48 protein-coding genes, 1 tRNA gene and 1 pseudogene (1 of these 50 cut by a window edge) are annotated in these 56,620 nt (G+C 71.9%); 25 read left to right on the forward strand and 25 right to left on the reverse strand.

The annotated features are described in order from the left end of the window. Positions 1-259 precede the first annotated feature (259 nt). Both ACZ4WH_RS06065 and ACZ4WH_RS06070 read right to left on the reverse strand, forming a co-directional pair. Positions 260-2,119, reverse strand: coding sequence for an FUSC family protein (locus ACZ4WH_RS06065; RefSeq protein WP_468177059.1), 1,860 nt, complete (start codon positions 2,117-2,119; stop codon positions 260-262). Positions 2,120-2,248: 129 nt separating this feature from the next. Beyond that, entirely contained in the window at positions 2,249-3,016 is a 768-nt protein-coding gene (locus tag ACZ4WH_RS06070; RefSeq protein ID WP_468177061.1) for a nucleotidyltransferase domain-containing protein, read from the reverse strand. Positions 3,017-3,278: 262 nt separating this feature from the next. On the opposite strand from ACZ4WH_RS06070, the gene ACZ4WH_RS06075 reads away from it, so the two are divergent. From ACZ4WH_RS06075 to ACZ4WH_RS06085, 3 genes and pseudogenes are all read left to right on the forward strand, one after another. Then, complete coding sequence (locus tag ACZ4WH_RS06075; RefSeq protein WP_468177063.1) at positions 3,279-3,698, forward strand: RidA family protein; 420 nt, start codon at positions 3,279-3,281, stop codon at positions 3,696-3,698. Continuing rightward, complete coding sequence (locus tag ACZ4WH_RS06080; protein WP_468177065.1) at positions 3,695-4,150, forward strand: GNAT family N-acetyltransferase; 456 nt, start codon at positions 3,695-3,697, stop codon at positions 4,148-4,150. The genes ACZ4WH_RS06075 and ACZ4WH_RS06080 overlap by 4 nt, the downstream gene beginning before the upstream one ends. A gap of 216 nt (positions 4,151-4,366) precedes the next feature. Continuing rightward, positions 4,367-4,579, forward strand: a pseudogene (locus ACZ4WH_RS06085) (FCD domain-containing protein); the annotation flags it as partial. 22 nt (positions 4,580-4,601) lie between these two features. Here ACZ4WH_RS06085 and ACZ4WH_RS06090 read toward each other — a convergent pair. Beyond that, positions 4,602-5,297: a uracil-DNA glycosylase gene (locus ACZ4WH_RS06090; RefSeq protein ID WP_468177067.1), complete on the reverse strand. Its 696-nt coding sequence runs from the start codon at positions 5,295-5,297 to the stop codon at positions 4,602-4,604. Positions 5,298-5,523: 226 nt separating this feature from the next. Here ACZ4WH_RS06090 and ACZ4WH_RS06095 point away from each other — a divergent pair, with 226 nt between their 5' ends. Continuing rightward, positions 5,524-6,285 (forward strand): RNA-binding S4 domain-containing protein, encoded by a 762-nt coding sequence (locus ACZ4WH_RS06095; protein WP_468177069.1) that lies wholly within the window; start codon positions 5,524-5,526, stop codon positions 6,283-6,285. 240 nt (positions 6,286-6,525) lie between these two features. Here ACZ4WH_RS06095 and ACZ4WH_RS06100 read toward each other — a convergent pair whose 3' ends face one another. The 3 genes from ACZ4WH_RS06100 to ACZ4WH_RS06110 all read right to left on the reverse strand — a co-directional run bounded on the left by ACZ4WH_RS06100 (position 6,526) and on the right by ACZ4WH_RS06110 (position 8,794). Then, positions 6,526-6,981, reverse strand: a complete 456-nt coding sequence (locus tag ACZ4WH_RS06100) for a DoxX family protein (RefSeq protein WP_468177071.1) — start codon at positions 6,979-6,981, stop codon at positions 6,526-6,528. Between the two features lie 146 nt (positions 6,982-7,127). Next, entirely contained in the window at positions 7,128-7,820 is a 693-nt protein-coding gene (locus ACZ4WH_RS06105) for a class I SAM-dependent methyltransferase (RefSeq protein WP_468177073.1), read from the reverse strand. Between the two features lie 62 nt (positions 7,821-7,882). Next, the gene (locus ACZ4WH_RS06110) at positions 7,883-8,794 is read right to left on the reverse strand and encodes an acyltransferase domain-containing protein (protein ID WP_468177419.1); all 912 of its coding nucleotides are present in this window, start codon (positions 8,792-8,794) and stop codon (positions 7,883-7,885) included. Positions 8,795-8,922: 128 nt separating this feature from the next. On the opposite strand from ACZ4WH_RS06110, the gene ACZ4WH_RS06115 reads away from it, so the two are divergent. Beyond that, positions 8,923-9,219, forward strand: a complete 297-nt coding sequence (locus ACZ4WH_RS06115) for a DUF6343 family protein (protein ID WP_468177075.1) — start codon at positions 8,923-8,925, stop codon at positions 9,217-9,219. Positions 9,220-9,376: 157 nt separating this feature from the next. Here the strand turns inward: ACZ4WH_RS06115 and ACZ4WH_RS06120 are convergent, their stop codons facing one another. The 3 genes from ACZ4WH_RS06120 to ACZ4WH_RS06130 form a co-directional block, all read right to left on the reverse strand. Next, positions 9,377-9,757 carry a tetratricopeptide repeat protein gene (locus ACZ4WH_RS06120; protein ID WP_468177077.1) on the reverse strand — a complete coding sequence of 127 codons (381 nt, stop codon included), beginning with the start codon at positions 9,755-9,757 and terminating at the stop codon, positions 9,377-9,379. A gap of 77 nt (positions 9,758-9,834) precedes the next feature. Next, a complete protein-coding gene (coaE, locus tag ACZ4WH_RS06125) occupies positions 9,835-10,509 on the reverse strand; it encodes a dephospho-CoA kinase (RefSeq protein WP_468177079.1) in 675 nt (224 codons plus the stop codon). Positions 10,510-10,554: 45 nt separating this feature from the next. Beyond that, positions 10,555-11,493 (reverse strand): PAC2 family protein, encoded by a 939-nt coding sequence (locus tag ACZ4WH_RS06130; protein WP_468177081.1) that lies wholly within the window; start codon positions 11,491-11,493, stop codon positions 10,555-10,557. 203 nt (positions 11,494-11,696) lie between these two features. On the opposite strand from ACZ4WH_RS06130, the gene ACZ4WH_RS06135 reads away from it, so the two are divergent. Beyond that, positions 11,697-12,659, forward strand: coding sequence for a right-handed parallel beta-helix repeat-containing protein (locus tag ACZ4WH_RS06135; protein ID WP_468177083.1), 963 nt, complete (start codon positions 11,697-11,699; stop codon positions 12,657-12,659). Positions 12,660-12,800: 141 nt separating this feature from the next. On the opposite strand, the gene rpsA is transcribed toward ACZ4WH_RS06135, so the two are convergent. Further along, positions 12,801-14,291, reverse strand: a complete 1,491-nt coding sequence (gene rpsA / locus ACZ4WH_RS06140; protein WP_014672073.1) for a 30S ribosomal protein S1 — start codon at positions 14,289-14,291, stop codon at positions 12,801-12,803. Positions 14,292-14,679: 388 nt separating this feature from the next. On the opposite strand from rpsA, the gene ACZ4WH_RS06145 reads away from it, so the two are divergent. Together ACZ4WH_RS06145 and ACZ4WH_RS06150 are read left to right on the forward strand one after the other, a co-directional pair. Further along, the gene (locus ACZ4WH_RS06145; protein WP_468177086.1) at positions 14,680-15,531 is read left to right on the forward strand and encodes a class I SAM-dependent methyltransferase; all 852 of its coding nucleotides are present in this window, start codon (positions 14,680-14,682) and stop codon (positions 15,529-15,531) included. Between the two features lie 90 nt (positions 15,532-15,621). Next, on the forward strand, positions 15,622-18,498 hold the full coding sequence (locus ACZ4WH_RS06150) for an ATP-dependent RNA helicase (RefSeq protein ID WP_468177088.1): 2,877 nt from the start codon (positions 15,622-15,624) through the stop codon (positions 18,496-18,498). Here ACZ4WH_RS06150 and pgfA read toward each other — a convergent pair. From pgfA to ACZ4WH_RS06165, 3 genes are all read right to left on the reverse strand, one after another. Continuing rightward, positions 18,488-19,480: a cell envelope lipid trafficking protein PgfA gene (gene pgfA / locus ACZ4WH_RS06155; RefSeq protein ID WP_468177090.1), complete on the reverse strand. Its 993-nt coding sequence runs from the start codon at positions 19,478-19,480 to the stop codon at positions 18,488-18,490. The two genes, ACZ4WH_RS06150 and pgfA, sit on opposite strands and share 11 nt — an antisense overlap. 27 nt (positions 19,481-19,507) lie before the next feature. After that, on the reverse strand, positions 19,508-19,642 hold the full coding sequence (locus tag ACZ4WH_RS06160) for an SPW_0924 family protein (protein WP_365698755.1): 135 nt from the start codon (positions 19,640-19,642) through the stop codon (positions 19,508-19,510). Positions 19,643-19,807: 165 nt separating this feature from the next. After that, on the reverse strand, positions 19,808-21,562 hold the full coding sequence (locus ACZ4WH_RS06165; RefSeq protein ID WP_468177093.1) for a lytic transglycosylase domain-containing protein: 1,755 nt from the start codon (positions 21,560-21,562) through the stop codon (positions 19,808-19,810). A gap of 317 nt (positions 21,563-21,879) precedes the next feature. On the opposite strand from ACZ4WH_RS06165, the gene ACZ4WH_RS06170 reads away from it, so the two are divergent. Further along, positions 21,880-22,749, forward strand: coding sequence for a DUF4184 family protein (locus ACZ4WH_RS06170; RefSeq protein ID WP_468177094.1), 870 nt, complete (start codon positions 21,880-21,882; stop codon positions 22,747-22,749). Here ACZ4WH_RS06170 and ACZ4WH_RS06175 read toward each other — a convergent pair. Together ACZ4WH_RS06175 and polA are read right to left on the reverse strand one after the other, a co-directional pair. After that, positions 22,658-23,068, reverse strand: coding sequence for a hypothetical protein (locus tag ACZ4WH_RS06175; RefSeq protein WP_468177096.1), 411 nt, complete (start codon positions 23,066-23,068; stop codon positions 22,658-22,660). The genes ACZ4WH_RS06170 and ACZ4WH_RS06175 overlap by 92 nt on opposite strands. A gap of 492 nt (positions 23,069-23,560) precedes the next feature. After that, a complete protein-coding gene (gene polA, locus ACZ4WH_RS06180; protein ID WP_468177098.1) occupies positions 23,561-26,287 on the reverse strand; it encodes a DNA polymerase I in 2,727 nt (908 codons plus the stop codon). 232 nt (positions 26,288-26,519) lie between these two features. On the opposite strand from polA, the gene ACZ4WH_RS06185 reads away from it, so the two are divergent. The 9 genes from ACZ4WH_RS06185 to ACZ4WH_RS06225 all read left to right on the forward strand — a co-directional run bounded on the left by ACZ4WH_RS06185 (position 26,520) and on the right by ACZ4WH_RS06225 (position 36,655). Continuing rightward, positions 26,520-28,832, forward strand: coding sequence for an FdhF/YdeP family oxidoreductase (locus ACZ4WH_RS06185; RefSeq protein WP_468177100.1), 2,313 nt, complete (start codon positions 26,520-26,522; stop codon positions 28,830-28,832). A gap of 48 nt (positions 28,833-28,880) precedes the next feature. Continuing rightward, positions 28,881-29,372 (forward strand): hotdog fold thioesterase, encoded by a 492-nt coding sequence (locus tag ACZ4WH_RS06190; RefSeq protein WP_468177102.1) that lies wholly within the window; start codon positions 28,881-28,883, stop codon positions 29,370-29,372. A 173-nt stretch (positions 29,373-29,545) separates the two neighbouring features. After that, entirely contained in the window at positions 29,546-29,962 is a 417-nt protein-coding gene (locus ACZ4WH_RS06195; RefSeq protein ID WP_468177104.1) for a hypothetical protein, read from the forward strand. Beyond that, positions 29,959-30,594, forward strand: coding sequence for a Tat pathway signal sequence domain protein (locus ACZ4WH_RS06200; RefSeq protein ID WP_468177106.1), 636 nt, complete (start codon positions 29,959-29,961; stop codon positions 30,592-30,594). Before ACZ4WH_RS06195 ends, ACZ4WH_RS06200 begins: the two co-directional genes overlap by 4 nt. 290 nt (positions 30,595-30,884) lie before the next feature. Further along, on the forward strand, positions 30,885-32,120 hold the full coding sequence (locus ACZ4WH_RS06205) for a branched-chain amino acid ABC transporter substrate-binding protein (protein WP_468177108.1): 1,236 nt from the start codon (positions 30,885-30,887) through the stop codon (positions 32,118-32,120). Between the two features lie 110 nt (positions 32,121-32,230). Then, complete coding sequence (locus tag ACZ4WH_RS06210; RefSeq protein WP_468177110.1) at positions 32,231-33,160, forward strand: branched-chain amino acid ABC transporter permease; 930 nt, start codon at positions 32,231-32,233, stop codon at positions 33,158-33,160. Positions 33,161-33,165: 5 nt separating this feature from the next. Beyond that, positions 33,166-34,992: a branched-chain amino acid ABC transporter permease gene (locus ACZ4WH_RS06215; protein ID WP_468177112.1), complete on the forward strand. Its 1,827-nt coding sequence runs from the start codon at positions 33,166-33,168 to the stop codon at positions 34,990-34,992. A 5-nt stretch (positions 34,993-34,997) separates the two neighbouring features. Continuing rightward, positions 34,998-35,942, forward strand: coding sequence for an ABC transporter ATP-binding protein (locus ACZ4WH_RS06220; protein ID WP_468177114.1), 945 nt, complete (start codon positions 34,998-35,000; stop codon positions 35,940-35,942). Further along, on the forward strand, positions 35,939-36,655 hold the full coding sequence (locus ACZ4WH_RS06225) for an ABC transporter ATP-binding protein (protein ID WP_468177116.1): 717 nt from the start codon (positions 35,939-35,941) through the stop codon (positions 36,653-36,655). Before ACZ4WH_RS06220 ends, ACZ4WH_RS06225 begins: the two co-directional genes overlap by 4 nt. A gap of 67 nt (positions 36,656-36,722) precedes the next feature. On the opposite strand, the gene ACZ4WH_RS06230 is transcribed toward ACZ4WH_RS06225, so the two are convergent. Then, positions 36,723-37,382 (reverse strand): ANTAR domain-containing response regulator, encoded by a 660-nt coding sequence (locus ACZ4WH_RS06230; protein ID WP_468177118.1) that lies wholly within the window; start codon positions 37,380-37,382, stop codon positions 36,723-36,725. A 105-nt stretch (positions 37,383-37,487) separates the two neighbouring features. Here ACZ4WH_RS06230 and ACZ4WH_RS06235 point away from each other — a divergent pair. Continuing rightward, positions 37,488-37,560, forward strand: a tRNA-Leu gene (locus ACZ4WH_RS06235). 104 nt (positions 37,561-37,664) lie between these two features. Continuing rightward, entirely contained in the window at positions 37,665-38,432 is a 768-nt protein-coding gene (locus ACZ4WH_RS06240) for a transcriptional regulator (RefSeq protein WP_468177120.1), read from the forward strand. Positions 38,433-38,445: 13 nt separating this feature from the next. Here ACZ4WH_RS06240 and pyk read toward each other — a convergent pair whose 3' ends face one another. Next, complete coding sequence (pyk, locus tag ACZ4WH_RS06245; protein WP_468177122.1) at positions 38,446-39,882, reverse strand: pyruvate kinase; 1,437 nt, start codon at positions 39,880-39,882, stop codon at positions 38,446-38,448. A 232-nt stretch (positions 39,883-40,114) separates the two neighbouring features. On the opposite strand from pyk, the gene ACZ4WH_RS06250 reads away from it, so the two are divergent. Further along, complete coding sequence (locus tag ACZ4WH_RS06250; RefSeq protein WP_468177124.1) at positions 40,115-41,920, forward strand: bifunctional metallophosphatase/5'-nucleotidase; 1,806 nt, start codon at positions 40,115-40,117, stop codon at positions 41,918-41,920. A gap of 52 nt (positions 41,921-41,972) precedes the next feature. On the opposite strand, the gene ACZ4WH_RS06255 is transcribed toward ACZ4WH_RS06250, so the two are convergent. The 6 genes from ACZ4WH_RS06255 to ACZ4WH_RS06280 form a co-directional block, all read right to left on the reverse strand. Next, complete coding sequence (locus ACZ4WH_RS06255; RefSeq protein WP_468177126.1) at positions 41,973-43,385, reverse strand: lysine N(6)-hydroxylase/L-ornithine N(5)-oxygenase family protein; 1,413 nt, start codon at positions 43,383-43,385, stop codon at positions 41,973-41,975. Then, entirely contained in the window at positions 43,382-44,788 is a 1,407-nt protein-coding gene (locus tag ACZ4WH_RS06260) for a pyridoxal phosphate-dependent decarboxylase family protein (RefSeq protein WP_468177421.1), read from the reverse strand. The genes ACZ4WH_RS06255 and ACZ4WH_RS06260 overlap by 4 nt, the downstream gene beginning before the upstream one ends. A 200-nt stretch (positions 44,789-44,988) precedes the next feature. After that, positions 44,989-45,813 (reverse strand): NAD(P)H-binding protein, encoded by an 825-nt coding sequence (locus ACZ4WH_RS06265; RefSeq protein ID WP_468177128.1) that lies wholly within the window; start codon positions 45,811-45,813, stop codon positions 44,989-44,991. A 142-nt stretch (positions 45,814-45,955) separates the two neighbouring features. Then, a complete protein-coding gene (gene pepN, locus ACZ4WH_RS06270; protein ID WP_468177130.1) occupies positions 45,956-48,448 on the reverse strand; it encodes an aminopeptidase N in 2,493 nt (830 codons plus the stop codon). A 126-nt stretch (positions 48,449-48,574) separates the two neighbouring features. After that, positions 48,575-48,925 (reverse strand): chorismate mutase, encoded by a 351-nt coding sequence (locus ACZ4WH_RS06275; protein ID WP_468177132.1) that lies wholly within the window; start codon positions 48,923-48,925, stop codon positions 48,575-48,577. 34 nt (positions 48,926-48,959) lie between these two features. Beyond that, entirely contained in the window at positions 48,960-49,850 is an 891-nt protein-coding gene (locus tag ACZ4WH_RS06280; RefSeq protein ID WP_468177134.1) for a helix-turn-helix domain-containing protein, read from the reverse strand. 182 nt (positions 49,851-50,032) lie between these two features. On the opposite strand from ACZ4WH_RS06280, the gene ACZ4WH_RS06285 reads away from it, so the two are divergent. Then, positions 50,033-51,790, forward strand: a complete 1,758-nt coding sequence (locus tag ACZ4WH_RS06285) for a glycoside hydrolase family 35 protein (RefSeq protein WP_468177136.1) — start codon at positions 50,033-50,035, stop codon at positions 51,788-51,790. A 325-nt stretch (positions 51,791-52,115) separates the two neighbouring features. After that, complete coding sequence (locus ACZ4WH_RS06290) at positions 52,116-52,997, forward strand: hypothetical protein (protein ID WP_468177138.1); 882 nt, start codon at positions 52,116-52,118, stop codon at positions 52,995-52,997. 254 nt (positions 52,998-53,251) lie between these two features. On the opposite strand, the gene ACZ4WH_RS06295 is transcribed toward ACZ4WH_RS06290, so the two are convergent. Beyond that, the gene (locus ACZ4WH_RS06295) at positions 53,252-54,157 is read right to left on the reverse strand and encodes an SDR family oxidoreductase (RefSeq protein WP_468177140.1); all 906 of its coding nucleotides are present in this window, start codon (positions 54,155-54,157) and stop codon (positions 53,252-53,254) included. A gap of 1 nt (position 54,158) precedes the next feature. Next, entirely contained in the window at positions 54,159-54,944 is a 786-nt protein-coding gene (locus ACZ4WH_RS06300) for an SDR family oxidoreductase (protein ID WP_468177142.1), read from the reverse strand. Between the two features lie 115 nt (positions 54,945-55,059). On the opposite strand from ACZ4WH_RS06300, the gene ACZ4WH_RS06305 reads away from it, so the two are divergent. Next, positions 55,060-55,866 (forward strand): enoyl-CoA hydratase family protein, encoded by an 807-nt coding sequence (locus ACZ4WH_RS06305; protein ID WP_468177144.1) that lies wholly within the window; start codon positions 55,060-55,062, stop codon positions 55,864-55,866. Beyond that, on the forward strand, positions 55,867-56,620 hold the 5' portion of the coding sequence (locus ACZ4WH_RS06310; RefSeq protein ID WP_468177146.1) for a CoA transferase subunit A. Its footprint extends 98 nt past the window's final position; the window shows 754 of its 852 coding nt (coding positions 1-754); the start codon lies at positions 55,867-55,869; the stop codon falls past the right edge of the window.

Consider the following 56,620-nt stretch of genomic DNA (forward strand, 5'->3'; position numbering starts at 1 on the left):
AACCGGACGGAAACGAGTGGCCTGGCCAGCCGAGCGGACACACGTGACCTAGCCGACCGGACGGAAACGAGTGGCCTGGCCAGCCGAGCGGACACACGTGACCTAGCCGACCGGACGGAAACGAGTGGCCTGGCCAGCCGAGCGGACACAGGTGAACTGGCCGGCAGGGCGGAGGCGGGTGGCCTGGCCAGCCGAGCGGACACAGGTGAACTGGCCGGCCGGGCGGGGACGGGTGGCCTGGCCGGCCGGGTCGGGACGGCTACGCGGCCGCCGCCGCGGATACCGGTACCCGCATCCCCCGCCGCTCCAGCTCCCCCAGTGCCTCGCGGAGTCGGCGGAGGTGCCGAGGGGTGAGCCGGCCGGTCTCGTCGAGGTGTACGGCGCAGGCCGTGGTGGTGTCCACGAGCCGTTCCAGCACCTCCGCGACGGCGTCCGTGCCCTCGGTGTGCCGGGCGAGGGCGGGCAGTTCGGCGGCGGCGAGCGCGATGGCGGACCGGGCCTCGGCAAGGGTCCGGTAGGCCTCCCGGCGCAGCGCCCACCGCTCGGCGCGGTCGCCGGACTCGCCGAGGACGTGCAGGAGATAGGCGTCGGCGGCGCTACCGGCCGCCGCCAGCCGGGCCCGTACCCCGCCGCCCCGCTCCCCCGGCATCGGCAGATGCCCGACGACCAGCACGAGGGCGCAGGCCAGCAGGGTCTCGCCGATCCGGCTCACCGAGGCCTGCGGCTCCCCGCCGGCCATGACCAGGGCGAGGACGAGGACGGTGACGGCGGCGGTGAGCGCCGCGAAGTGCCGGGTGGCGACCGGTATGACCGCACCGCAGACCGCCACCAGCACGACCAGCCCGGCCGGGTGGGGCAGCAGCGCGGCGAAGCCGGCGAACACCACGGCGCCGAGCACGGTCCCGGCGGCCCGGCACAGCACCCGTGAGGCGAGCGGGCCGAGGTCGGGCTTGACGAGGAAGACGGCGGTGGCGGGCAGCCAGTACCAGTGTTCGTGCTGTCCGTACCAGCGGGCGTGGTGCAGGGCCTGGGCGATGGCGGCGCTGGCGCCGAAGCAGAGGGCGACGCGCAGCCCGTACTCGCGCCCGCCGGCCCCCAGCGCGGCCCGCAGCGCGTGCCGCAGGCCCCGGCGGCGGCCGAGCAGTCCGCGGTGGGCGCCCTCGCCCCGGTCGAAGGCGTCGGCGGCGCGCAGCAGGGCGTCGTCCAGGGCGCGCAGGGCGGGGGCCGACCGGTGCGGCGCGGGCAGCGGGCCGGTGCCGGTGCTGCCACGGACGGCGGCGGCGAGCCGCCGGGGCCCCTCCGCCGCGCGCGCCGGCACGGGTTCTCCCGCCCAGTAGAGGGCGGTGGCGGCCTCGGCGAGGGGCAGGGCCGCCGCGAACTGGGCGTGCAGCCGGCGCTCGGCGGCGGAGCCGGCGTACCGGCGCAGCCGGGGTCCGGCGAGGGCGTCCTGGGCGTGGTCGAGCGCGGCGGTCAGCGCGGCCCGCCGGGCTCCGGCGTGCTCCCCGCCCACGGCGTCGAGGAGCGCGGCGATGGCGTCGTACACGTCGGCGACCGCGTCCCGCTCCCCGTCGAACCGGAAGTCACCGGCGAGTGATCCAGGGGTGGGCAGGGCGAGCCGCAGCGCCAGCAGCCAGCCCGCGCCGGCCAGGAAGGCCAGGGCCCGCTGCCAGCCGCTCTCGGCAGCCGGCATCCCGGCGCCGATGGCCGCGGCGACGAGCAGCTGCGTGCCCGCGGCGGAGGCGACGGGCCCGACGGCACTGATGCCGCCGGCGACCAGCCCCAGCGCGGTGAGCGCCAGGGTCAGCGGTACGGCGGCCAGGCCCTGCCCGGCGTACGTACCGAGGAGCAGCCCCAGCGCACCGGCGAGCGCGGGCACCCCGAGCCGCTTCACGGACGCGCGCCGGCTGCCGGGCCGGTCGTTGATGCCGGCGAGCATCGCACCGATGGCTGCGAGCACCCCCGAGGCCGTCTGCCCGCCGGCCATCCCGCTCAGCAACAACGGCCCGGCGGCAAGCGCCCCCCGGCACACGGCACTCCAGGGAACGGGACCGCGCTGGGCACGGAAGGCATGAGCGAGCCAGAGGGGTGCAGCACGCCGCGACACGGGGCTCCTGTTCATACGAGGGCGAGGGTGGGCCTTCGGACGACGGTGGCCGGTGGATGTATCTCCACGGTAGATCGCGTTCCCCACCCGAACGACGCGCTCACGTTTCAGGCAGGTGAAAGGTGCCGGAGGTGTGTGGTTTCTTTATGAACGCAACGCCCCGGCGATGATGTCCTCGACTTCGGCCACGGCATCGGCCAGGGCGCCGGGCTCGGCCCGCAGCGCACCCACGACCACGTCGATCCCCCGCAGCCCGGCACGCTCCAGGAGTCGCTTTTCGTTGGTCACCCATGCGCCGCGGGCCGCGAGGACGGCGTGGGCGGACTGGGTGGCGGCTGTGGCCAGGGCGCCGGCGGTTTCGGTGAGGCGGGCGTGGGGGGCGTGGTGGGCCTTGGCGTAGGAGAGGGTGGCGCGGGCGGTGCCGGACCAGCGGTCGAAGGCGGTGCGGCGGAGTTTCGGTGGGTAGGCGGCCGGACGCGGGAGGTCGCCGCGCAGGACCTGGTTGAGGGCCAGTTCGGCGACGACCAGGTAGGTGGGGATACCGGCCAGGTGGAACAGCAGCGGCTCCACCCGGAAGCGGCCCTCCTCCGCTTCCGCCAGTTCGTGTTCGACGACGTCCAGGTCCCGGTAGTGCACGTCGACCCGGCGCCCGTCGATGGTCAGCCAGGCCCCGCCGTTGAAGACACCGCCGCCCCAGCCACCGATGCCGGACACCTCGCCCGGCCAGCCGAGGGCACGCAGATCGTCCGGGTCGAACGGGCCCCGGTAGTAGACGGCCAGGTCCCAGTCGCTGTCCGGGCGGTGGGTGCCGTCGGCCCGGGAACCACCGAGGGCCACGGCCCGCACGGTGGGCAGGGCGGCCAGGCGGTCGGCGGTGGTGGCGAGGAAGTCGGCGTCGGAGGACTGCGGCATGCCCTCAGCCTGGCGCAACCACGCCGAAGTCCGCTCCTGGAATTCCGGCGAGCACGTGTGCGGGTGCCTGGACGCGCGCGTAATTCGGATGCGGGCAGGGGGGAGGAGGTCCGATCATCGGAAAGTTGTCCGCCGACCGTCGTCATCCGCTGTCGTTCGCTGCCATTCGTTGTCCTTCATCGTTCTCATCGTCCTTCATCGTCCTTCGTTGTCGTTCGCTGTCGTTCGCTGTCGTTCGCTGTCGTTCGAGGAGCCGTTTTCCGTGATCCGGCGCGTCACCGCCCCCGCCCTCTTCCCTCCGCCCACCTACTCCCACGCCTCCGTCGTCGAGGCCGGCACGAAGCTCGCGTTCCTGGCCGGGGCCGTGCCGCTCGACGCCCAGGGGGAGATCGTCGGCCCCGGCGACCCCGTACGGCAGGCCGAGCAGGTGATCGCCAACCTCCGGGAACAACTCCGTGTCGTCGGAAGCGACTTGGAACACGTACTGTCGACGGAGGTGTACGTCGTGAGCAACGAGCCCTCGGTGCTGTCCGCAGTGTGGGAGGTCGTGGAGGCCTCGGGGCTGAGCACGGGCCCGCACTCCTCCACGCTGCTCGGCGTCGCCTGCCTCGGCTACACCGGTCAGCTCGTCGAGATCACGGCCACCGCCGTGGTGCCGGAGCGGACGGAAGACGGCCGATGACGGAAGCGGTCGTAGTCCGCCGCGCCGTCGCGGCGGACGCCCGCGCCGCCGCCGACGTCTATCTGCGCTCCTTCGACGCCGCGCTGCCGACGGTCGTCCGGCCGCACACCGACGACGAGGTCCGGGCCTACATCCGGGATGTCGTGGTGGCGGTGCGGGAGACCTGGGTGGCCGAGGCGGCCGGGGCCGGGGTGGTCGGCCTGATGGTCCTGGACGGGGAGTTGCTGTCCCAGCTCTACCTGCGTCCGGAGTGGCGCGGGCGGGGCATCGGGGACCGGTTCGTCGCACTGGCCAAGGAACGCAGTCCCCAGGGCCTCAGCCTGTGGACCTTCCAGGTCAACAAGCCCGCCCACCGCTTCTACGAGCGGCACGGTTTCGTCGCAGCCGAGTACACGGACGGCAGCGGAAACGAGGAGCGGGAGCCGGACGTCCGGTACGTCTGGCGCCCTTGACGTTCCCGTCCGCCGTTCCCTGACGCCGTATCTGGCCTCCTGACGCTCCGTCTGGCTTCCTGACGCTGCGCCAGGCGTGCCCGTGACGGTCAGCCTGGCGCCCACGACGGTCACGCCTGGCGCCCGTAACGGTCACGTCCGGTGCCCGTGCGCCCGCCCCACCGGTCCCGGAGCCGTAAGTTCCGGCTCACCCGGTCGGCCGTCCCCATGCCCTCTGGCCGCCTGCGCTGGCTCACCCGGCGGAACGAGGAGTGGCCCCAACTCCTCACCGAACACCGCGAGTTGTACGACGCAATCGCCTCCGACGACCCGGGCCGCGCCCGCGCCCACGCCCTCGACCACGTCCGCGCCAACTACCGCTCCACGGTACGGCACCTGTTCGGCTCGGACCCGGCACACGCCGCCGGCACCGAGGCGGACACCGCCTGAGGAACGCCCGCGTCCGCAAGCTCTACGGCAGCCCGGCCGCCTCCGCCGCCCTGCCCAGTACCTCGCGGAGCATGTCGGTCGTGAGCCGGCCGGTGAAGGTGTTGCGCTGGCTGACATGGAAGCAGCCGAAGAGGTCCAGGCCGTCGAGCGCGACCCGGGTGCCGTGGGCGAAGGCCGGACGGGGGCGGGGCACGGTCCAGCCCGCCTCCGCGAACGCGGGCAGCGCGGCCTGCCAGCCGAAGGCGCCGAGCACGACCACGGCCCGCAGGGTCGGCCGTAGCAGCGTCAGCTCCTGGACCAGCCAGGGGCGGCAGGTGTCGCGCTCACCCGGGGTCGGCTTGTTGGCGGGCGGCGCGCAGTGCACGGGTGCCGTGACCCGTACGCCGTACAGTTCGAGCCCGTCGTCGGCGCTGACGGAAGTGGGCTGCGAGGCGAGTCCCACGTCGTACAGCGCCTGGTACAGCACGTCTCCCGAACGGTCCCCGGTGAACATACGGCCGGTGCGGTTGCCGCCGTGCGCGGCCGGAGCCAGCCCGATGATCAGCAGCCGCGCGTCGGCCGGCCCGAATCCGGGCACCGGCCGCCCCCAGTACGTCCAGTCGGCGAACGCGGCCCGTTTCGTACGGGCCACCTCCTCACGCCATCCGACCAGCCGAGGGCACGCCCGACAGTCGGCAACGCGCCGATCGAGCCGCGCGAGAGCACTGCTGTCGTCCATACGGCCACGGTATGCCCTGGGGGGTGGTCCGCCGGGGGTGGGGGAGGGGCGGGGTGAGACCTGGGGGTGGTTGGCGGGGGGCCGACACCGACACCGGCATCGGCACCGGCACTGTGGTCCCACCCGCACCGGTACCGCTCCGCTGGTGAGGCGAAGGGTGCAGGGTGCCCACTGTGGGTGCAAAAACGCTTCCGGGTCCGCGCGCCCGTGGCGTTAAGGTCGGTGCATGGCTTCCGATGATGCGGACGAGAACGTGGACCGTGGGACCGCCGAGGGAACCGGCGAGCCGGGCGCAGCCGCCCCCGCCCCCGCCGGCCAACCGCTCGATCCCAAGATCGCCGCTGCGGTGGCCGCCGCCGAGGCCGCCGGACCCTCCAACGGCGAGACCGTCCGCATCGACAGCTGGATCTGGGCCGTCCGCCTGATCAAGACCCGCTCCCTCGGCGCCGCCGCCTGCCGGGGCGGGCATGTGCAGGTGAACGGCGAGCGGGTGAAGCCCGCCTACTCCCTGCGCCTCGGCGACGAGGTACGGCTGCGACACGAGGGCCGGGAACGGGTCGTGATCGTCAAGCGCCTGATCCGCAAGCGGGTCGGCGCACCCGTGGCCGCCCAGTGCTACATCGACAACTCCCCTCCGCCCCCGCCCCGCGAGGCCGTCGCCCCCGCCGGCCTTCGCGACCGTGGCACCGGTCGCCCCACCAAGCGCGACCGCCGCGAACTGGAACGCCTCCGTGGCCTCGCCGGCCCGGGCATCCCCGCGGGCTTCCCCGGCCTGACCGAACTGGGCGGCCCCGGCCCGTCCGGCGGTCGTAGCGGACCCGGCGGCCCCGGCGGCCGTGGCAAACGCGGCGGCTCCGGCACTTCCGGCGGGCGCGGCACCTCCGGCGGCTCGGGGGGCTCCGGTGGCTCCGGCCGTTCCGGTGGACGCGGCACCTCCGGCGGCTCAGGAGGTTCCGCCGGCTCGGGAGGACGGCCGCGCGGGCGGTGAGCCGACGCGACCCCGACCGCCCACAAACGGTGAGCCGCGAGCCCCGCGCCCGACCTCGAACCGACCCGCCCTTTCCTCCCCCCACCCTTCCCTCTCCCGCCCCTCCCTCCCCCCACCCACCAACTCACGGAACCGGCGAAGATCCACCCCTCGCCGACGCCCCCACCCCCCACCGACGGCCGCCACGGTTACCGTCAGTCACAGTCCCCCGCCCAGTCGGCCGCACGCACCGTCACCCCGTCACCGTCGGCGCAGCAGCCGCACCAGGTCTCCGTTGTGTGCTCGGCGGGTCCAGGCGATCAGGGCAAGGGGTGCGATCAGGATCAGCGGGATCGCCGCGTTCTGGCCGTCGAAGGCGGTGATCTGGACGATGAACGCCCCCACCATGAGCGCGCTGAGGGCGATCGCCGCCACGGACTCCATCACCGGGATCAACAGCGCGATCCCTCCGGCGAGTTCGAGCGCGCCGATGGTGTACATGGCCCCGCTGCCCCAGCCGATTCTGTCGAAGGACTCCACGGCCGTGGGGTGCGCTATGAGCTTGGGCAGGGCGCTCGCGAGGCCGTAGAACAGGGCGAGCAGCACCTGTACCACGCGCAGGGCGACCCGGGCTCCGCGCGCCCGGCCGGTGAGCACGCCGGCGGAGGCCGTGGCGGGCGTCCTCGTGGAGGTGACGGGAGCGGTGGTCTCGGACATGGGGGTCTCCTGGTGAAGCGGTCCCGATTGCTGTCACCTAGGGAGACCGGCCGACGGCCGAGAACTCATCGGCCGACACCCCACCGGCCGAGAATGATCGCCACCCGTCGCCCCTGTGAGCCAACCGTGTCCAGGAGCGGAGGTGGCTACGCCGAGGGCACCGCCCGGACCCACATCCCGTCCGGTGTCAGATACGTGTCCACCTCCAGTCCCGCTTCCGCCAGCGCCGACTCGAACTGCTCCTTCGTCAGCGGCCTGGAGAGAAACGTCTGCGTCCAGATCGCGTCCGGGAACACATACTCCGCGTGGACCGAGTTCACCCCCTCCGAGACGGGCTCCACCGAGGCGATCCGCACGGTGAAGCCGCTCGGGTCGACCCTCTCTCTGGGCACGTTGGTGTGATGGTCCGCGCCCTCCCGCTGGATCAGCACACAGCCACCGTCCGCCACATGCCGGGCGCAGGTGCGCAGCATCCCCCTGCGCACCTCCTCGTCACCGGCGTGTACCAGGAACGACGCGAGCATCACCACGTCGAACGTCTCGCCCAGATCGAGGTCTTCGATGGAGCCGCGTATCGTGCGCGCTCCCCGGACCCGGGCCAGCATGTCGGCGGACTCGTCCACCGCTGTCACCGTGAAGCCGCGTTCCAGCAGCGGGTGGGTCACCCGGCCGACCCCGCTGCCGAGTTCCAGGATGTGCGCGCCGGCCGGTACCGCCGCGGCGATGATGTCCGGCTCCTCGCCCACCGGCAGCCGTGCGTACAGCTCGACCGCGCAGCCGTCCGGGGTGATGGCTCCCGGTCCCGTGCCCTCGTATCCCTCACGCGTCTCGATCCTCATGCCCGGACAACGGCCGGGCTCCGCACGCCCGTTCCCACCCTTTGTCAGTTCACTCGTTCGAGCTATTCAGTCCGGAACGGGAACCATCCGTGCCCGATGTACCAGTGACCGCCCGCCCGCAGATGGTCCCCGACCGCCCGCTCCACGGACGTCCGGCGGGGCAGCGTGGCCACCGGCAGGTCCGGGTCCCCGAAGACGAACTGGACGGGTTCGGTGTCGGCCGGTTCGCTCTCCTCCCGGGCGACGCGGAACCGTTCCTGGAAGCGGACGATGTTGGAGTCGGCGGGCAGATACCGCCGCAACTGCGGGTCCAGCAGCCAGGAGTGGCACAGCACCGCCACCGGCCGCTCCTCGGGGAAGTACCGGGCGAAGAACTCACGGGCCAGCGCCACGGAGCGGTCGCAGGCGGCCGGGGTCAGCGGGCCGTGGAAGTCGGGGACGTGCAGGTTCAGGCAGGGCGTCCCGGGCGCCGCGTCCAGTCCGGTCGGCGCCGTCATCCGCGCGTCGTGATCCCTGAGCCGTGCGCGTTCGAACTGGAGCCGCCCCAACTGGTACAGCTCGCCGCGGAAGTGCCGGACCAGCCAGCGCCGCGACTGCACCCCGGCCCGGCCGTGCCGCCTGCGGTGTACCGCGAGCTGGCGGCCGAGGTCGGCCAGGGTGCGCCGGGAGATCTCGGCCGGGATGCCGCGGGACCGGTGGTACGCCCGGGTGTGCGGGAGCGCGGCGAGGAAGACGTGCACGGCCAAGGTGTCCGTCAGATCGGCCGGAGCCGAGGCGAACAGGTCGGGCAACTCGGGTGTGCGGCCCGTGTCCTCCGGCTCGCGGAGCAGTTCCTCGACGCATTCCGCCAGGAGTCGGAGCGTGCCCGGGTCGCCGGTCAGCCTGCGCCACTGGGTGACGAGTTCGTTGACGTCCTCGTGCGGCACGGCCAGGTCGAGGAGCAGTTCGGGCAGGTCGTCGGCGTCCGGCAGCACGGACACTCCCCCTTCGGCCCCGACGGACGGCGTCACCGTACGCCCCTCATCGAGGGTGCGCGTCGCCTCGTCGAGTGTTGATGCGCGTCGTCGTCGAAGAGTACGTTGCAGACAGGAATGGTGATCCGATGCGTACGGGCAGTGAACCGGCGACCGCGCGCAGTGCACTGCGGGCGCGGTTCTGGCTGAGTGTGTGGGGACTGGGCTGGGCGGTCTTCGGCACGGCCGCGTTCGCGCTGGCCGGGCGCCCGGGCTGGGCGGCGGCCTGCGGGGTGCTGTGGCTGCTGGTCACCGTCGACATGACCGTGATCCTCCGGCACATCCGGCAGGGCCCGCACTACCAGCCGGGCCGAGACGTTCCGCCGTACCGGCCGCCGGACGGTGGACCGCCGTGTCCGGGGCCACCGGGACACCGCCATCCGTGACGGTCGACGCCGGTCCACGACTTCCGTCACCCTCGGCTCCCCGGCATCCGTCACCTTCACCCGCAGCGCGCCGGCATCCGTCACGCGCGGCCCTCTGCCGAAAGTCTCCGCCGAGCCGCCGCCCCTCCCCCGCAGACGCCTGCCCGGTCCCTCACCGTCACTCCTCGAAGCGTGCCGCCTTCAGGTACTGCGGATTCGGGTCCAGCGCCGCCGCCAGCCGGAAGTGGCGCTTGGCCTGTTCGGGGCGGCCTTGGCGCTCGTAGGTGCGGGCCAGCGCGAAGTGCGCGTACGCGTTGTCCGGCTCGCGCTCCAGCACGATGGTGAACTCCAGCTCGGCGGGACGCAGTTGCGCGGCGGCGAAGAAGGCACGCGCGCGGAGCAGCCGGGCGGCGGTGTTCTCGGGATGCGCGGCGATGACTCCGTCGAGCAGCTTCACCGCGCCCCGTGGGTCCCGCGCGTTGAGCAGTTGCTCGGCGGCACGGAAGTCGATGACATGCGTTTCCGGAGTACGTCCGGTGGAACCGCTGGTCTCGGGCACGGCAGAGTCCTTCCCTCACTCCCGCCCTTCAACGCCCCGAGCCGGGCCGCTATTCCATACCGGCTGTTCCGTACGGTCTATTCCGTACCGTCCGCGTTCTCCGCGCCGTCCGCGCTCTCCGCGCCGTCCGTGTCCTTCGTACCGCGCACGCCTGCCTGCCGTGCCCGGCGTGCGAGGTCGTCCCAGACCTCGGCGACGCGCTTCTTCAGCGCGTCCAGGGGTACGTCGTTGTCGATCAGGATGTCCGCGATCTCCAGGCGCTGCTCGCGGGTCGCCTGTGCGGCCATACGCGCGCGTGCGTCCTCCTCGGTCATCCCGCGCAGCCGTACCAGCCGGTCGAGCTGGGTCTCGGGGCTCGCGTCCACGACGATCACGATGTCGTAGAGCGGGGCGAGTCCGTTCTCGGTGAGCAGGGGCACGTCGTGGACCACCACGGCGTCGTCGGCCGCGGCGCTCTCCAGCTCGCGGGAGCGGGCGCCCACCAGGGGGTGCACGATCGAGTTGAGGACGGCGAGCTTCTCGGGGTCGGCGAAGACGATGGAGCCCAGCCGGGGCCGGTCGAGGCTGCCGTCGGCGGCGAGGATGTCCGCTCCGAAGGCGTCGACCACGGCCGCGAGACCGGGCGTGCCGGGCGCGACGACCTCGCGCGCGATGCGGTCCGCGTCGATCAGCACGGCCCCGTGCTCCACGAGCAGCCGCGACACCTCGCTCTTGCCGGCGCCGATCCCGCCGGTCAGGCCCACTGTCAGCATGAGCGGAAGCTTAGGCCCTGCCGCTGCCGGCGGAACCGGCGGAGGTCAGTTGTCGCCCTCGCGCTCCGCCAGGAAGCGCTCGAACTCGCGTCCGATCTCGTCGGCCGACGGGATCTCCACGGGTTCGGCGAGCATGTTGCCCCGGGTCTCGGCGCCCGCCGCGGCGTCGTACTGGTGCTCAAGGCCCTGGACGAGCGCGGTCAGTTCCTCGTCGCCCTCCTGGATCTGCCGGTCGATCTCGGTCTGCGTGCGGTGGGCGTCGGTGCGCAGCGCGTGCGCGACGCCGGGCAGGACCAGGCCGGTGGCGGCCGTGATGGCCTCCAGGACGGTGAGCGCGGCGTCCGGGTACGGCGAACGGGCGATGTAGTGCGGGACGTGCGCCGCGACGCCCAGGACGTCGTGTCCGGCCTCCATGAGGCGGTACTCGACCAGCGACTCGGCGCTGCCGGGCACCTGCGCCTCCTCGAAGGGGCTGCGGTGGCCGGGGACGAGGTCGGTGCGGTTGCCGTGCGGGGTCAGGCCCACGGGGCGGGTGTGCGGGACGCCCATGGGGATGCCGTGGAAGTTCACGGACAGGCGCACACCGAGTCGCTCCACTATCTGCCGTACCGCCGCCGCGAACCGCTCCCACTCCACGTCCGGCTCGGGCCCGGACAGCAGCAGGAACGGGGCACCGGTGGTGTCCTGGACGAGGCGGACCTCGATGGTCGGGGTCTCGTAGTCGGTCCAGCGGTCCCGCTTGAAGGTCAGCAGGGGCCGGCGGGCGCGGTAGTCCACGAGCCGGTCGTGGTCGAACCGGGCCACGAGCTGGTGGGGCAGCGAGTCGAGCAGCCGGTCGACGATCTGGTCGCCGGTCTCACCCGCGTCGATGTATCCGTCGAAGTGGTAGAGCATGACAAGGCCGGCCGACTCCTGGGCGAGCGCCATGTCCACCACGGCCAGGCCCTTCGGCTCCCATGCGTACAAACCCTGCGGATCAAGCACTGTGACCGCTCCTCCTCGTGTTCCCCATGGACAACGCGCCCCGGAACAGGGGAATTCCCGCGACACGCCGCTGATCAGCGATCTCCTGCGGGACACCTTGACGACCCGTCACCTGGTCCGTACCTTCACGAAAGCCCAGTTCAGCATGCCGATTGTCGTTCATGTATGAGAAGTGCAAGAAGTGCAGGACAGGAAGGAACCCCATGCGCATACGCACGCCGCTCACCTCCCTGCTCGCCACGGCCCTCGCCACCGGCGGACTGCTCCTGACCGGCACCGGCCCGGCCTCGGCCGCCACCACGATCGAGGTGACGACCGCGGCTCAGCTGAAGACCGCGCTCGGGGCCGCCAGGCCCGGCGACACGATCCACCTGGCGGACGGCACGTACACCGGCAACTTCAAGGCGACCACGCCGGCCACGGCGTCCGCCCCTATCACCCTCACCGGCTCCCCCGAAGCCGTACTCACCGCCGGTGGCGGCTACGGCCTCCACCTGAACGGCGCCTCCTACTGGACGGTCGAGGGCGTGACCGTCACCGGCGGCCAGAAGGGCATCATGATCGACGCAGCCAAGGGGGTCGTGGTCGACGGCGTCACGGTGCACGGCCTGGCCATGGAGGGCGTGCACTTCCGCACCTCCAGCACGGACGGCGTGATCAGGAACTCGAAGATCTACGCCACCGGGAACGACGGCCGCGGCATGGGCGAGGGCGTCTACGTCGGGACCGCGAACACGCTGACCGACAAGAGCGACCGCATCCAGATCCTGAACAACACGATCGGTCCCGGCGTGGGCGGCGAGAACGTCGACATCAAGGAGGGCACGACCGGCGCGCGGATCATCGGCAACACCTTCGACGGCAGCGGCCTGACCGGCGCCAACTACGACGACTCCTGGGTCGACGTGAAGGGCAACGACGTCCTCGTCCAGGACAACACCGGCACCGCCACCAGCAACGACGGCTACCAGACCCACACCCAGCAGTCCGGCTGGGGCTGCGGCACGGTCTTCAAGGGCAACACATCAAACTTGACGACCGCCACCGGGGCGACCCGCCTGGCGATCAACGTCACGAACTACGGCACCGACTGCCGGACAACGGTCTACAGCAGCAACACGGTGACAGGCGGCAAGGGGCTCACGAACATCCCCGTGACCCCCTGAGGAGCGCGGGGAACCGCGCGCCCAACCCCAACGGACCCACAGCCGAAACCACGACCCGCCCGCCCCGGAAGACACCGAGGGGCCGCACCTCGAAAGGTACGGCCCCTCAGCCGACTATCGGCTAAGCCCAGCGGCTAGCGATCAGCTCTGACCGCCGGCGAGCTTCTCGCGCAGCGCGGCCAGCGCCTCGTCCGAGGCCAGCGCACCGGAGGTGTCCGCGCCCTCGGAGGAGTACGAACCGCCGGTCGCGGCCGGAGCCGCAGCCTCGCCACCCTCGGCCGCGGCAGCGGCGTCGGCCTCGCGGGACTTGATGACCTGCTGCTGGTGCTGCTCGAAGCGGGACTGCGCCTCGGCGTACTGGCGCTCCCACTCCTCGCGCTGCTTCTCGTAGCCCGGCAGCCAGTCGTTGGTCTCCGGGTCGAAGCCCTCGGGGTAGATGTAGTTGCCCTGGTCGTCGTAGGACGCGGCCATGCCGTACAGGGTCGGGTCGAACTCGACCGCGGTCGGGTCGGCACCGAAGGACTCGTTGGCCTGCTTCAGCGAGAGGCTGATCCGACGACGCTCCAGGTCGATGTCGATGACCTTGACGAAGATCTCGTCGTTGACCTGGACGACCTGCTCCGGGATCTCCACGTGGCGCTCGGCCAGCTCGGAGATGTGGACCAGACCCTCGATGCCCTCGTCCACGCGGACGAACGCACCGAACGGCACCAGCTTCGTGACCTTGCCGGGCACGACCTGGCCGATCTGGTGGGTGCGGGCGAACTGCTGCCACGGGTCTTCCTGGGTCGCCTTCAGCGACAGGGAGACGCGCTCGCGGTCCATGTCGACGTCGAGGACCTCGACGGTGACCTCCTGGCCGACCTCGACAACCTCGGACGGGTGGTCGATGTGCTTCCAGGACAGCTCGGAGACGTGGACCAGACCGTCGACGCCACCCAGGTCCACGAAGGCACCGAAGTTGACGATCGAGGAGACCACACCGGAACGGACCTGACCCTTCTGGAGGGTCGTGAGGAACGTCTGGCGGACCTCGGACTGGGTCTGCTCCAGCCAGGCACGGCGGGAGAGGACCACGTTGTTGCGGTTCTTGTCCAGCTCGATGATCTTGGCCTCGAGCTCCTTGCCGACGTACGGCTGGAGATCGCGAACGCGGCGCATCTCGACCAGGGAGGCCGGGAGGAAGCCACGGAGGCCGATGTCGAGGATGAGACCACCCTTGACGACCTCGATGACGGTACCGGTGACGATCCCGTCCTCTTCCTTGATCTTCTCGATGGTGCCCCAGGCACGCTCGTACTGGGCGCGCTTCTTCGAGAGGATCAGGCGGCCTTCCTTGTCCTCCTTCTGGAGGACAAGGGCCTCGATCTCGTCACCGACGGCGACGACCTCGTTCGGGTCGACGTCGTGCTTGATCGAGAGTTCGCGGCTCGGGATAACGCCTTCGGTCTTGTAACCGATGTCGAGCAGGACCTCGTCCCGGTCGACCTTCACGATGACGCCGTCGACGATGTCGCCGTCGTTGAAGTACTTGATCGTCTCGTCGATCGCTGCGAGGAAGGCTTCCTCGTTACCGATGTCGTTGACCGCTACCTGCGGGGTGGTGGCGGTGGTCTCGGTGCTGCTCGTCATGTGGGAAAGGGCTCCGGTACGGACATTGAAGTCGTAGGTACTGCTTACGCCGGGAGCCCGTTTCGCTCTGTAGAAGCCGGACAGCCAAGGAAGCGCCACTTTGAGCACCGGGTGCCCGGTGGCGCCTCGACAACCGAGGGGACATACAACAGATGCGAGCGCAGCCTGCTACGTCTGAGGTGCGCAGGCCCGCAGCGCAACTTGTAGCATACGGGGGCAGCCGGACATGGTCAATGCGCGAAGGCGCACACCCGGGGCAGATCGCCGCATACCCGGCAGAAGAAACGTCCCAACAGGCCACGCAGGCCTGCGGGAGCCCTTCCGTACGGACCCCCGGCGGGCTGGACGGAAGAGTACGACGAGGGAGCCGATCATCCAAGAGCCGGAAGTGCACGAGCCGGAGGGGCCGGACGGGTTCGAGCCGGAGGCCACGCGGCGCGACGCGGACGTCACGGAGAGCGCGCGGGCCAACCGGGGCTGGTGGGACCGCAACGCCGACGAGTACCAGATCGAGCACGGCTCGTTCCTCGGCGACGACCGCTTCGTGTGGGGCCCCGAGGGCCTGGACGAGGTGGAAGCCGAGCTGCTGGGCCCGTCGGAGGAGCTGAAGGGGAAGGCGGTCCTGGAGATCGGCGCGGGCGCGGCGCAGTGCGCGCGCTGGCTGGCCGCCCAGGGCGCGCGTCCGGTGGCCCTGGATCTCTCGCACCGCCAGTTGCAGCACGCGCTGCGGATCGGCGGATCGTTCCCGCTGGTCTGCGCCGACGCCGGCGCGCTGCCCTTCGCGGACGCCTCCTTCGACCTGGCGTGCTCCGCGTACGGCGCGCTGCCGTTCGTGGCCGACCCGCGGCTGGTGCTGCGCGAGGTGCACCGGGTGCTGCGGCCGGGCGGGCGGTTCGTGTTCTCGGTGACGCATCCGATCCGCTGGGCGTTCCCGGACGAGCCGGGCCCGGAGGGCCTGTCGGTGTCCTCGTCGTACTTCGACCGCACGCCGTACGTGGAGCAGGACGAGCAGGGCCGCGCGGTCTACGTGGAGCACCACCGGACGCTCGGCGACCGGGTGCGGGACGTCGTGGCCTCCGGTTTCCGGCTGGTGGACCTGGTGGAGCCGGAGTGGCCGGCCTGGAACACCTCGGAGTGGGGCGGCTGGTCGCCGCTGCGCGGGAATCTGATCCCGGGCACGGCGATCTTCGTGTGCGAGCGAAGCGAGACGGGGGTGCCCTCGGCCGAAGGCCGGGGGTAGGGACTGAGCGCTCCGCGCGCGTGCAGCGCGCCCCACATGTCTTTCACGCGCGCGTGAAAGACATGTGGGGCGGCGTACGACACTAGGGGCGTGATCCGTTACGACGCCCTGGACGCCCTTCCCGTGCGCGGCGCCCTTCCCGCCCTGACCGAGGCCTTGGACGGGCACGGCACCGCCGTTCTCGTGGCGCCGCCCGGTACCGGCAAGACGACGCTGGTGCCGCTGGTGCTGGCGGGGCTGGTCGCCGGCGGTCCCGAACGGCGGGTCGTGGTGGCCGAGCCCCGGCGGATCGCGGCGCGGGCGGCGGCCCGGCGCATGGCGTGGCTGCTGGGCGAGAAGCCGGGCGAGAGCGTCGGCTTCACGGTGCGCGGCGAGCGGGCCGTGGGGCGGCACACGCGCGTGGAGGTCGTGACGACCGGTGTCCTGCTGCAACGGCTCCAGCGCGACCAGGAGCTGGGCGGGGTGGACGTCGTCGTCCTCGACGAGTGCCACGAGCGGCATCTGGACGCGGACACGGCGGCCGCCTTCCTGTGGGACGTCCGGCAGGCGCTGCGGCCGGAGCTGCGGCTGGTGGCCGCGTCGGCGACCACGGACGCCGAGGGGTGGGCTCGGCTGCTCGGCGGGGCACCGGTGGTCGAGGCGGCGGGCGTGGTGCATCCCGTGGAGGTCGTGTGGGCTCCCCCGGCGCGTCCGGTACGGCCGCCGCACGGGATGCGGGTGGATCCGGCGCTGCTGGCCCATGTGGCGTCGGTGGTTCGGCGGGCGCTGGCCGAACGGGCCGGGGACGTGCTGTGTTTTCTGCCCGGCGTGGGCGAGATCGCGCGCGTGGCGGGGCTGCTGGGGGATCTCGGTGACGTGGACGTGCTCCAGGTGCACGGGCGGGCGCCGGCCGCCGTGCAGGACGCGGTGCTGGCGCCCGGGGCGCGGCGCCGGGTGGTGCTGGCGACGTCCGTGGCCGAGTCGTCGCTGACCGTGCCCGGGGTGCGGGTGGTGGTCGACTCGGGGCTGGCGCGGGAGCCGCGGGTGGATCACGCGCGCGGGCTGAGCGGGCTGACGACCGTACGGGCGTCCCGGGCGGCCGGGCGGCAGCGGGCGGGACGGGCCGGGCGTGAGGCGCCGGGTGCGGTGTACCGGTGCTGGACGGAGGCCGAGGACGGCCGTCTGCCGGCTTTCCCGGCGCCGGAGATCAAGGTGGCCGACCTGACCGCGTTCGCCCTTCAGGCGGCCTGCTGGGGCGATCCGGACGCCTCTGGGCTGGCCTTGCTCGATCCGCCGCCGGGCGGGGCGATGGCGGCGGCGCGGGAGGTGCTGGCGGCCGTGGGCGCGGTGGACTCCGCCGGGCGGGCCACGGAGGTCGGGGCGCGGTTGGCTCGGCTGGGAGTGCACCCTCGGCTGGGGCGGGCGTTGCTCGACACGTCCGGTGCGGGGGCGCCGGTTGTCGCCCTGCTCTCGGAGGAGGTGCCGCGGGAGTACGGCGATGATCTCGCGGGTGCGTTGCGGAGGGTCCGGGGCGGGGGTGACGCGTACGCGTCGCGGTGGGCTGCCGAGGTACGGCGGCTGCGGTCCGTCTCCACGGAGTTCTCCCACCCACCCGCCCGTGACTGTCAGCCACAAGCGAACGCCGAGGCAGGACCAGCCACCGGGATCACGAAGCAGGACCGCGTAGCGCCGGCCGAGGGGCGGGATCGCATAGCGTCGGCCGAGGGGCGGGGCCGCGTGGTGCCGGGCGAGGCGCGGGAGCGCACGACGCCGGCCACGAAGCGGGACCGCGCCGTGTCGGCCGAGCCGCGGGAGCGTACGACGCGGGGCGACGCGCGGGGCCCCGTAGCGCCGGGCGAGGCGCGGGAGCGCACGGCGCCGGGCGAGGGGCGAGGGCGGGGGCTGGTGGCGGACGCTCAGGGGGCGTCGGATGCTTCTTCGGGCGGTGCTGCTCCAGTCGGGGCGGGTCGGTGGGCCGGTGCTGGTACTGGTGCCGGTGCCGGTGCTGTTGCTGGTGATGACAGGCTCGTCGGGCTTGTTGGCGGTCTCGCGTTTCCCGAGCGGGTCGCCAAGCTGGACGGTGGGTCGTATCTCATGGCGTCCGGGACTCGGGCGGAGCCGGCCGAGGGGTCCGCGTTGCGGGGTGCTCCCTGGATCGTCGTGGCCGTCGCCGACCGGCCCTCCGGCAAGGGCCACGCGCGCGTGCTGCTCGGCGCCGCCGTGGACGAGGACGTGGCGCGGGTCGCCGCCGGCGCGCTTCTGGCGGAAGGGGACGAGGTGCGCTGGACCGACGGGGACGTCGTGGCCCGGCACGTCGAACGGCTGGGGGCGATCGAGCTGGCCGTACGCCCGCTGAAGAGCGCCGATCCGGCCCTCGTACGCGCCGCCCTCCTCGACGGGCTCCGGCAGGACGGGTTCGGGCTGCTCCGCTGGTCGCCGGACGCGGAGGTGCTGCGGCAGCGGCTGGCGTTCCTGCGGGCGCACCTGGGTGAGCCGTGGCCGGACGTGTCCGACGCGGCGCTCCACGCGCGCGTTGACGAGTGGCTGGAGCCCGAGCTGAGCAGGGCCCGGCGGCGGGCCGATCTCGCCCGGATCGATGCCGGACAGGCGCTCGCGCGACTGCTGCCCTGGGCGAGCGGGGAGGGCGCACGGCTGGACGAGCTGGCGCCCGAGCGGATCGCCGTACCAAGTGGGTCCAGAATCCGGATCGACTATCGGGACCCGGAGCGGCCGGTGCTCGCCGTCAAGCTCCAGGAGATCTTCGGGCTGCGGGAGACGCCGGCCGTCGCGGGCGTGCCGCTGCTCGTGCATCTGCTCTCGCCCGCCGGACGGCCCGCCGCCGTGACGGCCGACCTCGCCTCCTTCTGGGCGGACGGTTACCGGGCCGTCCGGGCGGAGCTGCGCGGCCGGTATCCGAAGCATCCGTGGCCGGAGGACCCGGCGACCGCCGAGCCCACGCGGCACACCAACGCGCGGCTCAGGCGCTGACCGGTTCGGCTTCCTCCGTGCGCTCGGGCGCGGGGTCCTGGGGGCGGCGGGCGCGGGCCTCCAGCCAGAGGGAGAGGGCGAGGAGCAGCAGACCGAGGCCGAGGGAGCCCCAGGGGACGTACGAGGTGAGGGTCAGGACGAGGGTGCGGTTGTGCCGGACCAGGGCGACCGTGTGGTCGATGTAGTCCTCGCGCATCTTCACGTGCCCGGCGAACGCGGTGACCTTGGCGCGACCGCCGAGCAGGGTGCCGCCGCGCAGTTCCTCCCGGTGGATCTCCTCGCCGTAGACAGGGGCCCCGGTGACGGGTTCGACCCAGAACCTGCGGACCGTGGTGTACCAGCGGGTGGTGCCGGTCCTGGCGACCGATTCCGGGGTGATCCCCCGCACGGGCATGGTCTTCGGCATGGGGACCTTGGTCCAGGGGATGGTCTGTTCGAAGTAGTAGACCGTCAGGCCGCGGAAGGTCCGGGTGCCCCGGTAATGGATCGGGGTGGTGGTGCGGGTCTGCGCGTCGAAGTACTCGTAGTCCCGTTTCTGCGTCAGGAAGGGCCACTTGAACTCGATGCCCTCGCGTTTCACCGGATCACCGTCGACCGTCTCGCCGGTGGCGTGCACGGGGTCCTGGCTGTGGGCGTCGAAGATGTACCGTTCGGGCACCTTGGAGACCATCTTGCCGTCGGGGCCCTGGACGTAGGACAGGCTGTCCCAGACGACGACCGGTCGCCCCGCCGTCCTCTCGATCTTCTTCGCGGCCTCCACGTCGCCCTTGAGGGTCTGCACGATGGTCACCTTGGGGACCTTCTTCGCGCGCATGGTGCCGTAGTCGAGGAGGGTGGCGTTCCGGGCCTCCAGGACCATGTCCTGGTACTGGCCGGCGGGAATCCGGGCCAGGCGGGGGAAGGCGTACCAGCGCAGCAGCGGGGCCAGTGCCGCGCAGAACACGGCGCAGGCGAGCAGGACCAGGCCGGCCTTGCGGCGCATGGCGGCCTCCCTTCCGGACGGGCGCGGCTACGGGTGCGCGGGCACCGTCGTCAGCAGCGGCTTGGGGGACGTCCGGCCCGACGGCGAGCCCAGCGCGCTGATCGCCAGGACCAGGGCGAGCGCGAGGGCGAGACCGGTCGCGGCGGCGATCAGGGCGCGCATGCAGGGCCTCCCGGCGGACGGTCGGTGTCCTGACGCCCCAGATCCTGATGGGCCGTCAGGTCCGGCACCGTAGCAACGGGCGGGCGAGATGAGAACAGCGGTGCACGCACGAAGAAGGGCGCCCGCCCGCCGGAGCGGGGCGGGCGCCCTGTGCGCCGCTGTGTGTCAGGAGGAGGACGCGCTCGGGGCCGGGTCCGCCGAGGAGTCGGCGGCGGCGACCTTCAGTTCGACCGTGAGCGTGGCGCCGCCCGTGGTGGTGATACGGAGCAGGAACGTGCCGGTGGTGTCGTCGGCGTACATCTTGGGGAGGGTGAGCAAACCCTTGTCGTCCGTCTGGAGGCCGGTGAGGGTGCGTACGGCCTTGCCGTCGGCGTCCTTGAAGTAGGGACCCTTGTCGTTCTCCGTGGCGTCGGACGCTGACGTGATCAGCGTGGCCGTGGCCGCGACCTTGTCCGCGACGGCGCCCTTGTACGTCGCCTTCACCTGGACCTGGTCGGCGAACTCGCCGCCCGGCGTGCAGCTCAACGGGGTGTCACTGGTGCGGGCCAGGGTGTCGGCGGCACGCGCGGTGACGGTCGCCGTGAAATCGACGCCCTTGACCGAGCGGCCCACGACGGCGGCGGTGACCTTGAAGTCGCCGGTCTTCTCGCCTGCCTGGAGCGCCGGGGCGAGCGCGATGCCCTTGGTGTCGGTGGCGACCGTGGCCACGGTCTCGCCGCCGGCGAAGGTGGCGTCCGTGTCACCGGTGATGGTGAACCGGATCCTGACCTTGGCGACGGACTTGCCGACCTTGGTCTCGGCGCGGACGCTGACCGGCTCGGCGAAGGCGTCACCGGCCGTCGCGGTGAGCTTTCCGGTGCCCACGCCCACCAGGTGGTCCACCAGGTCGGTGGGCGTCTGCGGGTCCGTCGGCGGAGCGGGCGGCGTCGGCGGGGCGGGCGGCGTGGGCGGCTTCGGGTCGGGGGCCTCCTGGCCGCCGTTCCCGTTCCCGCCGTGGCCGCTTCCGCCGTCGCCGCCGGGCTTGTGGGGCTTGGTCCTCGGCGGGTCCGAGGGCTTCGGGGACGTGGTGCCGCCGGAGTTGTCGTCGCTGCGGTGCTCGGGGATGCCACCGGTGCCGTCGGGGATGGAGTGGCTGCCCTTGCGGTAGTACTCCAGCCAGTTCAGGACCAGGTTGAGGTAGTCCTGCGAGTTGTTGTAGCTGAGGATCGCGCTGTGCAGACCGCTCTCGGTGGACATGTCCCAGCCGTTGCGGCACAGATAGTGACCCGCGGCGAGGGCGGCGTCGTAGACGTTGTTGGGGTCCTTCTTGCTGTCCCCGTTGCCGTCACGGCCCGCCCAGGCCCAGGTGGACGGGATGAACTGCATGGGGCCGACGGCCTGGTCGTAGGTGCTGTTGCCGTCGTAGGCGCCGTCGTCGGTGTCCGGGATGAGCGCGAAGCCGTTGCCGTCGAGCTGCGGGCCCAGGATCCGGCCCACGGTGGTGCCGTCGGCGTCGACCCGGCCGCCGCGGGCCTGCCCCGACTCGACCTTGCCGATGGCGGCGAGCAGTTGCCAGGGCAGGTTGCAGCCGGGCTTGGCGGAGCGCAGTTCCGCCTCGGCCTTCTTGTAGGCGTCGAGGACCGTCGCCGGGATGCCGGCCTCGGCCTCACCACGGGAGACGGGCGTGCCGGCGCTCGACGAGGGGCTGGGGTTGGGGCTCTTCAGGGGCGGCAGGTCCGTGTAGTACGGCGAGTTGCCGGTGGCGTTGGCGTCGGCGGCCCCGTCCGTCGCGGGGGCGCTGGCGCCGGCCGCCGCCGGTCTGTCGTTGTCCTCGCTGGTCACTCCCGGAGCCTGGGACGCGGAGAGAGCCGCGACCGCTGCCGCGGCCACGGCTGTGGTCGCCGCTCCCTTGCGCAGCCGCCTGCCGAAATGCGCCGCCATAGAGTGAACCCCTCCCGTGGACGCCTGTGCGTCCGTCTCCGTCTGTCTGCCTCGCTCTGGTGTGACGGTTGACCCGGTGCTGTGGTTGCGCCTGTTCCGCCTTTCCATCCGTGCGATGGGTGTACGACCGTGCGCCCGCACGGCGACGCAGGTGACCCTACGACAACTTGCTTTGAAGGGGCACCGGTTCGCGCCCGGATTTCACCGGTTGGCCAACTGTTGTTGCCCGTGCGCGCCCCGGACGGCGGTCACGCATACTGGGCTGACCTGATCACCGGCGCCGCGTTCCGGGTCGCCGACCGCTCCGGGGGGCTCTGTTGCCGTTCACGCTCAGCCATGCGGCGGCCGTACTGCCCGCGATCCGCAGGGACGGGAGCGGTCGGGGCCGACTGGTGCCGACGGTGCTCGTCGCCGGCTCCTTCGCGCCCGACATGCCCTATTACGCGGCCGGTGTCCTGCCGGGCGGAATGGAATTCGGCGCGGTCACGCACGCGTTCACCGGGGTCCTCACGGTCGACGTGCTCATCGCCTGGGCCCTGGCGGGGCTGTGGCTGCTGGTGCGGGAGCCGTTGCTCGCGTTGCTGCCGCGGGTCCGGCAGGGCCGGCCGGCCGCCCTGCTGCGCTGCGGCGCGCCCCGCGCGCGTCTACGGGCCGCGTCGGCGGGGTGGTGGTACGCCTCCGCGGCGCTCGGCGCGCTCACCCATGTGGTGTGGGACGCGTTCACCCATCACGACCGGTGGGGCACACGGCTGATTCCGGCCATCGGGCGCGACCGTCCGGCGGGCATGCCGCTGTTCACGTGGTTGCAGTACGGCTCGTCGGCGGCGGGTGCCGTGGTGATCGCCGTGTTCGTCGTACGCGCGCTGCGGCGGGCGCCGGACGGGGTGCCGGCGGGGGTGCCGGTGCTGTCCGCGCGGGACCGGTGCTGGGCGCTCGCGGTGATCGGCGGCTGCGCGCTGGCCGCGGCGGCGCAGCGGACGGCGCGGTGGTGGGAGCGACGGGGTACGGCCGCGGGGCCGTGGGAGCTGGTGCCCACCCTGTGCTTCGGGGTGGGCGCCGGGCTGGTCCTGGGGCTGCTGCTGTACGCCGCCGGGGTCAGGGTCTGGCGTCCGGCCGCTGATCCCGGGGATCCCGGGAATCCGGGCGAGGTGGTCGATGCGGGCCGGGGGCGGCCGGTCGCTCGGTGACGGACGCGACGAAGACCGTGACCGTGGGCCTGGGGCGTGATCTCGGGACCATGGTGAGGACGAGGGCGAGATAGCCGCGGGCCAGGTCGGCCCACTGGCTCCAGTCGGGGGTGCGGGCCGCGCGGCCGGCGACCCTGCGCCGGAGGTCCTTGGGGACGTTGCGGACGGTCGTGGCCAGGTCGGCCGGGATGCGGGCGGTGCTTGCGTCGGCCGCGAGGGCCGGCACCGGCGCGGCGGGCACGGCCTGCGTCGAGGCGGTGTCCGCCCAGACCCCGGCTGCTGCCTCGGGCGTCCGGCGGTGAAGCATGCGTATACCCATGCCCGCAGTGTTGCGGCTGCGGAGGGTGGGGGGCGTTTTGGCGGGGGCCGTTCGGGTTGTGACGGATCCCTCCGGGGGCCGGCCGCGTGTTCGAATCTGGGGGGGATCGGGTGTAGGGGGTGGGGCGGAAGGGGTGCGGTGGGTTCGGCGCCGCCGGGCTGCGTCGTGGGGGTGATCGCCGTCGCGGCGGAGAAGGGAAGGAGCTGCGGGGCTTGGCCGGAGAGTGCCCGGGGGCGGCGGAGGGGGCGTTGGCCTCGGCTTGGCCGGCCGGAGCGGCCGCCTTCCCTTGGTTCAGCACCCGTCCGCTTGCTTCAGCGCCCCTCCGCTTGGTTGAGCACCCTTCCGCTTGGTTCAGCACCCCTCCGCTTGCTTCAGCGCCCCCGCTTGGTTCAGCGCCCTCCGCCTGAGGACATGGCCCCTCGTTTGATGACAGCGCCCTCACTCGCTGACAGCGCCCCTCCGCCCAGGCCCCCCGCACCCGCATCTCGCCGGCTAGTGGGCCGCCGATTCCCAGTCCGGGCCCACGCCCACCGAGACGTCCAGGGGGGCCCTCAGCTGTACGGCGCCCGCCATCTCGCGGCGGACGATCTCCTCCGCGGCCGCCCGCTCGCCGGGGGCGATCTCCAGGACGATTTCGTCGTGGACCTGGAGGAGCATGCGGGACTTGAGGTCGGCCGCCCGCAGCGCGCTGTCCACCTTGAGCATGGCGATCTTCACGATGTCCGCCGCCGTGCCCTGGATGGGCGCGTTGAGGGCCATGCGCTCGGCCGCCTCGCGGCGCTGGCGGTTGTCGCTGTTGAGGTCGGGGAGGTAGCGGCGGCGACCGAAGAGCGTCGCCGTGTAGCCCGTGGCGCGTGCCTCGTCGACCGCCCGGCGCAGGTAGTCCCGGACGCCGCCGAAGCGCTCGAAGTACGCGTCCATCAGGGCCCGGGCCTCGGCCGCCTCGATGTTCAGCTGCTGGGAGAGGCCGAACGCGGACAGGCCGTAGGCCAGGCCGTACGACATCGCCTTGATCTTGCGGCGCATCTCCGCGTCGACCGCGCCGGGCTCGACGCCGAACACCTGGGACGCGGCCGTGGTGTGCAGGTCCTCGCCGGAGGTGAACGCCTGGATCAGGCCCTCGTCCTCGGACAGGTGGGCCATCACGCGCAGCTCGATCTGGCTGTAGTCGGCGGTCATGAGGGACTCGAAGCCCTCGCCGACCACGAAGCCCCGGCGGATCGCCCGGCCCTCGTCCGTGCGGACGGGGATGTTCTGGAGGTTGGGGTCGGTGGAGGACAGGCGTCCGGTCGCGGCCACCGTCTGGTTGAAGGTGGTGTGGATACGGCCGTCGCCCGCGATGGTCTTGATCAGACCCTCGACGGTGACCCGCAGCTTGGCCTGCTCCCGGTGCCGGAGCATGATCACCGGCAGTTCGTTGTCGGTCTGGGTGGCGAGCCAGGCCAGGGCGTCGGCGTCCGTGGTGTAGCCGGTCTTGGTCTTCTTCGTCTTCGGCAGGGCCAGCTCGCCGAAGAGGACCTCCTGGAGCTGCTTGGGCGAGCCCAGGTTGAACTCGTGGCCGGCCGCCGCGTGCGCCTCCTTCACGGCCTGCTGCACCGCGCCCGCGAACATCTGCTCCATCGCTTCGAGGTGCGGCCGGTCCGCCGCGATGCCGTGGCGCTCCATGCGGGCGAGCAGCGCGGACGTGGGCAGCTCCATGTCCCGGAGCAGGTCGGCCGCGCCGACCTCCTGGAGGCGGCCCTCGAAGGCCGTGCCGAGGTCCAGGACGGCGCGGGCCTGGACCATCAGGGCCTCGGCCTCGGCGCCGTCGTCCGCTCCGAAGGCCAGCTGGCCGTCGGCCGCCGCGGCGGGGGCCAGCTCGCGGTGCAGGTACTCCATCGACAGCGCGTCCAGGTCGAAGGAGCGGCGGCCGGGCTTGACCAGGTAGGCGGCGAGCGCGGTGTCCATGCGCACGCCCTCGACGCTCCAGCCGTGCTCGGCGAAGACGCGCATGGCGCCCTTGGCGTTGTGGAACACCTTGGGGTGGGCCGCGTCGGCCAGCCACGCGGCGAAGGCGTTCTCGTCGGCCTCGTCCAGCTCGGACGGGTCGAACCAGGCAGCCGCTCCCCCGGCCGCGGCGAGGGCGACCTCGGCGACCGAGCCGGCACCCAGCGCCCAGGTGTCGACGGTGGCGACGCCCAGGGGGCCGGCGCCGTGCTCGGCGAGCCACGGGGCCAGCTCGCCGGTGCGCAGGACGCTGCCGTCGATCTCGACGCCGTCGGTGGTGACCGGGGTGGCCTCGGCCTCCTCCGTGCCGGGGTCGACGGCGAAGAGACGCTCGCGCAGCGACGGGTTGCGGATCTCCAGGGTGTCCAGGACCATCGCGACGGCCTTGCGGTCGTACGGGGCCCGCTCCAGGTCGACGACCGTCTTCGGCAGCTCCACCTGGCGTTCCAGCTCGGTGAGGACGCGGTTGAGCTTGACGGACTCCAGGTGGTCGCGGAGGTTCTGCCCGGCCTTGCCCTTGACCTCCTCGACGCGCTCGACCAGCTCGGCGAAGGAGCCGAACTGGTTGATCCACTTCGCGGCGGTCTTCTCGCCGACGCCGGGGATGCCGGGGAGGTTGTCGGACGGGTCGCCGCGCAGGGCCGCGAAGTCCGGGTACTGGGCGGGCGTCAATCCGTACTTCTCGAAAACCTTCTCCGGGGTGAACCGGGTCAGCTCCGAGACGCCCTTGGTCGGGTAGAGCACGGTGGTGTGCTCGGTGACCAGCTGGAAGGAGTCGCGGTCGCCGGTGACGATCAGCACCTCGAAGCCCGCGGCCTCGGCCTGGGTGGCGAGGGTGGCGATGATGTCGTCCGCCTCGTACCCCTCGACGGCGAAGCGGTGCGCGCCCATCGCGTCGAGCAGCTCGCCGATCAGCTCGACCTGCCCCTTGAACTCGTCCGGCGTCTTGGAGCGGTTCGCCTTGTACTCGGTGAACCGCTCGGAGCGCCAGGTCTTGCGGGAGACGTCGAAGGCCACCGCGAAGTGCGTGGGCGCCTCGTCACGCAGGGTGTTGGCCAGCATCGACGCGAAACCGTAGATCGCGTTCGTCGGCTGGCCGGTCGCGGTCGTGAAGTTCTCCGCGGGCAGCGCGAAGAACGCGCGGTAGGCCAGCGAGTGCCCGTCCATGAGCATCAGCCGGGGTCGGGTGCCGCCGGGGATCTTGTCGGTCTGCTTCGATGCTGTCTCTGCCACGTCCCCGATCCTGCCACGAGCCACTGACAGCGCGGGCCGGGCGGTTCCCGCGGGGATACGGCCGGCTGTCTCCCGGTCACTCACGGCGACGAGGACTCCGCGCAGGGAACGCGCCGTGGAGCCCGCGCGAGCAATGCTGCCGCCGCACGCTCCGCCCGCCCGGCACCGTTGTCAGCGGGGCGTGGGAGGATCGTCGGCGTACTTGTCACACGCAGTCGAAGGGGAGCGTGCGATGGCGACGAAGCCGCCCAAGGGTGATCCGGTCCAGGACGCGCCGCAGGTCGCGGAGCCCAAGCACGCGGCGGCGGGGCTGCCGGCCATCGGGCACACGCTGCGCATCGCTCAGCGGCAGATGGGCGTGAAGCGCACCGCGCTGACGCTGCTGCGCGTGAACCAGAAGGACGGCTTCGACTGCCCGGGCTGCGCCTGGCCGGAGCCGGACCACCGGCACACGGCGGAGTTCTGCGAGAACGGCGCCAAGGCGGTGGCCGAGGAGGCCACCCTGCGCCGGGTCACGCCCGAGTTCTTCGCCGCGCACTCCGTGGCGGACCTGTCCGGCCGCAGCGGCTACTGGCTGGGGCAGCAGGGCCGGCTCACGCATCCCATGTACCTCCCCGAGGGCGGCACGCACTACGAGCCGGTCTCCTGGGAGCGGGCCTTCGACATCGTCGCCGAGGAGATCGCCGCCCTCGGCTCCCCAGACGAGGCCGTCTTCTACACCTCCGGCCGCACCAGCAACGAGGCCGCGTTCCTGTACCAGCTCTTCGCGCGCGAACTGGGCACGAACAACCTGCCGGACTGCTCGAACATGTGCCACGAGTCGTCCGGGTCGGCGCTCGGCGAGACCATCGGGATCGGCAAGGGCAGCGTCCTGCTGGAGGATCTGTACCAGGCCGACCTGATCATCGTCGCTGGCCAGAACCCGGGCACGAACCATCCGCGCATGCTCTCCGCGCTGGAGAAGGCCAAGGCGAACGGCGCGAGGGTCATCAGCGTCAATCCCCTGCCCGAGGCGGGCCTGGAGCGCTTCAAGAACCCCCAGACCCCGCAGGGCCTCCTCAAGGGCGCCGCGCTCACCGACCTGTTCCTCCAGATCCGCATCGGTGGCGACCAGGCCCTCTTCCGGCTCCTGAACAAGCTGATCCTGGAGACGGACGGCGCGGTCGACGAGGAGTTCGTGCGGGAACACACCCACGGTTTCGAGGAGTTCGCCGAGGCCGCGCGTGCCGCCGACTGGGAGGAGACGCTGACCGCGACCGGCCTCACGCGCGCGGAGATCGAGCAGGCCCTCGGCATGGTCCTCGCCTCGAAGCGGACCATCGTCTGCTGGGCCATGGGCCTCACCCAGCACAAGCACGCCGTCCCGACCATCCGCGAGGTGGTCAACTTCCTGCTGCTGCGCGGCAACATCGGCCGCCCGGGTGCGGGCGTCTGCCCGGTGCGCGGGCACAGCAACGTCCAGGGCGACCGCACCATGGGCATTTTCGAGCGGCCCGCCCCGGCCTTCCTGGACGCCCTGGAGAAGGAGTTCGGGTTCGCCCCGCCGCGCGAGCACGGCTTCGACGTCGTACGGGCCATCCGCGCGCTGCGCGACGGCGAGGCGAAGGTCTTCTTCGCCATGGGCGGCAACTTCGTCTCCGCCTCGCCCGACACCGAGGTCACCGAGGCCGCGATGCGCCGCGCGCGGCTGACCGTGCATGTGTCGACCAAGCTGAACCGCTCGCACGTGGTCACGGGGGCGCGGGCGCTGATCCTGCCCACCCTGGGCCGTACCGAGCGCGATCTGCGGGACAGCGGCGAGCAGTTCGTGACGGTGGAGGACTCCATGGGCATGGTGCACGCCTCGCGCGGGCGCCTGAGTCCGGCGAGCCCGCAGCTGCGGTCCGAGCCGGCCATCGTCTGCGGTCTCGCCCGCCGGGTGCTCGGCGAGCGCAGCGTCGTGCCGTGGGAGGAGTTCGCGAAGGACTACGCGACCATCCGTGACCGCATCGCGCGCGTGATCCCCGGTTTCGAGGACTTCAACGCGCGCGTGTCCCGGCCCGGCGGTTTCGCGCTGCCGCACGCCCCGCGCGACGAGCGGCGCTTCCCGACCGCCACGGGCAAGGCGAACTTCACGGCCGCACCAGTGGAGTACCCGGCGCTGCCCGAGGGCCGGCTGCTGTTGCAGACCCTGCGCTCGCACGACCAGTACAACACCACGATCTACGGCCTGGACGACCGGTACCGGGGCATCACGGGCGGGCGCCGGGTGGTGCTGGTGCACCCCGAGGACGCCCGGTCGCTCGGGGTCGGCGAGGGGTCGTACGTCGATCTGGTGAGCGAGTGGCGGGACGGGGTGGAGCGGCGGGCGCCCGGCTTCCGGGTCGTGCTGTATCCGACGGCCCGGGGATGCGCGGCGGCGTACTACCCCGAGACGAACGTGCTGGTTCCGCTGGACGCCACCGCCGACACCAGCAACACCCCGGCCAGCAAGTCCGTCGTCGTACGACTGGAGGACCACACCGGCACCGCCGGGAGCCGTCTGGAACAATCGGCGACCGACTGAGCGTTTGCTCAGCGAGCAGACAGGCGGACGACGAACGGAGCCGGGCCCATGGGTGAGCAGCAGCAAGTGAAGTTCCCGCAGGAGGTCCTCGACGAGTACGCGGCGCTCGGTGTGGACCTGCCCGCGCTGTTCTCGGCCGGGCATCTGGGTACGCGCATGGGCGTGCAGATCCTGGAGGCCTCGGCGGACCGGGTCGTCGGGACCATGCCGGTGGAGGGGAACACCCAGCCGTACGGCCTGCTGCACGGCGGCGCCTCCGCGGTGCTGGCGGAGACCCTGGGCTCGGTCGGCTCCATGCTGCACGGCGGCAGCTCGAAGATCGCGGTCGGGGTGGACCTGAACTGCACGCACCATCGCGGGGTCCGGTCCGGCATGGTGACGGGCGTGGCCACGCCGGTGCACCGGGGCCGGTCGACGGCGACGTACGAGATCGTGATCAGCGACGAGGAGGGCCGCCGGGTCTGCACCGCCCGGCTGACCTGCCTGCTGCGCGATGTCCGGCCGGGCGACGCAGCGCCCGCGGAGTCCACCGGAAGCTGAGTCCCCGTCTTCGCCGGCGGAGTCACTCGGAAGCTGACCCTTCGCCATCGCCGGGCGGAGTCCAACGGAAGCCGACCCTTCGCCGGCCGGAGTTCCCGGACGCTGAACCCCGCTTTCCTCGCGACCCCCGCCGGAGCGTTGCCCCTCGCCGTCCCTCCCCTTAGCTTCGGCACATGGGACGGCGAGGAGGCCCCCGGCCGGGGGTGAGGTTCCTGGTGCTCGGGGTGGCGTTGCCGGCGCTGCTGTGCGCGACGGGCTGCGCCGGACCGGACGGCTCCGTTCCCTCCCCCACACCGGCCTCGGCTTCGGCCTCGCCCCCGGCGCAGCCGACTTCGGACGCCGACCTGTGCACCAGGCTCGTCGTCTACTGGTCCCGCAAGGTGCTCGCCGACGACACCTATGGCGACTACCAGTCGATGGGCCTGTCCCACGGGCAGTACCAGATCCTGAGGGACGTCGTGGCCGCGGGACGCTCCGTGAGACGGCGTCAAGGTACACGAAGCGTCATCCAGTTGATGGAGCGCCAGGCGCGTACGGCGTGCACCGCGCGCTACCGTCACGGGGCCCCGAGCGGAGGTCCCTGGACATGAGCGGCATCGGCCCGCTGGAGCCCGGTGAGGGCACGCGCGCGTGGGACGGCCGGCGGCCGGAGGACCCGCGCCCGGCCGGGCGGACGTGTGCGGCCCTGGCCGCCTGGTACGCCCGCCACCGCCGGATCACCGTCGCCCTCGCCGCCGCGGCCGTCGCCCTGGCGGGGGGCGGCTATCTCTACGCCACCCGGCCGCAGCAGCCGCCCCCGCGCGCGGACCGCACGCCCGCGCAAGTGCCGTACCCCGCTCAGGTGGTGGACGTGACCTACCTCGACGGCCGGACCACTCCGGCGGGCGCACCGCCGCGCAGCTTCAGCTTCGCCGTCCTGGTGAGCGTGGCATCGGGACCGCCGGTCACCGTGACCCGGGTCACCCAGCCGTACGCGGGGCTGTCCCTGAGGACGGAGCCACCCGTTCCGTTTCGGACGGGGTCGGGCTCCGCCAGCGAGATCACGATCACGATGCGGGTGACGGAATGCGAAAAAGCCCCCAGGAACGCCGGGCTCCCTTTCCTGGACGTAACTCTGCGTAATACGCGCGCAATACAGGTACAGAGCTTCATCCTGGGCCCGCGCTACGCGCAGGACCTCTCCCGCGCCCTGCAAGTAGCCTGCAGCAACAAATTTCGGTAATCACCAAAACGGCTGAGACGCCTGGATGGATCATGGCGGGTCCTGCGGGTTCTCACAATGCGGACGGTGCGAATCCACCTGAATTCCACCTTCCACCCCACCAAGTACCGCTCTGCATTACGTCGTGTCATAACAAGAGCGTCACAGCCTGGGTCAGACACTCCTCGACGTTCCCCACACGCGCTTAGAGTCACGGCCAGTCACCGCGCCTTCGGATTGTCCAATTCAGCGCGGCGCGCGACTCGGCCGCTTCCACGGGGAGGCGGTTGTGCCTGGGGAAAGGACTGATCGTGCGTCAACGTTCGCTTATCGCCATCACCGCCGCGCTGGCGGCGGGAGCGCTCACACTCACCGCCTGCGGCTCGCGCGACAGCGGCGACAAGGGCTCCGACTCCGGCAACGGCGGCGGCAGCACCGTCGTCATCGGCGTCGACGCCCCCCTGACCGGCGACCTGTCCGCCATGGGCCTCGGCATCAAGAACTCGGCGGACCTCGCCGTCCGGAACGCCAACAAGCAGAAGCTCGTCAAGGGCGTCACCTTCAAGGTCGAGTCCCTGGACGACCAGGCGCAGCCGTCCGCCGGCCAGCAGAACGCCTCGAAGTTCGTCTCGGAGCCGGACGTCCTGGGTGTCGTCGGCCCGCTGAACTCCTCGGTCGCCGAGTCGATGCAGAAGGTCTTCGACGACGCCAAGCTGGTCCAGGTCTCTCCGGCGAACACCGGCCCGGCCCTCACCCAGGGTCCGGACTGGCAGAAGGAGAAGCACCGCCCGTACAAGGCGTACTTCCGCACCGCGACCACGGACGCCATCCAGGGCCCGTTCGCCGCCCAGTACGTCTTCAACACCGCCAAGAAGAAGAAGGTCTTCGTCATCGACGACAAGAAGACCTACGGCTCCGGCCTCGCCGCCACCTTCACCGAGGAGTTCAAGAAGCTCGGCGGTCAGGTGGTCGGCACCGAGCACATCAACCCGGACGCCAAGGACTTCTCCGCGGTCGCCACCAAGGTGAAGAACTCCGGTGCCCAGGTCGTCTACTACGGCGGCGAGTACCCGCAGGCCGGCCCGCTGAGCAAGCAGATCAAGGCCGCCGGTGCCAAGATCCCGCTGGTCGGCGGTGACGGCATCAAGGACGACACGTTCATGAAGCTGGCGGGCTCCGAGAGCACCGGCGACCTCGCCACCTCCGTCGGCGCCCCGGTCGAGGACCTGCCCTCCGCCAAGCAGTTCGTCGCCGACTACAAGGCCGCCGGCTACAAGGAGGAGTACTCGGCGTACGGCGGTTACGCCTACGACTCCGCCTGGGCGGTCATCGAGGCGGTCAAGAAGGTCGTCGACGCCAACGGCGGCAAGCTGCCCTCCGACGCCCGCGCGAAGGTCACCGAGGCGATGCAGGGCGTGGCCTTCGACGGCGTGACCGGCAAGGTCTCCTTCGACGAGTACGGTGACGCCACCAACAAGCAGCTCACCGTGTACGCCGTGAAGAACGGTGCCTGGGTTCCCGTCAAGTCCGGTACCTACACCGGCTGATCCAGCCTGAACCACTCAAGAGCCGCGCGGGGCGCTGTTCCACTGGCGCCCCGCGCGGACTCGCATCCGGCCACATCCCTCGCACTTTCCGAACGCTCGGAGGACATGCGGTGAACGAACTGCCGCAGCAGCTGGTCAACGGCCTGCTACTAGGATCCATGTACGGGCTGGTCGCCATCGGCTACACAATGGTCTACGGCATTGTCCAGCTCATCAACTTCGCCCACGGCGAGATATTCATGACGGGAGCGTTCGGCGCTCTCACCGTCTGGCTGTGGCTCCCCGGCGGCACCAGCATGTGGATCGCGCTGCCGCTGATGATCATCGGCGCCGTCGTCGTCGCGGTCGCCATCGCCGTCGGAGCGGAACGGTTCGCCTACCGGCCTCTCCGCAACGCCCCGCGTCTCGCACCCCTGATCACCGCCATCGGCCTCTCGCTGGCGCTCCAGCAGGCGGTGTGGGCCTGGTACCCGGAGGCGAAGTCCGCGCGCACCTTCCCGCAGATCGCGGGCGGCCCGTTCGAGATCGGCAGCGTCACCATCCAGACCGGCGACATCTTCCTCGTCGTCGCGGCCCCGATCAGCATGGCGGTCCTCGCCTACTTCGTGATGAAGACCCGCACCGGCCGCGGCATGCAGGCCACCGCGCAGGACCCGGACACCGCCAAGCTGATGGGCGTCAACACCGACCGCATCATCGTGATCGCGTTCGCACTCGGCGCCGCGTTCGCCGCCGTCGGGGCCGTCGCCTACGGCCTGAAGTACGGCGAGATCAACTTCCGGATGGGCTTCATCCTCGGTCTCAAGGCGTTCACCGCGGCCGTCCTCGGCGGCATCGGCAACATCTACGGAGCCATGATCGGCGGCGTGGTCCTCGGCGTGGCCGAGACCCTGGCCACCGCCTACATCGCCGACATCCCGGGCATGGACAAGTTCGGCAGCCAGTCCTGGGCCGACGTCTGGGCCTTCGTACTCCTCATCCTCGTACTGCTGTTCAGGCCACAGGGCCTGCTCGGCGAGCGCGTCGCGGACAGGGCGTGAGACCGATGACCACACAGACCACCGCACCCGACACTCCCAGCGCCCGCAAGGCCGACACCCCCTCCGGCCTGCTGCCCCTGCCCGAGAAGGCCGCCCGCGGCCTCGCCCTCGGCGGCAGCGCGCTGACGATCGTCTCCGCCTTCCTCGCCTGGACCTGGACCCCCGACTTCCCCGGCGACCTCACCGTCTACGGCTACCCGGGCGGCCTACAGGTCCTCGTCCTCATCGGCGCACTCCTCGCCACCCTGTTCGCGCTGGCCTCCTACGGCGTCCGCGGCCTGGGATGGCTGGTCCCCGCCGGCCCCGCCGCGGCCCTGAAGTTCGCCACCCTCGCCACCTTCGCCACCAGCTGGTACACCGTCCTCGCGATCAGCGTCGACCTCGGCGGACTCGTCAACCTGGAGCCCGGCGGCTTCCTCGTCGCCATCGGCAGCCTCGCCGCCCTGGCCGGCGCCCTGGCCCTGCCCTTCCAGCGCCCCGAGCCCGAGCCGATCGACCCCGACGACACCGGCTGGGAGAAGTTCAAGCACGGTGCCGCGTACAAGTGGGAGACCACCAAGGCGCTCTTCGCCGCCGGTGCCCCCCGGCCCGTCGCCACCCTGCCGTCGTACGCCGAGATCCTGATCATCGTCGCGATGCTCGCCCTCGGCCTGGTCGTCTTCACCTACGGCATCGGCACCGAGTACGACGAGCTGTTCATCGGCTTCCTGATCACCGCCGGCTTCGGCTTCGCCGCCCTCAACAAGGCCGGCCTGATCGCCCACGCCTCGCAGATCGCCTCCCGGCACACGAACATCACCATCTGCGGCGCCTTCGTCGCGGCGGCGCTGTTCCCCTTCACCCAGACCAACGACCAGTACGCGACCCTCGGCGTCTACATCCTGATCTTCGCCACCGTCGCCCTCGGCCTGAACATCGTCGTCGGCCTCGCCGGCCTCCTCGACCTCGGATACGTCGCCTTCCTCGGCGTCGGCGCCTACGCGGCCGCCCTGGTCTCCGGCTCCCCCAGCTCGCCGTTCGACGTGCACTTCCCGTTCTGGGCCGCCGTACTCGTCGGCGCCGCCGCCTCCCTCGTCTTCGGCGTGCTCATCGGCGCCCCGACGCTCCGGCTGCGCGGCGACTACCTCGCCATCGTCACCCTCGGCTTCGGTGAGATCTTCCGCATCACCGCGAACAACCTCGACGGCACCTCCGGACCCGACCTCACCAACGGCTCCAACGGCGTCTCCTCGATCCCGAACCTCGACGTCCTCGGCTTCGACTTCGGCGCCCAGCACGACATGGGCGGCTTCACCATCGGCCGGTTCGCCAACTACTTCTTCCTGATGCTGATCATCACCGCGGTCGTGGTGCTGGTCTTCCGCCGCAGCGGAAACTCCCGCATCGGACGTGCCTGGGTGGCCATCCGCGAGGACGAGACCGCCGCGCTCGCCATGGGCATCAACGGCTTCCGGGTCAAGCTCATCGCCTTCGCCGTCGGCGCCTCCCTCGCCGGCCTCGCGGGCACCGTCCAGGCCCACGTCACCTACACCGTGACGCCCGAGCAGTACCTGTTCGCCGGTCCCATCCCGCCCAACTCCGCCTTCCTGCTCGCCGCGGTCGTCCTCGGCGGCATGGGCACCATCAGCGGTCCGCTGATCGGCGCGGCCCTGCTCTTCCTGATCCCGAACAAGCTCCAGTTCCTCGGCAACTACCAGCTCTTCGCCTTCGGTCTCGCGCTCATCCTGCTGATGCGGTTCCGCCCCGAGGGCCTCATCCCCAACCGGCGCCGCCAGCTCGAGTTCCACGAAGAGGCGGAAGCACCCACCCTCCTGACGAAGGCGGGGGCCTGACCACCATGACCACCGACACCACCACGAAGGACACCACCCCCGGCGCCTCCGTGCCCGGCGAGACCGTCCTCGACGCCCGCGGCGTGACCATGCGCTTCGGCGGCCTGACCGCCGTACGCGGCGTCGACCTCACCGTCAACGCAGGCGAGATCGTCGGCCTGATCGGCCCCAACGGCGCCGGAAAGACCACCTTCTTCAACTGCCTGACCGGCCTGTACGTCCCCACCGAGGGCGAGGTCCGCTACAAGGGCAACGTCCTGCCGCCCAAGTCCTTCAAGGTCACCGCGGCCGGCATCGCGCGCACCTTCCAGAACATCCGCCTGTTCGCCAACATGACGGTCCTGGAGAACGTGCTCGTCGGCCGGCACACCCGCACCAAGGAGGGCTTCTGGTCGGCCGTGCTGCGCGGCCCCGGCTTCCACAAGGCCGAGAAGGCCTCCAAGGAACGGGCCATGGAGCTGCTGGAGTTCGTCGGCCTCGACCACAAGGCCGAGCACCTCGCCCGCAACCTGCCCTACGGCGAGCAGCGCAAGCTGGAGATCGCCCGCGCCCTGGCCAGCGAGCCCGGACTGCTGCTCCTCGACGAGCCGACGGCCGGCATGAACCCGCAGGAGACCCGGGCCACCGAGGAACTGGTCTTCGCCATCCGGGACATGGGCATCGCCGTCCTCGTCATCGAGCACGACATGCGCTTCATCTTCAACCTGTGCGACCGCGTGGCCGTGCTCGTGCAGGGCGAGAAGCTGATCGAGGGCGACAGCGCGACCGTCCAGGGCGACGAGCGCGTGGTCGCGGCCTACCTCGGCGAGCCCTTCGAGGACGCGCCCGGCGCCGAGGAGGTGGCCGAGGTGGAGGCCGCCGAGGCACACGCCGAGGCAGACGCCGACACCACGGCCCCGGGCGCCGACACCACGACCGACGCCGCGCCCGGCAAGGAGAACGACCGATGACCGCACTGCTCGAAGTCGAGGACCTGCGGGTCGCCTACGGCAAGATCGAGGCCGTCAAGGGCATCTCCTTCAAGGTCGAGGCCGGTCAGGTCGTCACCCTCATCGGCACCAACGGCGCCGGCAAGACCACCACCCTGCGCACGCTGTCCGGACTGCTGAAGCCGGTCGGCGGACAGATCAAGTTCAACGGCAGGTCGCTGAAGAAGGTCCCCGCCCACCAGGTGGTCTCCCTGGGCCTCGCCCACTCCCCCGAGGGGCGGCACATCTTCCCGCGCATGAGCATCGAGGACAACCTGCGCCTCGGCGCGTTCCTGCGCAACGACAAGCCGGGCATCGAGAAGGACATCCAGCGCGCCTACGACCTCTTCCCCATCCTCGGGGAGCGGCGCAAGCAGGCCGCGGGCACCCTCTCGGGCGGTGAGCAGCAGATGCTGGCCATGGGCAGGGCGCTGATGTCCCAGCCGAAGCTGCTGATGCTGGACGAGCCGTCGATGGGTCTGTCGCCGATCATGATGCAGAAGATCATGGCGACGATCGCCGAACTGAAGGCGCAGGGCACGACGATCCTGCTGGTCGAGCAGAACGCCCAGGCGGCGCTCTCGCTCGCCGATCAGGGGCATGTCATGGAGGTCGGCACCATCGTCCTGTCCGGCACGGGGCAGGACCTGCTGCACGACGAGTCGGTCCGGAAGGCCTACCTGGGCGAGGACTGACCGTTCGGGTACGACAGAGGCCCGCGCCCCCTTCTCCGGGGCGCGGGCCTCGTCGTACGAGCGGCGCTCAGCCCTTCTTGGCCGACTTCTTCTCCTCGCTGTCCGCGATGACCGCCTCCGCGACCTGCTGCATCGACATGCGGCGGTCCATGGAGGTCTTCTGGATCCAGCGGAACGCGGCCGGCTCGGTCAGGCCGTACTCGGTCTGGAGGATGGACTTCGCGCGGTCGACCAGCTTGCGGGTCTCCAGCCGCTGGGAGAGGTCCGCGACCTCCTGCTCCAGCTGCTTCAGCTCGGTGAACCGGGAGACGGCCATCTCGATCGCCGGGACGACGTCGCTCTTGCTGAACGGCTTGACCAGGTAGGCCATGGCACCGGCGTCCCGGGCGCGCTCGACGAGGTCGCGCTGCGAGAAGGCGGTGAGCATCAGGACCGGCGCGATGGACTCCTCGGCGATCTTCTCGGCCGCGGAGATGCCGTCCAGCTTGGGCATCTTCACATCCAGGATGACCAGGTCCGGCTTGTGCTCGCGGGCCAGCTCGACGGCCTGCTCACCGTCCCCGGCCTCGCCGACGACGGTGTACCCCTCCTCCTCCAGCATCTCTTTCAGGTCGAGCCGGATCAGGGCCTCGTCCTCGGCGATGACGACACGGGTCGTCAGCGGAGGCACGTGCGACTTGTCGTCGTCGGGCACGTCTACGGGCTGGGGCGACTCGGGGGCGGTCACTGAGGCTCCTTGGTACGGGGCAGGCCGGTACTGCTGACAAGAGCCTACCTAGCTACGGTATGGTGGACGCGCGGAGGGTAGCCTCCAACCTTTGTTTTGCAGGAAGCCCCGGTAGCCCAGCGGGAGAGGCACGGTGCTCAAACCACCGACAGCGTGGGTTCGAATCCCACCCGGGGCACTTTCCTTCGATTCCAAGGTCAGCTCGTAATGCGGAGGATCACATTCGCGTGATCTTCCGCCTTTTGCTGCGTGTCGCCGTGATCACTCTCGCATGGTGTCCACATGTACGACATCAGCACACGCAAACGAGCCCTCGCACTGGTGGGTCAGGGCCGAAGCCTGAACTCCGTGAGCAAGGAAATGGGTGTCTCACGACGCGCGATCACTTGCTGGCTGAGCCGGCTGGAGCCACTGTCTCGAACCCCTCCCTGCGTCCGATGTCAAGAATTCCCGAGGATCCCAGAAGACCGCCCGGCGTACGCCTACCTGCTCGGACTCTATTTGGGCGACGGCTACATCATCTCCAAGCCGAGGCAGCACTACCTCATGGTCACGTGCACCGCGTCCTGGCCCGGACTGGTCGATGCCGCCGAAGACGCCATGCGTCGGGTCCTGCCCGAGCCCAGCATCAGTCGTCTTGCACGGACAGGCTGTATCGACGTCAAGTCCTACACGAAGCACTGGGTGTGTCTCCTGCCCCAGCATGGTCCAGGCAAGAAGCACGAGCGCCCCATCGTCCTCGAACCCTGGCAGCAAGCCATCGTCGACGCCCACCCCTGGGTTTTCGTCCGGGGACTCATCCATTCCGACGGCTGCCGGATCACCAACTGGACGACCCGGATGGTCGGCGGTGAGCGCAAGCGGTACGAGTATCCGCGCTACTTCTTCACCAACAAGTCGGACGACATCCGGGGCCTGTACACGGACACCCTCGACAAGCTCGGCGTCGAGTGGACGCACTGCACCCGCGACGGGAACGCGTACAACATCTCCGTCGCCAAGAAGGCCTCCGTCGCCCTCATGGACACCCACGTCGGCCCCAAGCACTGAGCGGGGCCGCCCGTCACTTCGGGCTGTCGTCCTCGCCGATGTGGTGGACGCGGACCATGTTGGTCGAGCCGGAGACGCCGGGCGGGGAGCCGGCCGTGATCACCACGACGTCGCCCTTCTGGCAGCGGCCGTACTTCAGCAGCAGTTCGTCCACCTGGTCGACCATGGCGTCCGTGGAGTCCACGTGCGGGCCGAGGAAGGTCTCCGCGCCCCAGGTGAGGCTGAGCTGGGAGCGGGTGGCCGGCTCCGGGGTGAAGGCGAGCAGCGGGATCGGCGAGCGGTAGCGGGAGAGCCGGCGGGCGGTGTCCCCCGACTGGGTGAACGCCACCAGGAACTTCGCGCCGAGGAAGTCGCCCATCTCGGCGGCGGCCCGGGCCACCGCGCCACCCTGGGTGCGCGGCTTGTTCCGCTCGGTCAGCGGCGGCAGGCCCGCCGCCAGCATGTCCTCCTCGGCCGCCGCGACGATCTTTGCCATGGTGCGCACGGTCTCGACCGGGTACTTGCCGACGCTGGTCTCGCCGGAGAGCATCACCGCGTCGGTGCCGTCGAGAACAGCGTTGGCGACGTCCGAGGCCTCGGCGCGGGTGGGCCGGGAGTTCTCGATCATCGAGTCGAGCATCTGGGTGGCGACGATCACCGGCTTGGCGTTGCGCTTGGCGAGCTTGATGGCGCGCTTCTGGACGATCGGCACCTGCTCCAGCGGCATCTCCACGCCCAGGTCACCGCGTGCGACCATCAAGCCGTCGAAGGCGGCCACGATGCCGTCGAGGTCGGCCACGGCCTGCGGCTTCTCGACCTTGGCGATCACCGGGAGGCGGCGGCCCTCGTCGGCCATGATCCGGTGCACGTCCACGACGTCGTCGCCGCTGCGGACGAAGGAGAGGGCGATCACGTCGAAGCCGGTGCGCAGCGCCCAGCGCAGGTCGTCCTCGTCCTTCTTTGAGAGGGCGGGGACGGAGACGGCCACGCCGGGGAGGTTCAGGCCCTTGTGGTCGGAGATGACCCCGCCTTCGACCACCCGGGTGCGCACGCGGGGGCCGTCGACGTCGGTGACCTCCAGGCAGACCTTGCCGTCGTCGACGAGGATGCGCTCGCCGGGGGCGACGTCGGCGGCGAGGCCGGCGTGGGTGGTGCCGCACCGGTGGCGGTCGCCGTCGACGCCTTCCTCCACGGTGATGGTGAAGGTGTCGTCGCGTTCAAGGAGTACCGGTCCTTCGGCGAAGCGGCCGAGCCGGATCTTCGGTCCCTGAAGGTCGGCGAGGATTCCGACGCTGCGGCCGGTCTCGTCGGCCGCCTTTCGCACGCGCTGGTACCGCTCCTCGTGCTCGGCGTGGGTGCCGTGGCTGAGGTTGAACCGGGCGACGTCCATTCCGGCCTCGACCAGTGCCTTGATCTGGTCGTACGAGTCGGTGGCGGGCCCCAGTGTACAAACGATCTTTGCTCGGCGCATGAGTCGAGCCTATGGCTTACCGGCGGGTAGAGAATTGGCGCCGTATGACCACTCAACGGACTTTCGGCAAAGGCTTATTGACAAGTGTTGAATTGTGCGGCGGTTCGCTCCTATGAGCGATGGTCACCAGATCGCAACCTTCCGGACCTGTTGCCGTAAGTCATGCTCAGGTCAGAATCTACGCGCGTTGTTATCCCGCGCGTTGTTGTGCCACCGCCAAGGAGACCGAGAGATGCCGTTGAACCGCCGGAAGTTCCTGAAGAAGTCCGCCGCCACCGGAGCGGGAGTGGCGATCGCCGGCGCGGCGGCGGCTCCGGCGGCCGAGGCCTCGGAGGCCATGAAGCCCGGGCACCCGGTGAAGCGGTACTCCCTGACCGTCATGGGCACCACCGACCTGCACGGGCACGTCTTCAACTGGGACTACTTCAAGGACGCCGAGTACGCCGACAAGGCGGGCAACGCGATGGGCCTCGCCCGTATCTCCACCCTGGTCGAGCAGGTGCGCAAGGAGAAGGGCCGCTGCAACACGCTGCTCCTGGACGCCGGTGACACCATCCAGGGCACCCCGCTCACCTACTACTACGCCAAGGTGGACCCGATCACCGCCGAGGGCGGCCCGGTGCACCCGATGGCGCAGGCGATGAACGCGATCGGGTACGACGCGGCTGCCCTCGGCAACCACGAGTTCAACTACGGCATCGAGACGCTGCGGAAGTTCGAGGACCAGCTCGACTTCCCGCTGCTCGGCGCCAACGCCGTGGACGCGAAGACGCTGAAGCCCGCCTTCCCGCCGTACTTCATGAAGACGTTCCACGTGCCGGGCGCCAAGCCGGTCAAGGTCGCCGTGCTCGGCCTGACCAACCCGGGCATCGCGATCTGGGACAAGGCCTATGTCCAGGGCAAGCTCGCCTTCCCGGGCCTGGAGGAGCAGGCCGCCAAGTGGGTGCCGAAGCTGAAGTCGATGGGCGCCGACGTGGTGGTCGTCTCGGCGCACTCCGGCACCTCGGGCACCTCGTCGTACGGCGACCAGGTGCCGTACGTGGAGAACGCGGCGGCCAACGTGGCCCAGCAGGTGCCGGGCATCGACGCGATCCTGGTCGGCCACGCGCACCTGGAGATCCCGGAACTGAAGGTCGTCAACGAGAAGACCGGCAAGACGGTCGTCCTCTCCGAACCGCTGTGCTACGCCGAGCGGCTCACCCTCTTCGACATCGAGCTGGTGTTCAGCAAGGGCCGCTGGGAGGTCGAGTCGGTCTCCGCCTCGCTGCGCAACTCCAACACCGTCGCCGACGACCCGAAGATCACCAAGCTGCTCACCGACGAGCACAAGAAGGTCGTCGCGTACGTCAACCAGGTCGTGGGCCGGGCGACCGAGACCCTGACGACCGTCGACGCCCGCTACAAGGACGCTCCGATCATCGACCTGATCACCAAGGTCCAGGAGGACGTGGTCAAGGCCGCGCTGGCGGGCACCGCGTACGCCTCGCTGCCGGTGATCGCCCAGGCCTCGCCGTTCTCCCGGACCTCCGAGATCCCGGCCGGCGACGTCACCATCCGGGACCTGTCGAGCCTGTACGTGTACGACAACACGCTGGTCGCCAAGCTGCTGACGGGCGCCCAGGTGCGCGCCTACCTGGAGTACTCGGCGGAGTACTACGTCCAGACGGCCGCCGACGCCACGGTCGACGTGGAGAAGCTGACCAACGCCGGTGGCCGCCCGGACTACAACTACGACTACGTCTCGGGTCTGTCGTACGACATCGACATCGCCCAGCCGGCCGGGTCGCGGATCAGGAACCTGACCTTCAACGGGGCCACGCTGGACGACGCCCAGCAGTTCGTGCTCGCCGTGAACAACTACCGGGCCAACGGCGGCGGCGCCTTCCCGCACGTCGCCACGGCCAAGGAGCTGTGGTCGGAGTCGACCGAGATCCGCACCCGGATCGCGGAGTGGGTCACCGCGAAGGGTGTCCTGGACCCGAAGGAGTTCGCGTCGGTGGACTGGAAGCTGGTGCGCGACGGCAAGCCGGTCTTCTAGAGCCTGGTAGGTCCTCCGGAGCCGCAGCGGTGACAGGTCGAGGCGTCGGCGCTCACCTTCCCTCGACCAGCGGAGTGAGCCGCTGCGGCTGCCTGCCCTGCGGCACCCGGGCCGCGGGCTCCACGAGTCCGAACGAGGTGAAGGCGGTCCGGGACGGCAGCGGGTACGGCTCCTTCCCCGTGAGCGAGTTGAGGATGGTGGCGCTGCGCCAGGCGGCGAGGCCGAGGTCCGGGGCGCCGACGCCGTGCGTGTGCAGCTCGGCGTTCTGGACGTAGACCGAGCCGGTGACCGAGGGGTCCAGCACGAGGCGGAACTCCTCGTCGACGCGCGGGCGTTCGCTGCTGTCGCGGCGGATGTAGGGGTCCAGTCCGGCGAGGATGCGGCCGAGGGGGCGTTCGCGGTAGCCGGTGGCGAGGACGACGGCGTCGGTGGTGAGCCGGGAGCGGCTGTCCTGCTGGAGGTGCTCCAGATGCAGCTCGATCTTGCTGGTGGCGACCCGGCCGGCGGTGCGGACGCGGACGCCGGGGGTGAGGACGGCGTCGGGCCAGCCGCCGTGCAGGGTGCGCCGGTACAGCTCGTCGTGGATGGCGGCGAGGGTGCAGGCGTCGATGCCCTTGTACAGCTGCCACTGGGCGGCGGTCAGCCGGTCGCGGACGGGCTCGGCGAGGGCGTGGAAGTAGCGCGTGTAGTCGGGCGTGAAGTGCTCCAGGCCCAGCTTGGAGTACTCCATGGGCGCGAACGCCTCGGTACGGCCGATCCAGTGCAGCTTCTCCTGGCCGGCCGGACGGTGCCGGAGCAGGTCCAGGAAGACCTCGGCGCCGGACTGTCCGGAGCCGACGACGGTGACATGCCCGGCGGCGAGGATGCTGTCGCGGTGGTCGAGGTAGTCGGCGGCGTGGACGACGGGCACGCCGGGCGCGTCCACCAGGGGCCTGAGGGCATCGGGCACGTAGGGGGCGGTGCCGACGCCGAGGACGACGTTGCGGGCGTAGGTACGGCCGAGGGCCTCGGCCTCGCCGTCGGCGTCGAGCTGGGTGTAGTCGACCTCGAACACGTCCCGTTCGGGGTTCCAGCGGACGGCGTCGACCTGGTGGCGGAAGCGCAGCCCGGGCAGCTGCCCGGCGACCCAGCGGCCGTAGGAGTCGTACTCGGCGCGCTGGATGTGGAAGTGCTCGGCGAAGTAGAAGGGGAAGAGCCGCTCGCGGGTCTTCAGGTAGTTGAGGAAGCTCCAGGGGCTGGTGGGGTCGGCGAGGGTCACCAGGTCGGCGAGGAACGGCACTTGGACGGTGGCGCCATCGATGAGCAGCCCGGGGTGCCAGTCGAAGCCGGGGCGCTGTTCGTAGAAGACGGCGTCGAGTTCGGCGAGCGGCTGGGCGAGTGCGGCGAGGGAGAGGTTGCAGGGGCCGATGCCGACGCCGACCAGGTCGCGTGGGGAGGTGGGCTCGTGGCGTGGGGGGTGGGTCATCCGGGGAAGCTTCTTTCGGCGAGTTCGACGTGTTTGAGCAGGTGGGCCAGGTCGTCCGGCCGGGTGTGGGGGTTGAGGACGGTGGCCTTGAGCCAGAGCCGTCCGTCGAGCCGGGCGCGGCCGAGGACGGCCCGGCCCTCGTGCAACAGCCGTCGGCGGACGGCGGCCACGGCGTCGTCGTCGGCCTCGGCCGGCCGGAACAGGACGGTGCTGATGACGGGCCGGTCGTACAGCTCGAAGCCGGGGTGCTCGCGGATCAGGGCGGCGAACTCGCGGGCCCGGGCGCAGACCTGGTCGACCAGGGCGCCGAGCCCGCTGCGGCCCAGCGCCTTCAGGGTGACGGCGATCTTCAGGATGTCGGGGCGGCGGCTGGTGCGCGGGGAGCGGCCGAGCAGGTCGGGGAGGCCGGCCTCGGTGTCGTCGTCGGCGTTCAGGTAGTCGGCGCGCTGGTGGAGTGCGGCGAGTTCGTGCGGGCGGGCGACGGCGAGGAGTCCGGCGGCGACCGGCTGCCAGCCGAGCTCGTGCAGGTCGAGGGTGACGGTGTGGGCGGCTTCGAGTCCGGCGAGTTTGTCGCGGTGCCGGTCGCTGAGGAGGAGGCCGCCGCCGTAGGCCGCGTCGATGTGCAGCCGGGCGCCGTGGGCGGTGCACAGGCCGGCGATCTCGGGCAGTGGGTCGATGAGGCCGGCGTCGGTGGTGCCGGCGGTGGCGGCGACGAGCAGCGGGCCGGGGAGCGCGGTGAGGGCCTCGTGGAGGGCGGCCGGGTCCAGGGTGCCGTTCGGTGTCGGGATGACGACCGGGTCGGGCAGGCCGAGCAGCCAGGCGGCGCGTGGCAGCGAGTGGTGGGCGTTCGCGCCGCACACGAGGCGCACGCCGCCGCCGTGCGCCTCGCGGGCGAGCAGCAGCGCGAGTTGGTTGGACTCGGTGCCGCCGGTGGTGACGAGGGCGTCGGCGAGTCCGGCCGTACGGGCGAGGGTGCGGGTGACCGCGGCCTCCAGGGCGGAGGCGGCCGGGGCCTGGTCCCAGGAGTCCAGGGAGGGGTTGAGGGCGCTGGCGGCGAGGTCGGCGGCGGTGGCCACGGCGAGCGGCGGGCAGTGCAGATGGGCCGCGCACAGCGGGTCGGCGGGGTCGGCGGAGCCCGCGGCGAGCGCGTGCACGAGGGCGCGCAGGGCGTCCGGGTCGCCGGTGTCCGGCAGGACGTCCCCGAGGGCGTCGGCGACGCGCGCGGCGACGGCGTCCGGTCCGCCGGCGGGCAGCGGTCCGCCCCGCTCGTCGCGGCCTGCCGCGAGGGCGTCGAGCACGGTGTCGAGGAGGGGCCGCAGGGCGTCGGGACCGGCGGCGCCGGAGGCCAGGGGCGGCAAGGCATCGGGACCGGCGGGACCGGAGGCGAGGGGCGGCAGGCTCATGGGCTCTCCTGCGCTCATGGGCTCTCCTCCGGGCAGGGGAACGTCCGGCGGGCATCCGGGGCCCGGGGCTTCCGGCGTGTGGGTGGAGTTCCAGCTTGTACCGGAAGAGTGCCCTGTGTCCCGGAAGCCGGGCGAACGAAACCCGAAAGTGTGTACTGCCGTACCCGGAAGAGGCGTTGGGCCGCTGGGGTTCCCTGGGGCTACGCCCGGAAGTCGGCGGCGTGGTCCCGGGCCCACCGGGCGAAGGTGCGGGCCGGGGTGCCGGTGAGCTTCTCCACCGTGCCCGTGATCTCCGGAGGCACGCCGACGGTCGCCGCGAAGGTCTCCAGCAGTCGTTCGAGCATCTGCGGCGGCACGTGGGGGAACAGCTCCGGGCCCGCCTCGGCCGGGTCGGTCTCCACGAAGGTCAGCTTCCTGCCGAGGGCCTCGCCTATCGCCGCGACCTGGTCGGCGTTGCTGATCGCCGCGGGCCCGGTCAGCCGGTGCGCGGCGCCCTCGTGCCCGCCGTCGAGGAGGACGCGCTCGGCGACGGCCGCGATGTCGTCCTCGTGGATCGGGGCGGAGAGCCCGCCCGCGAAGACGCCCCGGACGGTGTCGCCCGCGCGGATCTGCGACGCGTACTGGAGTGCGTTGGTGGCGAAGGCGTTGGGGCGCAGAAACGTCCAGGCGACCCCGCTGTCGCGGATCTGCCGCTCGGCGGTGGCGTGCAGGATGTGGATGGGGTGGGTCGCGTCGGCGCCCTCCTGGATGATGCCGCTGGAGAGCAGGACGACGTGCCGCGCGCCGTGCTCGCGGGCCGCCGCCAGCAGCGCGGCCGTGGTCGCCTGCGCGTACAGGAACAGCTTCGTCGCCCCGGCGAACAGGGCGGCGGGCTCGTCGGGGTGGAACCGCACCACCTCGGCCCGGTCGGGCAGCGCGGCCCGCCGCGGATCGCGGGTCAGTGCCCGGACGGGCTGTCCCGTGGCGAGGAGACGGTCGACGAGGGCTCGGCCGACGTTGCCGGTCGCGCCGGTCACTACGATCACGGTGCCGCCTTTCGTGGGATTCGTTGCTCCCTGACCCGCCCGAGCTTAGGAAGGGCGGCCGGTCCGCCGCATCATCGGCAGGGACCAGCCGCGTCCTACGTCGTCGGACCTACGCCACCCTTCTCCGGCCTCCTCTCCTCGCCTACTCCGCCCGCTCCTCGCCGCGCACCTTCAGGGCGCGGGACAGGTCGTCCAGGCGGTCGGCGAGGGTGCGGCGCAGGGCCGGGGTGATGTCGGCGTCGCGCAGGCAGGCCTCGCCGAGCCGCAGGTGCTCGGCGTCGACGGCGTGGGCGGGGAAGCACCAGCGGCCGGCGGCGACGGCGATGGCGGGGCCGCGGCGGGCGGCGACGGCGACCGCGTCCGCGTAGAAGCGCGGCACGTACTCCCGCACCAGCTCGGCCTGTTCGGGCTGCCAGAAGCCCTGGGCGGTGGCCGTGAAGAGGTAGTTGGACAGGTCGTCGCCGGCGAACATCGCCTCCCACGCGGCGCGCTTGGCCTCCGGGTCGGGCAGGGCGGCACGGCAGCGGGTGGCGCCCTCCTGGCCGGTGGCGCTCGGGTCGCGCGCCAGCTCGGCGGCGATGGCGTCCTCGTCGGTGGCGCCGAGCACGGCGAGCCGGGCGAGGATGCGCCAGCGCAGCTCGGGGTCGAGTTCCGGTCCGCCGGGCACCGTGCCGTCGGCGAGCCAGGCGGCGATGGTCTCGGGGTGGGCGGCCACGTCGATCAGGTGCCGTACGGCGATCAGCCGCAGGCCGGGGTGGTCGCCGTCCTCGGTGCGTCGCAGCAGGTCGCGGCAGAGCGAGGTGAGGGTGGCCAGGGCGGCCGGGCGGTCCTCCGGTGTCAGGTACTGGTCGGCGAGCTGGCCGGCGGCGAAGGCGAGGACGCCCTCGGCGACGGCCAGGTCGGTCTCGTGGGGCAGATGGGCGCGGGCCGTATCCAGGTAGGCGGCGGGCGGAAGTTCGCCGTCGCGGACGGCGTCCCTGAGGGCGTTCCAGACGACCGCGCGGGTGAGCGGGTCGGGCAGGCCGGACAGGCTGGTGCGGAGCGTCTCGAAGGACGCGGCGTCGAACCGGATCTTGGCGTAGGTGAGGTCGCCGTCGTTGAGGAGGACCAGTGCGGGGCGCTTGCCGATGGGCTGCGGAGCGGCCTGCGGGACGTCGAGGTCGATGCGCTCACGCAGCACCAGCCGGCCCTCCCCGGCGACGTCGTGGTCGTACAGGCCGGCGCTGAGGCGGTGCGGGCGGCTGCCCGCGCGGTCGGCGGTCAGCGCGCAGGTGCCGCCGGAGGAGACGATCTGGGGGGTGAGTGTGTCGACGCCGGTGGTGCGCAGCCAGCTGTCGGCCCAGGCGTGCACGTCGCGGTCGGTGGCCGAGGCGAGGGAGTCGATGAAGTCGGCGAGGGTGGCGTTGCCGAACTTGTGCCGCGCGAAGTGGGCGTTGATGCCGGCGAGGAAGTCCTTCTCGCCGAGCCAGGCGGCCAGCTGGCGCAGCGCGGAGGCGCCCTTGGCGTAGGAGATGCCGTCGAAGTTGAGCAGGGCGGAGGCCGTGTCGTCGACGTTCTCGGGGGCGACCGGGTGGGTGGTGGGCCGCTGGTCGGCGTCGTAGCCCCAGGACTTGCGGGTGACGCCGAACTCGGTCCAGGGGTCGGTGAAGCGGGTGGCCTCGGCGGTGGTCTGGTAGCCCATGTACTCGGCGAAGGACTCGTTCAGCCAGATGTCGTCCCACCACTTGAGGGTGACGAGGTCGCCGAACCACATGTGGGCCATCTCGTGCGCGATGACCATGGCGCGGGTCTGCCGCTCGGTGTCGGTGACGGCGGAGCGGTAGACGAAGTCGTCGCGGAAGGTGACCAGGCCCGGGTTCTCCATGGCGCCCGCGTTGAACTCGGGGACGAACGCCTGGTCGTAGGAGTCGAACGGGTACGGTTCCTCGAACTTCTCGTGGTAGCGGTCGAAGCACGCGCGCGTGACGTCGAGGATCTCGTCGGCGTCGGTGTCGAGGTGCGGTGCGAGCGAGCGGCGGCAGTGGATGCCGAAGGGCAGTCCGCGGTGCTCGGTGCGCACCGAGTGCCAGGGGCCGGCGGCGACGGCGACCATGTAGGTGGAGACCGGCGGGGTGGGCGCGGCCTGCCAGAGGCCGTCACCGCGGTGCTCGGTGACGCCGTTGGCGAGGACGCTCCAGCCCTCGGGTGCCCGGACGGAGACCTCGAAGACGGACTTCAGGTCGGGCTGGTCGAAGGCGGCGAAGACGCGCTGGACGTCGTCCAGGAACATCTGCGTGTAGACGTACGTCTCGCCGTCGCTCGGATCGGTGAAGCGGTGCATGCCCTCGCCGGTGCGGGAGTAGCGCATGACCGCGTCGACACGCAGTTCGTGCTCGCCGGCGGTGAGGTTCTTCAGCGGCAGCCGGTCCTCGCACAGCGACTCCGGGTCGAGCGGCTGTCCGTCGAGCGTGACACCGCGCAGCTCGGCGGGCTTCAGCTCGACGAACGTGTCCCCGTCGGACCGCGCCGTGAACCGGATCGCGGTACGGGAGTCGAAGGTCTCGCCACCGGTCGTGAGGTCCAGTTCGACCGTGTACCGGTGGACGTCGAGGAACTGTGCTCGGAGCTGCGCTTCGTCGCGCGTGAGTACGGACATGCAGGCCATGCTGCCTGATGCGGCTGACAGCGCACAGGGGCGGATCGGTACACGGCTTTTGTCCCCTGCGCGCCCCCCTGGTCGCTCACCTGGTCGGGCCCTTGGGGCCCCCGGTCAGGGCCCTGCTCAGTCCTCGTGCGCCGGCTGTCCGTTGTGGGTGTCCTCGGCGATGCGTTCGTGGTGCCGGATCACCTCGGCGATGATGAAGTTCAGGAACTTCTCGGCGAACGCCGGGTCGAGCTTGGCGTTCTCGGCGAGGCGGCGCAGCCGTTCGATCTGCCGGGCCTCGCGGGCCGGGTCGGCGGGCGGCAGCTGGTGCAGCGCCTTGAGCCGGCCGACCTGCTGGGTGCACTTGAAGCGCTCGGCGAGCATGTGGACGACGGCCGCGTCGATGTTGTCGATGCTGTCGCGCAGCCGCTCCAGTTCCTGGCGGACCCGGGGGTCGTCGGCACCGGTGCCGGTGTTGCTGGTGGTCATGGGGGCCCACCCTATGCGTTTCACGGGCCGGGCCCTATGGGGTGTCCGGAGAGTGGATCATCGGCGGATCGCCGGGGTCGGGGACGCGGTCGCTCCAGCCGCCGGGGACGGTACGGCCCTGCTGGGCGCGGAACCGGACGGGGGCGAGGCCGACGCGCCGGGTGAACAGCCGGGAGAAGTAGGCGGGGTCGTCGTAGCCGACGCGGCGGGCGACGGCGGCGACGGGCAGCTCGGTGCCGGCGAGGAGTTCCTTGGCCCGGCCGAGCCGGATGCCGAGCAGGTAGTCCTTCGGGGTGCACCCGGCCGCCCGGCGGACCGCGTCGCGCAGCTCGGCGGTGGTCATCCCGTGCCGGGCGGCGTGGTCGGCGACGCTCATCGGCGTGCAGGCGTCCCGGGCCAGGGCCGCCAGCACCTGGTCGCCGTCGGGGGTGAGATCGGCGCGGGCGCGGCGCAGCGCGACGAGGAGTTCGTGGACGGCGGCGCCGGTCTCCACCTCCAGCAGGGGGTTGCCGCGGCGGGCGGCCCGGACGACGCGGGCGATGACCGCGCGCGGGCCGGCGGCGTCGGAGAGCGGGACGACGGGCCGGTCGGGTTCGATGTAGCCGAGGTCGCGGTAGGCCGCCGTGGCGGGCCCGGTGAAGTCGACGAACCCCTCGTCCCAGCCGGTGTCCGGGTCGGGCGCGTAGTGGTGGGGGACGCCGGGGGTGAGCCACAGCAGCGCGGGCGCGGTGACGGTCGTACGGCGGCCGTCGGCGCCGCGGTACCAGCCGCCGCCCTCGCTGATCACCACGGCGACGTGGTGATCCAGGGTGCGCGGGCCGACCGTGGGCAGCGCGCCGTGCTGGAGGCCGACGCCGAGGCAGGCCAGGCCGAGGCGGTGGTGGGCGGGGCCGGGGGTGAGGAACCGCATCCAGGTCTGGTACATCGGCGCTCCTCCCGGCGTGCCGCGCGCCGCGTTTTCGGGGGCGAGACAGCGCCGGTCTTCTTCTTGTCCGAGCGGCGCCGACTTCCGTTTGTCCAAGCAGCGCCGATCTTCGTCCATGGCGCCGGTCGCCGGAAGGGGGTGAGGCTGGGGCGCATGGACAAGATCACGGTGGGGGACGGCGGATGAGCGAGTTTTCGGTCGGGGAGTCCGAGTTCCTGCTGGACGGGCGGCCGGTGCGGCTGCTGTCCGGGGCGCTGCACTACTTCCGGGTGCACGAGGCCCAGTGGGGGCACCGGCTGGCGATGCTGCGGGCGATGGGCCTGAACTGCGTGGAGACGTATGTCCCGTGGAACCTGCACGAGCCGCGTCCGGGCACCTTCCGGGACGTGCGGGCGGTCGGCCGGTTCCTGGACGCGGTCCGTGAGGCGGGCCTGTGGGCGATCGTGCGGCCGGGTCCGTACATCTGCGCCGAGTGGGAGAACGGCGGGCTGCCGGCGTGGCTGACGGGCGAGCCGGGCACGCGCGCGCGTACGCGTGTCGAGCGCTCCATGGTCCACGTCCGGAACTGGTTCCACCGGCTGCTGCCCGAGATCGTGCCCCGCCAGATCGACCGCGGCGGCCCCGTGCTCATGGTCCAGGTGGAGAACGAGTACGGCAGCTACGGCAGCGACACCGGCTATCTGGAGGAGCTGGCCGACGTGCTGCGCGCCGAGGGCGTCAGTGTTCCGCTGTTCACGTCGGACGGCCCGGAGGACCACATGCTGACCGGGGGTTCGCTGCCCGGTGTGCTCGCCACGGTGAACTTCGGCTCCCACGCGCGCGAGGCGTTCGGGACGCTGCGCCGCCACCGCCCCGGAGGCCCGCTGATGTGCATGGAGTTCTGGTGCGGCTGGTTCGACCACTGGGCCGGCGAGCATGTCGTACGGGATACGGCCGAGGCCGCCGAGGCGCTGCGGGAGATCCTGGAGTGCGGGGCGTCGGTGAACCTCTACATGGCGCACGGCGGCACGAGCTTCGGGGGCTGGGCGGGCGCCAACCGGCGCGGCGGCGAGCTGCACGAGGGCCCGCTGGAGCCGGACGTGACCTCGTACGACTACGACGCGCCGGTGGACGAGTACGGCCGCCCCACGGAGAAGTTCTGGCGCTTCCGCGAGGTGCTGGCCGCGTACCGGCCCGGCCCGCTGCCCGGCCTGCCCTCCCAGCCCGCCGCACTGGGCGCCCCGGCCGAGGCCGCGCTCACCGGCTGGGCGCCTCTGGCCGATGTCCTGGAGGCGCTGGGCGGCCCGGAGACGGTCGGCCCCGTGCCGCCCACGTTCGAGGAACTGGGGATCACCCGGGGCCTCGTGCGCTACACGGTGGACGTGCCCGGCCCCCGCCGGCCGTACCCGCTGACCGTGCGGGGGCTGCGGGATCTCGCGGTGGTGTACGTCGACGGGGAGCGGGCCGGGGTGCTCACGGAGGAGGAGCCGCGGCTGAGGGAGCCGGTCGCGGGGCCCGCGCGCGTGGAGCTGTGGGCGGAGTCCCTGGGGCGGGTGAACTACGGGCCCCGGCTCGGCGAGGCGAAGGGTGTCACCGGCGGCGTCCTGCACGAGCGGCAGTATCTGCACGGGGTACGCGCGCGTGGGCTGGATCTGGACGCGTTCGCCGACGGGGTGGACGCGGTGCCCTTCGGCGCGCTGCCCGGGGAGGGGGCGCCGGGGCTGTACCGGGGCACGGTCACGGTCCACGGGGCCGGGGACGCCCGGCTGGAGCTGCCGGGCGGGACGCGCGGCTTCGTCTGGATCAACGGTTTCGACCTGGGCCGTTACTGGGCGGTGGGCCCGCAGCGGTCGCTGTACGTGCCCGGGCCGGTGCTGCGGGAGGGCGAGAACGAGGTGTGGCTGCTGGAGCTGGACGGGGGTGCACCGGACCGGTCGGCGCCGCGCCTGCTGCCCGTGTGACCGGCCGACGGCTGGGGGTCCCGCCCGCTGCCCGTATGGCCGGCCCCCCAGCGGGTCCCGCCCGCTGCCCGTGCGACCGGCCACCCACTGGGGGTCCCGCCCGCTGCCCATATGGCCGGCCACCCACGCGGGTCCCGCCTGCTGCCCATTTGGCCGACCACCCACTGGGGGCCCCGCCCGCTACCCGTGTGCCGGCCGCCCACTGGTGCTCTTCCCGCCTGCCGTCCGTGTGACGGCCGCCCGACGGGGCCGCCCAACGGGCCCTTCCCGCCTCCCGTCCCGCCTACAGTGGAAAGGAGTTCCGGCGTCTTCAGGGGGTGCCGACGTGGTGAACGGCGGACCTGTCCAGCACGGCTACCCGCACCTGGAGACGGTGCGGGCCGCCATCACCGCGCTGTACCGGCGCCTGTCCCGCGACACCATCGAGACGTTCTCGGCCAGCGTGGCCCCGGCCGACGTGACCTTCTGCGACACCGACGACCTGCACCTGGGCGCGCAGCGCGTGGCCCGGGAGATCGTGCGGCACTTCCGGCTGCCGGACGCACGGCTGATCGTCGGCTTCCGGGAGATGACCCACGCGGCGAACGTCGAACTGGCGGCGGGCCCCGAGTACTTCGTCGAGCTGAACGACCGCTTCCGCACCCACCGCAGGGACATCGGCGCCGCGCTCGCCCACGAGGTGGCGCACGTCTATCTGCACCGCCTGGATCTCGCCTTCCCCACCACCGCGGAGAACGAGATCCTCACGGACACGGCGACGACCTATCTGGGCGCGGGCTGGCTGCTGCTGGACGCCTACCGGGAGGACGGGGTCTCGTCGCAGAAGCTCGGCTATCTCACCCCGGAGGAGTTCGGTTACGTCCTGGCCAAGCGGGCCCTGCTCTTCCAGGAGGATCCCTCGGTGTGGTTCACCAGTCCGCAGGCCTACACCGCCTACGTCAAGGGGATGACCCGGGCCCGCCAGGACGGGCAGCAGCCGCCGCTGACCGGGGCCGGCTGGGCGGGCCGCCGCCGCTACGCCCACGACCGCCGGCAGGCCTCCGGTGCCCCGCCGACGGCCCCGTACGCCTTCGCCCCCGACAGCGGCGGCCACCTCGGGGTGACCTTCCCGTGCCCGACCTGCCACCAGCGGATCAGGGTGCCGGTGCGGGGGCGGGTACGGGCGCGGTGCGGGTTGTGCCGGACGGTGCTGGAGTGCGACACGTAGCCTCGTCGCCGCGTCACTGCCGAGTTGCCGCCCGCCCGGCCCGGTCGGCTGACGAGCGCGGGCCGACGGTGTTGTCCTTCGCGGGGTCGCGGTGTCAGCCCGCCTGTTCCGGCATCGCTGAGCCATGGAGAAGATCCCGGACGCTCCCGCACGGCTCAGTTCGTAAGCCACCGCACGGCTCAGTCCGCAAGCCACCGCACGCTTACCTCGTAAGCCACATCCCACTCACCGCATAAGAGGTACCCGCGGGCTCCCTACGCCCCGTACGCCCGCCCCGGCGGCTCCGTCCGTGCCAGCAGCTTCCGGGTCGCCTCCCCCGCCTCCGCCGGTGTCCAGCGTGCCCCCTTGTCGGCGGTGGGGCCGGGGCGCCAGCCCTCCATGACGGTGATCCGGCCGCCCTCCGCCTCGAACACGCGGCCGGTCACGCCCGCGCTCCCGGCCGAGCCGAGCCAGACGACGAGCGGGGAGACGTTCTCGGCCGCCATGGCGTCGAAACCGGTGGCCGGGGCCGCCATGGTCGCGGCGAAGGTACGTTCCGTCATGCGGGTGCGGGCGGCGGGCGCCACGGCGTTGACCTGGACGCCGTAGCGGGCCAGTTCGGCCGCCGCGACGAGGGTGAGCCCGACGATCCCGGCCTTGGCGGCGCTGTAGTTGCCCTGCCCGACCGAGCCCAGCAGGCCGGCGCCGCTGCTGGTGTGCACGACCCGGGCCACCGGGGTGCGCCCGGCCTTGGCCTCGGCCCGCCAGTGCGCGGCGGCGTGCTTCAGCGGCAGGAAGTGGCCCTTGAGGTGGACGCGGATCACGGCGTCCCAGTCGTCCTCGCCGAGATTGACCAGCATGCGGTCGCGCAGGAATCCGGCGTTGCTGACGAGCGTGTCCAGCCGGCCGTACGTCTCGACGGCCGTGCGGATCAGGTCGGCCGCGCCCTCGCCGGTGGCGATGTCGGCGCCGTGGGCGACCGCGTCACCGCCCGCCGCCCGGATCTCGGCCACGACGGTGTCCGCCGGCCGCTCGGCGTCCGGGGCGCCGTCCAGGGCGACCCCCAGGTCGTTGACGACGACCCGGGCGCCCTCCGCCGCGAAGGCCAGGGCGTGGGCGCGGCCGAGCCCCCGGCCGGCACCGGTGACGACGACGACCCGGTCCGCGCAGATTCCGCTCATCTCAGCTCTCTTTCCTTCTGGTCGACGCGTCGGGGACGTGGGGTGCGGCGGCGTCCAGGAAGGCCGGCCGTTCCCCGCCGCCGTGCACGTGCAGGCTCGCCCCGCTGATGTAGGCGGCGGCGTCGGAGGCGAGGAAGACGGCGGCGGCGCCGACGTCGGCGGGGAGGGCCAGCCGGCCCAGCGGGACGGTGCGGGAGACGGCGGCGACGCCGTCGGGGCCGCCGTAGTGCAGGGGGGCCAGGTCGGTGTGGACCATGCCGACGACGAGCGTGTTGACGCGGATCTCCGGCGCCCACTCCACGGCCATGGAGGCGGCCAGGTTCGCGAGCCCGGCCTTGGCCGCGCCGTAGGCGGCCGAGCCGGGTGAGGGGCGACCCCCGCTGACGCTGCCGACCATCACGATCGAGCCCCTGCTGCGCCTGAGGTGGTGGTAGGCGGCGAGGGACGCGGTCAGCGGGGTGATCAGGTTCAGCTCGATGACCTTGGCGTGCCGTTCGGCGTCCGCGTCGGCGAGGTGCCGGTACGGGGTGCCGCCGGCGTTGTTGACGAGGACGTCCAGCCGGGGAAGCCCGGCGAAGAAGGCCCGGACGGCGGGCGGGTCGCGCAGGTCGAGGGGGGTGAACTCGACGTCGGCGCAGGGCTGTTCGGGCGGTCTGCGGGCGCAGGCCAGGACCCGGGCGCCCGCCTCGGCGAAGGCCCGGGCGATGCCCGCGCCCACGCCCCGGGTGCCGCCGGTGACCACCACGGTGCTGCCGCGCAGTGACTTGTCCACAGGGCCGGTTGCCACAGGGGCGTTGTCCACAGGGCCGTTGTCCACAGGGCCTCCCGGTTGTCCGCGCCGACTGCTAGCTTCGAAGCCTCGCACCTAACAAATGTTTGGTGGAAAGGTAGCTGATGCGCCCATGGGTGTCTCCCGTTCGTCCCCGGAAAAGGGGATTTCCGTAGTCACCGTCGACTACCCGCCGGTCAACGCACTGCCGGTGCGCGGCTGGTTCGACCTGGCCGACGCCGTGCGCGCGGCCGGACGGGACCCGGAGATCCGGTGCGTGGTCCTGGCCGCGGCGGGGCGCGGGTTCAACGCGGGCGTGGACATCAAGGAGATACAAGCGGCCGGACAGGAGGCGCTGATCGGCGCGAACCAGGGCTGCGCGGAGGCCTTCGCGGCGGTCTACGACTGCGAGACACCGGTCGTCGCGGCGGTGCAGGGCTTCTGCCTGGGCGGCGGGATCGGCCTGGTGGGCACCGCGGACGCGGTGGTGGCGAGCGAGGACGCCGTCTTCGGGCTGCCCGAGCTGGACCGGGGCGCGCTGGGCGCGGCGACCCATCTGGCCCGACTGGTCCCGCAGCACCTGATGCGCGCGCTGTACTACACCGGGCGCACGGCGAGCGCCGCCGAGCTGCACGGGCACGGCTCGGTCTGGCGGGTGGTGCCGCGCGGTGAGCTGGCGGGGGCCGCGCTGGAGCTGGCCCGGGAGATCGCCGCCAAGGACGGACGGCTGCTGCGCATGGCCAAGTCGGCCATCAACGGCATCGATCCGGTCGACGTGCGCCGCAGCTACCGCTTCGAGCAGGGCTTCACGTTCGAGGCCAACCTCAGCGGCCTGGCCAACCGGGTCCGCGACACGTTCGGGAAGCCAGAGGGCTCTGGGACGCCGGGAAACCGCGGGAAGCCCGGGGACCCCGGAAGGTTCGGGAAGGAGGGGGTGTAGATGGGCGACAAGACGATGACCGCCGAGGAGGTGGTCTCCCGGCTGGCGAGCGGGATGACCCTCGGCATCGGCGGCTGGGGCTCCCGCCGCAAGCCGATGGCGCTGGTCCGGGCGCTGCTGCGGTCGGACATCGGCGATCTGACGGTCGTCTCGTACGGCGGCCCGGACGTCGGCATGCTGGCCGCCGCCGGCCGGATCCGCAAGCTGGTCACCGCCTTCGTCACACTGGACTCCCTCCCGCTGGAACCCCACTACCGGGCGGCGCGCGAGCGCGGCGGCTTCGCGCTGACGGAGGTCGACGAGGGGATGCTCCAGTGCGGGCTGCGGGCGGCGGCGCAGCGTCTGCCCTTCCTGCCGGTGCGGGCGGGGCTCGGCTCGGACGTCATGCGGGTCACCCCGGCCCTCAGAACGGTGACGTCGCCGTACGCGGACGGGGAGACGCTCGTGGCCATGCCCGCGCTGCGGCTGGACGCGGCCCTGGTGCACGTCAACCGCGCCGACCGGCTGGGCAACGGGCAGTACCTCGGCCCGGACCCGTACTTCGACGACCTGTTCTGCGAGGCGGCGGACGCGGCCTACGTCTCCTGCGAACAGCTCGTGGACACGGCCGAGTTGACCAAGTCGGCCGCCCCGCAGTCGCTGCTGCTCAAGCGGCTGGCGGTGACGGGTGTGGTGGAGGCCCCGAACGGCGCGCACTTCACGTCCTGCGCGCCGGAGTACGGCAGGGACGAGGAGTTCCAGCGGCGGTACGCGA

The organism is Streptomyces sp. NPDC029138 (assembly GCF_055564375.1).

Bases quoted from the DNA above. Each gene is read 5' to 3' on its own strand.
- ACZ4WH_RS06260 (WP_468177421.1), bottom strand. From the start codon at position 44,788: ATGAGCCTGCCGCCCCTCGCCTCCGGTCCCGCCGGTCCCGATGCCTTG.
- ACZ4WH_RS06105 (WP_468177073.1), bottom strand. From the start codon at position 7,820: ATGAGGATCGAGACGCGTGAGGGATACGAGGGCACGGGACCGGGAGCC.
- ACZ4WH_RS06115 (WP_468177075.1), top strand. From the start codon at position 8,923: ATGCGTACGGGCAGTGAACCGGCGACCGCGCGCAGTGCACTGCGGGCG.
- ACZ4WH_RS06250 (WP_468177124.1), top strand. From the start codon at position 40,115: ATGCCGTTGAACCGCCGGAAGTTCCTGAAGAAGTCCGCCGCCACCGGA.
- ACZ4WH_RS06135 (WP_468177083.1), top strand. From the start codon at position 11,697: ATGCGCATACGCACGCCGCTCACCTCCCTGCTCGCCACGGCCCTCGCC.
- ACZ4WH_RS06185 (WP_468177100.1), top strand. From the start codon at position 26,520: ATGGCGACGAAGCCGCCCAAGGGTGATCCGGTCCAGGACGCGCCGCAG.
- ACZ4WH_RS06165 (WP_468177093.1), bottom strand. From the start codon at position 21,562: ATGGCGGCGCATTTCGGCAGGCGGCTGCGCAAGGGAGCGGCGACCACA.
- ACZ4WH_RS06190 (WP_468177102.1), top strand. From the start codon at position 28,881: ATGGGTGAGCAGCAGCAAGTGAAGTTCCCGCAGGAGGTCCTCGACGAG.
- pgfA (WP_468177090.1), bottom strand. From the start codon at position 19,480: ATGCGCCGCAAGGCCGGCCTGGTCCTGCTCGCCTGCGCCGTGTTCTGC.
- ACZ4WH_RS06220 (WP_468177114.1), top strand. From the start codon at position 34,998: ATGACCACCGACACCACCACGAAGGACACCACCCCCGGCGCCTCCGTG.
- ACZ4WH_RS06200 (WP_468177106.1), top strand. From the start codon at position 29,959: ATGAGCGGCATCGGCCCGCTGGAGCCCGGTGAGGGCACGCGCGCGTGG.
- rpsA (WP_014672073.1), bottom strand. From the start codon at position 14,291: ATGACGAGCAGCACCGAGACCACCGCCACCACCCCGCAGGTAGCGGTC.
- ACZ4WH_RS06100 (WP_468177071.1), bottom strand. From the start codon at position 6,981: ATGTCCGAGACCACCGCTCCCGTCACCTCCACGAGGACGCCCGCCACG.
- ACZ4WH_RS06195 (WP_468177104.1), top strand. From the start codon at position 29,546: ATGGGACGGCGAGGAGGCCCCCGGCCGGGGGTGAGGTTCCTGGTGCTC.
- ACZ4WH_RS06255 (WP_468177126.1), bottom strand. From the start codon at position 43,385: ATGACCCACCCCCCACGCCACGAGCCCACCTCCCCACGCGACCTGGTC.
- ACZ4WH_RS06295 (WP_468177140.1), bottom strand. From the start codon at position 54,157: ATGAGCGGAATCTGCGCGGACCGGGTCGTCGTCGTCACCGGTGCCGGC.
- ACZ4WH_RS06080 (WP_468177065.1), top strand. From the start codon at position 3,695: ATGACGGAAGCGGTCGTAGTCCGCCGCGCCGTCGCGGCGGACGCCCGC.
- pyk (WP_468177122.1), bottom strand. From the start codon at position 39,882: ATGCGCCGAGCAAAGATCGTTTGTACACTGGGGCCCGCCACCGACTCG.
- ACZ4WH_RS06095 (WP_468177069.1), top strand. From the start codon at position 5,524: ATGGCTTCCGATGATGCGGACGAGAACGTGGACCGTGGGACCGCCGAG.
- ACZ4WH_RS06280 (WP_468177134.1), bottom strand. From the start codon at position 49,850: ATGTACCAGACCTGGATGCGGTTCCTCACCCCCGGCCCCGCCCACCAC.
- ACZ4WH_RS06240 (WP_468177120.1), top strand. From the start codon at position 37,665: ATGTACGACATCAGCACACGCAAACGAGCCCTCGCACTGGTGGGTCAG.
- ACZ4WH_RS06305 (WP_468177144.1), top strand. From the start codon at position 55,060: ATGGGTGTCTCCCGTTCGTCCCCGGAAAAGGGGATTTCCGTAGTCACC.
- ACZ4WH_RS06090 (WP_468177067.1), bottom strand. From the start codon at position 5,297: ATGGACGACAGCAGTGCTCTCGCGCGGCTCGATCGGCGCGTTGCCGAC.
- ACZ4WH_RS06065 (WP_468177059.1), bottom strand. From the start codon at position 2,119: ATGAACAGGAGCCCCGTGTCGCGGCGTGCTGCACCCCTCTGGCTCGCT.
- ACZ4WH_RS06175 (WP_468177096.1), bottom strand. From the start codon at position 23,068: ATGGGTATACGCATGCTTCACCGCCGGACGCCCGAGGCAGCAGCCGGG.
- pepN (WP_468177130.1), bottom strand. From the start codon at position 48,448: ATGTCCGTACTCACGCGCGACGAAGCGCAGCTCCGAGCACAGTTCCTC.
- ACZ4WH_RS06215 (WP_468177112.1), top strand. From the start codon at position 33,166: ATGACCACACAGACCACCGCACCCGACACTCCCAGCGCCCGCAAGGCC.
- ACZ4WH_RS06275 (WP_468177132.1), bottom strand. From the start codon at position 48,925: ATGACCACCAGCAACACCGGCACCGGTGCCGACGACCCCCGGGTCCGC.
- ACZ4WH_RS06070 (WP_468177061.1), bottom strand. From the start codon at position 3,016: ATGCCGCAGTCCTCCGACGCCGACTTCCTCGCCACCACCGCCGACCGC.
- ACZ4WH_RS06160 (WP_365698755.1), bottom strand. From the start codon at position 19,642: ATGCGCGCCCTGATCGCCGCCGCGACCGGTCTCGCCCTCGCGCTCGCC.
- ACZ4WH_RS06225 (WP_468177116.1), top strand. From the start codon at position 35,939: ATGACCGCACTGCTCGAAGTCGAGGACCTGCGGGTCGCCTACGGCAAG.
- coaE (WP_468177079.1), bottom strand. From the start codon at position 10,509: ATGCTGACAGTGGGCCTGACCGGCGGGATCGGCGCCGGCAAGAGCGAG.
- ACZ4WH_RS06285 (WP_468177136.1), top strand. From the start codon at position 50,033: ATGAGCGAGTTTTCGGTCGGGGAGTCCGAGTTCCTGCTGGACGGGCGG.